At 66.7% G+C, this 56,952-nt stretch carries 51 protein-coding genes and 1 tRNA gene (1 of these 52 only partly in view); 14 read left to right on the forward strand and 38 right to left on the reverse strand.

Annotation, left to right across the window (positions count from 1 at the left end; genetic code table 11):
- Positions 1–336 precede the first annotated feature (336 nt).
- Entirely contained in the window at positions 337–2,016 is a 1,680-nt protein-coding gene (locus GWI72_RS17020) for a Na/Pi cotransporter family protein (protein ID WP_161709453.1), read from the forward strand.
- A gap of 205 nt (positions 2,017–2,221) precedes the next feature.
- Here the strand turns inward: GWI72_RS17020 and GWI72_RS17025 are convergent, their stop codons facing one another.
- From GWI72_RS17025 to GWI72_RS17035, 3 genes are all read right to left on the reverse strand, one after another.
- On the reverse strand, positions 2,222–2,572 hold the full coding sequence (locus GWI72_RS17025) for a cupin domain-containing protein (RefSeq protein WP_161678183.1): 351 nt from the start codon (positions 2,570–2,572) through the stop codon (positions 2,222–2,224).
- Between the two features lie 245 nt (positions 2,573–2,817).
- Positions 2,818–2,893: transfer RNA gene (locus GWI72_RS17030), tRNA-Ala, on the reverse strand.
- 148 nt (positions 2,894–3,041) lie between these two features.
- Positions 3,042–3,425 (reverse strand): TIGR02300 family protein, encoded by a 384-nt coding sequence (locus GWI72_RS17035; protein WP_161678185.1) that lies wholly within the window; start codon positions 3,423–3,425, stop codon positions 3,042–3,044.
- Positions 3,426–3,663: 238 nt separating this feature from the next.
- Here GWI72_RS17035 and aroA point away from each other — a divergent pair, with 238 nt between their 5' ends.
- From aroA to GWI72_RS17070, 7 genes are all read left to right on the forward strand, one after another.
- Complete coding sequence (aroA, locus tag GWI72_RS17040; RefSeq protein ID WP_161678187.1) at positions 3,664–5,019, forward strand: 3-phosphoshikimate 1-carboxyvinyltransferase; 1,356 nt, start codon at positions 3,664–3,666, stop codon at positions 5,017–5,019.
- Positions 5,016–5,642, forward strand: coding sequence for a (d)CMP kinase (gene cmk, locus GWI72_RS17045; protein ID WP_161709454.1), 627 nt, complete (start codon positions 5,016–5,018; stop codon positions 5,640–5,642). The genes aroA and cmk overlap by 4 nt, the downstream gene beginning before the upstream one ends.
- 369 nt (positions 5,643–6,011) lie before the next feature.
- Positions 6,012–7,709 carry a 30S ribosomal protein S1 gene (rpsA, locus tag GWI72_RS17050; RefSeq protein ID WP_161709455.1) on the forward strand — a complete coding sequence of 566 codons (1,698 nt, stop codon included), beginning with the start codon at positions 6,012–6,014 and terminating at the stop codon, positions 7,707–7,709.
- A 187-nt stretch (positions 7,710–7,896) separates the two neighbouring features.
- A complete protein-coding gene (locus GWI72_RS17055; protein WP_161709456.1) occupies positions 7,897–8,307 on the forward strand; it encodes an HIT domain-containing protein in 411 nt (136 codons plus the stop codon).
- 21 nt (positions 8,308–8,328) lie between these two features.
- Complete coding sequence (nudC, locus tag GWI72_RS17060; RefSeq protein WP_161709457.1) at positions 8,329–9,273, forward strand: NAD(+) diphosphatase; 945 nt, start codon at positions 8,329–8,331, stop codon at positions 9,271–9,273.
- Positions 9,270–9,860, forward strand: coding sequence for a histidine phosphatase family protein (locus GWI72_RS17065; RefSeq protein WP_161709458.1), 591 nt, complete (start codon positions 9,270–9,272; stop codon positions 9,858–9,860). The genes nudC and GWI72_RS17065 overlap by 4 nt, the downstream gene beginning before the upstream one ends.
- An 88-nt stretch (positions 9,861–9,948) precedes the next feature.
- Entirely contained in the window at positions 9,949–11,172 is a 1,224-nt protein-coding gene (locus tag GWI72_RS17070; RefSeq protein WP_161677756.1) for a lytic murein transglycosylase, read from the forward strand.
- A 45-nt stretch (positions 11,173–11,217) separates the two neighbouring features.
- On the opposite strand, the gene GWI72_RS17075 is transcribed toward GWI72_RS17070, so the two are convergent.
- The 7 genes from GWI72_RS17075 to GWI72_RS17105 form a co-directional block, all read right to left on the reverse strand.
- A complete protein-coding gene (locus tag GWI72_RS17075; RefSeq protein ID WP_161677785.1) occupies positions 11,218–12,858 on the reverse strand; it encodes an ABC transporter ATP-binding protein in 1,641 nt (546 codons plus the stop codon).
- A gap of 17 nt (positions 12,859–12,875) precedes the next feature.
- A complete protein-coding gene (locus tag GWI72_RS17080; protein ID WP_161677755.1) occupies positions 12,876–14,024 on the reverse strand; it encodes an ABC transporter permease in 1,149 nt (382 codons plus the stop codon).
- A gap of 1 nt (position 14,025) precedes the next feature.
- Positions 14,026–15,135, reverse strand: a complete 1,110-nt coding sequence (locus tag GWI72_RS17085) for a microcin C ABC transporter permease YejB (RefSeq protein WP_161677754.1) — start codon at positions 15,133–15,135, stop codon at positions 14,026–14,028.
- Positions 15,136–15,165: 30 nt separating this feature from the next.
- Positions 15,166–17,055, reverse strand: a complete 1,890-nt coding sequence (locus tag GWI72_RS17090) for an extracellular solute-binding protein (RefSeq protein ID WP_161677753.1) — start codon at positions 17,053–17,055, stop codon at positions 15,166–15,168.
- Positions 17,052–18,926, reverse strand: coding sequence for an extracellular solute-binding protein (locus GWI72_RS17095; protein ID WP_161709459.1), 1,875 nt, complete (start codon positions 18,924–18,926; stop codon positions 17,052–17,054). Before GWI72_RS17095 ends, GWI72_RS17090 begins: the two co-directional genes overlap by 4 nt.
- Positions 18,927–19,038: 112 nt before the next feature.
- A complete protein-coding gene (locus GWI72_RS17100; protein ID WP_161709460.1) occupies positions 19,039–20,457 on the reverse strand; it encodes a diguanylate cyclase domain-containing protein in 1,419 nt (472 codons plus the stop codon).
- Between the two features lie 148 nt (positions 20,458–20,605).
- Positions 20,606–21,151: a c-type cytochrome gene (locus GWI72_RS17105; protein WP_161677750.1), complete on the reverse strand. Its 546-nt coding sequence runs from the start codon at positions 21,149–21,151 to the stop codon at positions 20,606–20,608.
- 197 nt (positions 21,152–21,348) lie between these two features.
- Between GWI72_RS17105 and GWI72_RS17110 the strand changes: the two genes are divergently transcribed.
- The 3 genes from GWI72_RS17110 (at position 21,349) to GWI72_RS17120 (ending at position 24,067) form a co-directional block, all read left to right on the forward strand.
- Positions 21,349–22,083 (forward strand): 3-deoxy-manno-octulosonate cytidylyltransferase, encoded by a 735-nt coding sequence (locus tag GWI72_RS17110; RefSeq protein ID WP_348272710.1) that lies wholly within the window; start codon positions 21,349–21,351, stop codon positions 22,081–22,083.
- Between the two features lie 62 nt (positions 22,084–22,145).
- On the forward strand, positions 22,146–23,036 hold the full coding sequence (locus GWI72_RS17115; protein ID WP_161677748.1) for a prephenate dehydratase: 891 nt from the start codon (positions 22,146–22,148) through the stop codon (positions 23,034–23,036).
- 29 nt (positions 23,037–23,065) lie between these two features.
- Positions 23,066–24,067 (forward strand): adenosine kinase, encoded by a 1,002-nt coding sequence (locus tag GWI72_RS17120; protein ID WP_161677747.1) that lies wholly within the window; start codon positions 23,066–23,068, stop codon positions 24,065–24,067.
- Positions 24,068–24,121: 54 nt separating this feature from the next.
- Here GWI72_RS17120 and GWI72_RS17125 read toward each other — a convergent pair whose 3' ends face one another.
- The gene (locus GWI72_RS17125) at positions 24,122–24,613 is read right to left on the reverse strand and encodes an Lrp/AsnC family transcriptional regulator (RefSeq protein ID WP_348272711.1); all 492 of its coding nucleotides are present in this window, start codon (positions 24,611–24,613) and stop codon (positions 24,122–24,124) included.
- Between the two features lie 125 nt (positions 24,614–24,738).
- On the opposite strand from GWI72_RS17125, the gene GWI72_RS17130 reads away from it, so the two are divergent.
- A complete protein-coding gene (locus tag GWI72_RS17130; protein ID WP_161709463.1) occupies positions 24,739–25,167 on the forward strand; it encodes a DUF2000 domain-containing protein in 429 nt (142 codons plus the stop codon).
- A gap of 243 nt (positions 25,168–25,410) precedes the next feature.
- Here the strand turns inward: GWI72_RS17130 and GWI72_RS17135 are convergent, their stop codons facing one another.
- From GWI72_RS17135 to GWI72_RS17245, 23 genes are all read right to left on the reverse strand, one after another.
- Entirely contained in the window at positions 25,411–26,031 is a 621-nt protein-coding gene (locus GWI72_RS17135; RefSeq protein WP_161677744.1) for a 2,3-bisphosphoglycerate-dependent phosphoglycerate mutase, read from the reverse strand.
- A gap of 31 nt (positions 26,032–26,062) precedes the next feature.
- Complete coding sequence (dapB, locus tag GWI72_RS17140; RefSeq protein WP_161709464.1) at positions 26,063–26,875, reverse strand: 4-hydroxy-tetrahydrodipicolinate reductase; 813 nt, start codon at positions 26,873–26,875, stop codon at positions 26,063–26,065.
- Positions 26,876–27,020: 145 nt separating this feature from the next.
- Positions 27,021–29,150: a polyribonucleotide nucleotidyltransferase gene (pnp, locus tag GWI72_RS17145; protein WP_161709465.1), complete on the reverse strand. Its 2,130-nt coding sequence runs from the start codon at positions 29,148–29,150 to the stop codon at positions 27,021–27,023.
- A 274-nt stretch (positions 29,151–29,424) separates the two neighbouring features.
- Positions 29,425–29,694, reverse strand: a complete 270-nt coding sequence (gene rpsO / locus GWI72_RS17150; protein ID WP_161677741.1) for a 30S ribosomal protein S15 — start codon at positions 29,692–29,694, stop codon at positions 29,425–29,427.
- Between the two features lie 252 nt (positions 29,695–29,946).
- Positions 29,947–30,882 carry a tRNA pseudouridine(55) synthase TruB gene (truB, locus tag GWI72_RS17155; RefSeq protein WP_161709466.1) on the reverse strand — a complete coding sequence of 312 codons (936 nt, stop codon included), beginning with the start codon at positions 30,880–30,882 and terminating at the stop codon, positions 29,947–29,949.
- Positions 30,883–31,092: 210 nt separating this feature from the next.
- Positions 31,093–31,521, reverse strand: coding sequence for a 30S ribosome-binding factor RbfA (gene rbfA, locus GWI72_RS17160; protein ID WP_161677739.1), 429 nt, complete (start codon positions 31,519–31,521; stop codon positions 31,093–31,095).
- 129 nt (positions 31,522–31,650) lie between these two features.
- The gene (gene infB / locus GWI72_RS17165) at positions 31,651–34,407 is read right to left on the reverse strand and encodes a translation initiation factor IF-2 (RefSeq protein WP_161677738.1); all 2,757 of its coding nucleotides are present in this window, start codon (positions 34,405–34,407) and stop codon (positions 31,651–31,653) included.
- A gap of 8 nt (positions 34,408–34,415) precedes the next feature.
- Positions 34,416–35,063, reverse strand: coding sequence for an RNA-binding protein (locus GWI72_RS17170; RefSeq protein ID WP_161677737.1), 648 nt, complete (start codon positions 35,061–35,063; stop codon positions 34,416–34,418).
- Positions 35,064–35,111: 48 nt separating this feature from the next.
- Positions 35,112–36,728 (reverse strand): transcription termination factor NusA, encoded by a 1,617-nt coding sequence (gene nusA / locus GWI72_RS17175; RefSeq protein WP_161677736.1) that lies wholly within the window; start codon positions 36,726–36,728, stop codon positions 35,112–35,114.
- Positions 36,729–36,867: 139 nt separating this feature from the next.
- Complete coding sequence (gene rimP / locus GWI72_RS17180) at positions 36,868–37,533, reverse strand: ribosome maturation factor RimP (protein ID WP_161677735.1); 666 nt, start codon at positions 37,531–37,533, stop codon at positions 36,868–36,870.
- A 262-nt stretch (positions 37,534–37,795) separates the two neighbouring features.
- Positions 37,796–38,482: a tRNA (guanine(46)-N(7))-methyltransferase TrmB gene (gene trmB, locus GWI72_RS17185; RefSeq protein WP_161709467.1), complete on the reverse strand. Its 687-nt coding sequence runs from the start codon at positions 38,480–38,482 to the stop codon at positions 37,796–37,798.
- 79 nt (positions 38,483–38,561) lie between these two features.
- Positions 38,562–39,734 (reverse strand): methionine adenosyltransferase, encoded by a 1,173-nt coding sequence (gene metK / locus GWI72_RS17190; RefSeq protein WP_161709468.1) that lies wholly within the window; start codon positions 39,732–39,734, stop codon positions 38,562–38,564.
- A 151-nt stretch (positions 39,735–39,885) separates the two neighbouring features.
- Positions 39,886–40,293, reverse strand: coding sequence for a helix-turn-helix domain-containing protein (locus GWI72_RS17195; protein WP_161677732.1), 408 nt, complete (start codon positions 40,291–40,293; stop codon positions 39,886–39,888).
- 191 nt (positions 40,294–40,484) lie between these two features.
- Positions 40,485–42,101 carry an apolipoprotein N-acyltransferase gene (gene lnt, locus GWI72_RS17200; protein ID WP_161677731.1) on the reverse strand — a complete coding sequence of 539 codons (1,617 nt, stop codon included), beginning with the start codon at positions 42,099–42,101 and terminating at the stop codon, positions 40,485–40,487.
- A gap of 94 nt (positions 42,102–42,195) precedes the next feature.
- The gene (locus GWI72_RS17205; RefSeq protein ID WP_161709469.1) at positions 42,196–43,317 is read right to left on the reverse strand and encodes a hemolysin family protein; all 1,122 of its coding nucleotides are present in this window, start codon (positions 43,315–43,317) and stop codon (positions 42,196–42,198) included.
- A gap of 12 nt (positions 43,318–43,329) precedes the next feature.
- Positions 43,330–43,881: an rRNA maturation RNase YbeY gene (ybeY, locus tag GWI72_RS17210; RefSeq protein ID WP_161677729.1), complete on the reverse strand. Its 552-nt coding sequence runs from the start codon at positions 43,879–43,881 to the stop codon at positions 43,330–43,332.
- Positions 43,878–44,894 carry a PhoH family protein gene (locus GWI72_RS17215; RefSeq protein WP_161677784.1) on the reverse strand — a complete coding sequence of 339 codons (1,017 nt, stop codon included), beginning with the start codon at positions 44,892–44,894 and terminating at the stop codon, positions 43,878–43,880. The genes ybeY and GWI72_RS17215 overlap by 4 nt, the downstream gene beginning before the upstream one ends.
- Before the next feature lie 65 nt (positions 44,895–44,959).
- Entirely contained in the window at positions 44,960–46,471 is a 1,512-nt protein-coding gene (miaB, locus tag GWI72_RS17220; RefSeq protein ID WP_161709470.1) for a tRNA (N6-isopentenyl adenosine(37)-C2)-methylthiotransferase MiaB, read from the reverse strand.
- Positions 46,472–46,646: 175 nt separating this feature from the next.
- Positions 46,647–47,507, reverse strand: coding sequence for a lysophospholipid acyltransferase family protein (locus GWI72_RS17225; protein ID WP_161709471.1), 861 nt, complete (start codon positions 47,505–47,507; stop codon positions 46,647–46,649).
- Complete coding sequence (locus GWI72_RS17230) at positions 47,494–47,946, reverse strand: Fur family transcriptional regulator (protein WP_161677726.1); 453 nt, start codon at positions 47,944–47,946, stop codon at positions 47,494–47,496. Before GWI72_RS17230 ends, GWI72_RS17225 begins: the two co-directional genes overlap by 14 nt.
- Positions 47,947–47,988: 42 nt before the next feature.
- Complete coding sequence (gene rimI, locus GWI72_RS17235; RefSeq protein ID WP_161709472.1) at positions 47,989–48,477, reverse strand: ribosomal protein S18-alanine N-acetyltransferase; 489 nt, start codon at positions 48,475–48,477, stop codon at positions 47,989–47,991.
- On the reverse strand, positions 48,474–49,154 hold the full coding sequence (tsaB, locus tag GWI72_RS17240) for a tRNA (adenosine(37)-N6)-threonylcarbamoyltransferase complex dimerization subunit type 1 TsaB (protein WP_161677724.1): 681 nt from the start codon (positions 49,152–49,154) through the stop codon (positions 48,474–48,476). Before tsaB ends, rimI begins: the two co-directional genes overlap by 4 nt.
- A 131-nt stretch (positions 49,155–49,285) precedes the next feature.
- Positions 49,286–50,830 (reverse strand): LysM peptidoglycan-binding domain-containing protein, encoded by a 1,545-nt coding sequence (locus GWI72_RS17245; RefSeq protein ID WP_161709473.1) that lies wholly within the window; start codon positions 50,828–50,830, stop codon positions 49,286–49,288.
- A gap of 270 nt (positions 50,831–51,100) precedes the next feature.
- Here GWI72_RS17245 and GWI72_RS17250 point away from each other — a divergent pair, with 270 nt between their 5' ends.
- A complete protein-coding gene (locus GWI72_RS17250; RefSeq protein WP_161709474.1) occupies positions 51,101–51,697 on the forward strand; it encodes an LOG family protein in 597 nt (198 codons plus the stop codon).
- Between the two features lie 133 nt (positions 51,698–51,830).
- Positions 51,831–53,078 (forward strand): GGDEF domain-containing response regulator, encoded by a 1,248-nt coding sequence (locus GWI72_RS17255; protein WP_161677721.1) that lies wholly within the window; start codon positions 51,831–51,833, stop codon positions 53,076–53,078.
- Positions 53,079–53,162: 84 nt separating this feature from the next.
- Here GWI72_RS17255 and GWI72_RS17260 read toward each other — a convergent pair whose 3' ends face one another.
- From GWI72_RS17260 to GWI72_RS17275, 4 genes are all read right to left on the reverse strand, one after another.
- The gene (locus GWI72_RS17260) at positions 53,163–53,726 is read right to left on the reverse strand and encodes a NifU family protein (protein ID WP_161709475.1); all 564 of its coding nucleotides are present in this window, start codon (positions 53,724–53,726) and stop codon (positions 53,163–53,165) included.
- Positions 53,727–53,912: 186 nt separating this feature from the next.
- Positions 53,913–54,407, reverse strand: coding sequence for a universal stress protein (locus GWI72_RS17265; RefSeq protein WP_161677783.1), 495 nt, complete (start codon positions 54,405–54,407; stop codon positions 53,913–53,915).
- Between the two features lie 136 nt (positions 54,408–54,543).
- Complete coding sequence (hslU, locus tag GWI72_RS17270) at positions 54,544–55,848, reverse strand: ATP-dependent protease ATPase subunit HslU (protein ID WP_161677719.1); 1,305 nt, start codon at positions 55,846–55,848, stop codon at positions 54,544–54,546.
- Between the two features lie 24 nt (positions 55,849–55,872).
- Positions 55,873–56,952, reverse strand: the 3' portion of a protein-coding gene (locus GWI72_RS17275) for a hypothetical protein (RefSeq protein ID WP_161709476.1). It continues 12 nt past the right edge of the window; 1,080 of the gene's 1,092 nt are visible here — the last part of the coding sequence; its start codon lies beyond the right edge, outside the window; its stop codon occupies positions 55,873–55,875.

Raw genomic sequence — 56,952 nt, forward strand, 5'->3', positions numbered from 1 at the left:
GCCGCCCGCCACGCCAGCGGCGAAACCCTCTCCTTCATCGCCCCAGCCGACCGCCTCCACCCCTTCGACGCAACCACCGGAAAGCGCATCCCGGCACGCCCGTGACACCCCCTCACCCCCCAACACAACCAAAACGCCCCAAGGGGCTCAGGGGAGGCGAAATGAACGCCTCCCCTTTTCATTTGCCGGCTCACGATGCGCCGATACGACATGCATCTGTCCTCACACGACATTTTGGGGGCGCCCGCTTACCCCGACCGCAATCCTGACGTAGTCCTGACCTGTGATGTGACAGTTTGATGACATCCCATCCATCGACGGACCCGGAGGATTGCCATGCACCCGCTCCTGCTGATCCTGCATCTTGCCGCTGCGGTGATGCTGCTGCTCTGGGCGGTGCGCATGGTGCGCACGGGCATGGAGCGGGCCTATGGCGCAGCGTTGCGGGACGGGCTGCGCAAGGCGCAGGGCGGTGTCGCCGGCATGGCGCTGGCCGGGGCCGTCCTTGCCGTCCTGCTCCAAAGTTCCACCGCGGTCGGCTTGCTGGCGGCCGGCTTTGCCGGCTCCGGCCTGCTGGGCGGCGCGGCCGGGCTGGCTGCCCTGATCGGGGCCGATGTCGGCTCCGCCCTCGTGGTCCGGATCCTGTCGCTGGACCTGTCCGGACTGATCCCGGTGCTGATCCTGGCGGGCTGCGTGCTGTTCCTGAAGTTCGAGGGACGTCAGCCGCGCCAGATCGGCCGCATCATCCTCGGCATCGGCTTCGTGCTGCTGTCGCTGAAGATGATCGGCGAGGCGACCCAGCCGCTCAGGTCCAGCACCGTGCTGCCGCTGGTCATCGGCTACCTGCAGAATGACGCCCTGACCTCCTTCGCCCTCGTGGCGCTTCTGACCTTCGGGCTGCATTCCTCCGTCGCCATGGTGCTGCTGCTGGCCACGCTGGCAGGCGCCGGCGTCCTGCCCGTCGCCGCCGCCCTGCCGATGGTCCTCGGCGCCAATCTCGGGGCCGGGGTGATCGCGCTCTGGCTGACGCGCGACATGAGCCCGCAGGCCCGGCGGATCCCGCTCGGCAACCTGATCGTGCGCGCCGCGGCAGCGCTGGCCGGGCTCCTGCTGCTGCAGGCCGTGCCCGCCGATCCGGCCTGGTTCGGCGCGAGCCCGGCCGCCCAGCTGGTAAATGCGCATCTTGCCTTCAACCTGGTGCTCGCCGGCCTGGCGCTGCCGCTGGTCACGCCGGTCACGCGCCTGGCGGAACGGCTGCTCAAGGAGAAGGAGACGCCGGACCTGATGGTGAGCCAGCGGCCGCAGAGCGCGCTGGACCGGTCCACCCTGGCCCTCCCCGGCCTCGCGCTTGCCTCGGCCAAGCGCGAGCTGTTGCTGATGGGCGAAACGGTGGAACAGATGTTCCGGCCGGTCATGGACCTGATGGCCGGGACAGACCCGGAGCGGATCACCGCCGTGCGGGCACTCGACGCCGAGGTCAACCGGCGCCACCGCGACATCAAGCTGTTCATCGCGGAGATGACCCGCGGCCAGCTGTCGGAGGAGGACGCGCGGCGCGGCCTGCAGCTGACCGACTTTGCCATCAACATGGAACATGTCGGCGACATCATCGCCAAGACGCTGCTGCCCCTGGCCGACGAGAAGATCCGCCTGCGGCTCACCTTCTCCGACGAGGGGTGGGCCGAGATGCTGCGCCTGCACGCCCGCGTGCTGGCCAACCTGCAGATGGCGATGAACGTGCTGGTCTCGGGCGACACCCAGTCGGCACAACAGCTGATGCGCGAGAAGGAGGCCATGCGGCAGCTGGAACGCGACAGCCACGAACGGCATCTGAAGCGCCTGCAGACCGGCAACGCCGACAGCATCGCAACCTCGAACATGCATCTGGAAGTCGTCCGGGCCTTCAAGGAAATCAATTCCCTGCTGGTCACCGTCGCCCATCCGATCCTGGAGGAACAGGGGCTGATCCTGAAGAGCCGTCTGGCCGAGCCGGGCGAGGCGCTGCGGCGCGCCTGACCTGGCTGCCAGGCTTTCCTGCCAGACTTTCCGGCCAGACCCGCCAACCGCACCTGCGGACCAGATCTGCAGGCCAGACCGGCCAGCCAGACCTTAATGCCAGACCTTCAAGCCGGATCTGCAAGCCTTGCCGGCGCGCAGGCCCGTCGGGGTCCCGATGTGCGCCGCGCGGCCCTACGTCGGTCGGGGGCACGCCCCGCGCGCGTCAGGGCAGGCGGATGACGAACAGCTTGCGGGTCGTCTCGACCACTTCCCAGATGCCGGTGAAGCCGGGCTCCAGGATGAAGCTGTCGCCCGCCCGCAGCTCGCGCACGGCGCCCGTGGCATCCGTCAGGCGCGACACCCCGGACAGGATCGAGCAGAATTCCCATTCGTCATAGACGACACGCCAGGCGCCCGGCGTGGATTGCCAGACGCCGGAGAACTGACGCCCGTCCTCGCGGGTCTCGACCAGCCATGTGGTGAATTCCGGCTGGCCGGAGAGAAGCCTGGCTGGAGCCGGGGCATCGCGTTCAGGCTCGATGGCGTCGAGGTCGAAGGGAAGGAAATGCTGCATGAGGGCTCCCGGCAGGACTGGCACCCGGGACCCGTCCGCAGGCCGGAGGGCGCGGCACGGATCGCGGGGATGGCGCGCAGTCTAGCGCGACGCACGGGCCGGGATAAACCGCCGCCGGCAGAATTTTCGACGGCAACCGGCGGGACGGGCGCGTCGCGTCGCGCATGCCGGACAGGACGCAGGACCGGGCGATTGATGGCCCGAAAACCAGAAAGGCAGGTTCGTTGCCGAACCTGCCTTTGAAGTGGTGGAGCCAATCGGAATCGAACCGACGACCTCTTGAATGCCATTCAAGCGCTCTCCCAACTGAGCTATGGCCCCGTATCTCGTCGGCCGGCTTGGGTGACCGGCGTCTTGTGGAGCTGGCTTATAGAGGGGGTATCCGGATTGATCAAGAGCATATTCGAAGTTTTTTCTTCACAGCCCTGTGGACAATTCCGGAACCCCGCAGCCAGCCCCGTCTAACCCGTTAACGGTCTGTATCGTCGTCGATTTCCAGAACGATACCGGGAACGGACTCGTCTTCCTCGTCCTCGTCGTCGATGAACACGTCATCTTCCGGCTCGTCGCCGATGTCGGCTTCCTCGTCTTCCTCGAGATCCGGCACCACATCGCCCTCGACCTCGGCATCCGCTTCCTCCAGCGTGACCAGCTCGGGCGCGACCAGATCTTCCTCCTCATCCTCGTCATCCTCCTGCTCGATGACGCGGGAGGCCTTGGCGGCACGGGCGCTCGACACGACGTCGAACAGGGTGCCGCACTTCGGGCAGGTGATCGGGTTGCGGTTCAGATCGTAATATTTGGCGCCGCAGCCAGGGCACAGACGCTTTGTACCAAGTTCAGGTTTTGCCACCGTGCTTACCCTTCGTTCGAGCTGGTGAGGGACAAACTGCCCTCGTCGGAGAGGCGCGGCCCATATCGCTGACGCGCCTGTCTGTCAAAGGCTAAATGATCGGTCTCGTTGTCTGAAGCATTCTCGGGCGGCGTACAAGCAAAAATTCGACACCCGACACTGCTGTTTGATGACGGCCCGAGAGGCCCGTGATAGGAGTGACAACCTTTTTTTGACGCAGCAGCTTCCGGAAGTGTCCATGTCTCATCATTCGTCGCCCCGTCCCCTGCGGTCCCGCGCCGGCTCCGCGCTCTCCGGGCGTATCCGCGTTCCCGGCGACAAGTCCGTGTCCCACCGTTCGCTGATGTTTGGCGCCCTTGCCGCCGGCCGGACCACGGTCTCGGGCCTGCTCGAGGGTGAGGACGTGCTGAACACCGCCGGGGCCATGCGCGCCGTCGGCGCCCGCATCGAGAAGACGCCCGACGGCACCTACCTGATCGACGGGGTCGGGCTCGGCAACCTGCTCGAGCCGGATCATGTCATCGACTTCGGCAATGCCGGCACGGGCGTGCGCCTGACCATGGGCATCTTCGGCACGCATCCGATTGCCGCGACCTTCGTCGGCGACGCCTCGCTGTCGCGCCGGCCGATGGGTCGCGTGCTCGACCCGCTGCGTCTGATGGGTACCCAGGTCGTGGCGCGCGTCGGCGATCGCCTGCCGCTGTCGATCCGCGGGGCCGACGTGCCGGTTCCCATCACCTACCGCGTGCCGATGCCCTCGGCCCAGGTGAAGTCGGCGGTGCTGCTGGCCGGCCTCAACACCCCGGGCGAGACCACGGTCATCGAGCCGATCGCCACCCGCGACCACACCGAGAAGATGATGGCCGGCTTCGGGGCCGACATTTCCGTGACCATCGACGAGGCAGGCGCGCGCATCATCCGCCTGAAGGGCCAGCCGGAGCTGAAGGCGCAGACCATCGACGTGCCGGGCGACCCGTCCTCGGCCGCCTTCCCGATCGTCGCCGCGCTGATCACGCCGGGCTCCGACATCACGGTCGAGAACGTGCTGCTCAACGAGCACCGCACCGGCCTCATCACGACGCTGATCGAGATGGGCGGCGACATTGTGATCGAGAACGAGCGCATGGCCGGCGGCGAGCGCGTGGGCGACATCCGCGTCCGCGCAAGCCGGCTGAAGGGCGTGACCGTACCGGCAAGTCGCGCTCCGTCGATGATCGACGAATATCCGGTGCTGGCCATTGCGGCTGCCTTTGCCGAGGGCGACACCTACATGCCTGGTCTGGACGAGCTGCGGGTGAAGGAGTCCGACCGTCTGGCGGCCGTGGCGCGCGGGCTGGAGGCCAACGGCGTGCCCTGCCATGAAGGCGAGGCCGAGCTGACCGTGACCGGCGGGGCGTCCGGGATCGGTGGCGGCACGGTGGCGACCCACCTCGACCACCGCATCGCCATGAGCTTCCTGGTCCTGGGCCTCGCCAGCGACAAGGCCGTGACCGTCGATGACGGCGCGGTGATCGCCACCAGCTTCCCGACCTTTACCACGCTCTTTGCAGACCTCGGTGCCGACATTGCCGAGCTGGAGGACGCACGCGCATGATCATCGCGATCGACGGACCGGCCGCATCCGGCAAGGGAACGCTTGCCCGTCGTCTTGCAGCGCATTTCGGCCTGCGCCACCTGGACACCGGCCTGACGTATCGGGCCGTGGCGGCGGCGCTGCTGGCGCAGGGGCTGCCGCTTGGCGATGAAGCCATCGCGGTCGAGATCGCCCGACGTCTCGACCTGAGCCACATGGACCGGGCGCTGCTGTCGGCGCATGAAACCGGCGAGGCGGCCTCGCGCATCGCCGTGCTGCCGGCCCTGCGCGAGGAGCTGGTCCGCCTGCAGCGGGCCTTTGCCAAGGCCCCTCCGGGCGCCGTGCTCGACGGGCGCGACATCGGCACGGTCGTCTGCCCCGACGCGGGCGTGAAGCTCTATGTCACGGCTGCGCCCGAGGCGCGGGCGAAACGGCGCACGGCAGAGATGCTGTCGCAGGGCAAGGAGGCAGACTTTGCCTCCGTGCTCGAGGACCTGAAGCGTCGCGACGAGCGCGACCAGAGCCGCACCGTCGCTCCGCTGAGGCAGGCCGCAGACGCGCACTTGCTTGACACGACCGAAATGGATATAGAGACGGCGTTTCGTGCGGCTGTGGATATCGTGACAGCCGCCCGGGCTTCCTGAGCGTCATCTGCATCAAGCCTGGTCTTGATGACCTGCCAGACCGGCCGACATCCGGGTGGCAGGTTTGCCGGTTTCATCGCCGGCCTGCGGGTTTGCCAGGGGTCCGCCGGACACGGGCAGGCCTCCTGCCGGCGCCCGGAAGGGAAACCCGCCTGCCCCGCGGCAGACGGACAGAGAGATTTCAAGGCGAGCCAGCAAGCACGTCTTTTGAAGGAAGAAACGGGTTTTCCGTCTTCCGCCCGCCGGCCCATTCCGGATGCATCCGCAGACGGCATGGCTGGAGCCTGAAACAGGCTCCCGGGAGGTTGGAAAGCCTGACGAGCAACACCAGCCCGCCGGCGCCCGCCAGAAATGGCACCAGGAGATTTTATGAGCGAACTGAACCCCTCCACCGCGGATTTTGCCGCCCTTCTGAACGAGTCCTTTGCCTCGAACGACCTGTATGAAGGGTCTGTCGTCAAGGGCACGATCGTCGCCATCGAGAAGGACCTGGCCGTCATCGACGTCGGCCTGAAGGTGGAAGGCCGCGTGCCGCTGAAGGAATTCGGCGTCAAGGGCCGTGATGGCGAACTCAAGGTTGGCGATGAGGTCGAGGTTTACCTGGAGCGCGTCGAGAACGCCCTCGGTGAAGCCGTCCTGTCGCGCGAGAAGGCTCGCCGCGAAGAGAGCTGGGTCCGCCTCGAAGTCTCCTTCGAGAAGGGCGAAAAGGTTACCGGCCAGATCTTCAACCAGGTCAAGGGCGGCTTCACCGTGGACCTCGACGGCGCCGTGGCCTTCCTGCCGCGTTCGCAGGTCGACATCCGCCCGGTGCGCGACGTCACCCCGCTGATGCACACCCCGCAGCCGTTCCAGATCCTCAAGATGGACAAGCGCCGCGGCAACATCGTGGTGTCGCGCCGCGTCGTTCTGGAAGAAACCCGCGCCGAACAGCGTTCGGAACTGGTCCAGAGCCTCGAGGAAGGCCAGACCGTGGAAGGCGTGGTCAAGAACATCACCGACTACGGTGCGTTCGTCGACCTCGGCGGCATCGATGGCCTGCTGCACGTCACCGACATCGCGTGGCGCCGCATCAACCATCCGTCGGAAGTGCTGTCCATCGGCCAGACCGTCCGCGTCCAGATCATCCGCGTCAACCAGGACACGCACCGCATCAGCCTCGGCATGAAGCAGCTTGAGACTGATCCGTGGGATGGCATCGAAGCCAAGTACCCGATCAGCGCCAAGTTCTCGGGCCGCGTGACCAACATCACCGACTACGGTGCGTTCGTCGAGCTGGAGCCGGGCATCGAAGGCCTGATCCACGTGTCCGAAATGTCCTGGACCAAGAAGAACGTCCATCCGGGCAAGATCGTCTCGACCTCGCAGGAAGTCGACGTCATGGTCCTGGAAGTCGATCCGGTCAAGCGCCGCATCTCGCTCGGTCTCAAGCAGACCCTGCAGAACCCGTGGGATGCGTTTGCCGAGCGGTTCCCGGTCGGCACGGAAGTCGAAGGCGAAGTCAAGAACAAGACCGAATTCGGTCTGTTCATCGGCCTCGAAGGCGACGTGGACGGCATGGTGCACCTGTCCGACCTCGACTGGAACCGTCCGGGCGAGCAGGTCATCGAGGAGTACAAGAAGGGCGACGTCGTCAAGGCCGTGGTTCTTGACGTCGACGTGGAGAAGGAGCGCATCTCGCTCGGCATCAAGCAGCTCGGCGGTGATCCGTTCGAGTCCGTGGCCGCCGGCGACGTCCGCAAGAACGCCATCGTCACCTGCGAGGTTCTCGAGGTGAAGGACGGCGGTCTGGAAGTGAAGATCGCCGACAGCGACCTCACCACCTTCATCCGTCGCGCCGACCTGTCCCGCGACCGTGCCGAGCAGCGTCCGGAGCGTTTCAACGTCGGTGAGAAGTTCGACGCCCGCGTCACGCAGTTCGACAAGAAGACCCGTCGCGTTTCCGTGTCCATCAAGGCCCTGGAAATCGCGGAAGAGAAGGAAGCCGTCGCTCAGTACGGTTCGTCCGACTCGGGTGCTTCGCTGGGCGACATCCTCGGCGCAGCCCTCAAGGCCCGCGACGAGGACTGATCCTCATCCGGCCGACAGGCTCAGAACACGGAAAGGCCCGGGCCAGCGCCCGGGCCTTTCTGCATTCCGGGGCAAGGGATGTCTGGCCCGTGGAGACAATCCGTTGCCGATTGTGATGCGCGCCGGCTCGCCAAGGGCCGAGGGCGCGGTGTAGTGTCCGGCCCAGCCCCACCGCACCGGACCCGCCATGATCCGCTTCGACCTCAATCCCCGCCTCGAAGGCGACAGCCTGCCTGTTGCCGACCTGCCGCTGTGTGCCGTGCGCCTGATGAAGGATGCGAATTACCCCTGGCTCCTGCTCATTCCGCGCCAAAGCGACCTGGTCGAGATCACCGACCTTGCGCCGGAGGACCGGCTGCAGCTCATGACCGAAATCGCCACCTGCGCCGAGACCCTCAAGGGCATCACCGGCTGCGACAAGATCAACATCGGCGCCCTCGGCAACGTGGTGTCCCAGTTGCACGTGCATGTGATCGCCCGGTTCCGGAGCGATGCGGCCTGGCCCGGTCCCGTCTGGGGCGCCGCGCCCGCAACCCCCTATGAACCCGCCGCACAGGAGCGCCTCGTTGACGCGTTGCGCGCCCGGCTGATCGCCTGACGGCTGCCGAGGGAGAGAGACATGCAGCAGGACGCCTACGCCCTGGCCACCGCGCCGGGCGGCATGAGTTTCATCGTCAACCCGCTCGACCGCTGCGCCGAACGCCGTGGCGACCCGGAGTGGCTCCGCAGCCTGATGGCGCAGCCGGATGCCGCCTTCGTGGTTGCGACCGCTGGAAAGCTGGTGCTGCGCGCCGGCAGCGGCATCCGTCACAGCCGCGCCGATGCGGATCGTCTGGGGCTTGATCCGGCGGAGACGGCCTTTCTCGGGCTGGAGCCGACGGGACGCCCCCTGTTTGCCTGCACCGCCGGCCTCAGCGAGGAAGACCTGGAGATCCGGGACGGGCTGGAAGTCATCGACCTGCGGAGCCTGGCCATGCGCGGCGACCTGCCGGAGGCAGACATCGGAGCCCTCGCCCAGACCCGGGCCCTGATGCACTGGCATCTGAGCCACCGGTTCTGCTCGCGGTGCGGTCACAGGACCACACTGGCCGAGGCCGGCTATCGTCGCGACTGTCCGTCGTGTCAGGCGCAGCATTTTCCGCGCACCGACCCGGTGGTCATCATGCTCATCACCCATGGCGACAAGGTTCTGCTCGGCAGGCCGCCGCGGCTGATTGAAGGCGTCTTCACGACCCTCGCCGGGTTCATGGAGCCGGGCGAGACCGTCGAGGCAGCGGTGCGACGCGAGACCTACGAGGAATCGCGGGTGCGCGTCGGCGACGTGTCGGTCGTTCTGAACCAGCCGTGGCCCTTCCCGGCCAACCTGATGCTGGGCTGCCGCGGCACCGCGCTCACGACCGAGATCGACATCGGCCAGGACGAGCTCGAGGCCTGCCGCTGGTGCGACCGGGCGGAGGTCGAGACCATGCTGGCGGGAACGCATCCGCTCGGCCACCGGATCCCGCCGGGCATCTCGATTGCCCATCACCTGATCCTTGGCTGGCTGCGGGAAACCGCAGCGTGACAGGCTCCAGCCGGTTCTGCGTCTATCTCACGCATCCCGAGGTCGCCATTGATCCGGCCGTGCCGGTGCCCGCGTGGGGGCTTTCGGAAACCGGACGGACACGTGCGGCGCGTGCCGCGCTTTTGCCCTGGGCCGGGGCCATCCGCCACGTGGTCTCCAGCGCCGAACGCAAGGCCATCGAGACGGCAGAGATCTTTGCCGCCGCGCACCGCTTGCCGGTGACGATCGTCGAGGCGACGCACGAAAACGACCGTTCCGCCACCGGGTTCCTGCCACCGGCGGAGTTCGAGGAGGTGGCCAGCGCCTTCTTTGCCGCACCCGGGCAGAGCGTCCGGGGATGGGAGCGGGCCATCGACGCGCAGGCGCGGATCGTCTCTGCGGTGCGACAGGTCGTTGCAAGCGCTCCGGCGGGCGCCCCGGTGCTGTTCTGCGGCCATGGCGGCGTCGGCACCCTGCTCAAGTGCCACCTGCTCGGCGTCGGGATCACCCGGCGGCATGACCAGTCGTGCGGTGGCAACTGGTACATGTTCGACCCGCTCGATCTCGAGCGGCGACAGGCGGACACGCTGGACTGGACGGCCCTGTAGCGCCGTCCACGGCTTGCAGCGCGGGGGCTCTGGCCGAATCAGCCCGTCCGGGCGACGATGCTGCCCACCTCAATTCAACGGATCCGCCATGCGCCGCCCGGTTCACCTTGTCGCTGCCCTCTGCGCCCTCGTCTCGTCGCTGGCCCTGGTCGGTGCGCCCGCTCCGGCCCGGGCGGACTACGACACAGAGTTCGCCACCTTTCTGGCGCAGACGGTCATTCCTGCGGCGCGGGCCGCCGGCGTGCCCCAGTCGGTGCTTGACCGGGAACTGCGGTCGCTGACGCCGGACACCGGCCTGCCGGGTCTGGGTCGCCCCGACCGTCCGGAGGCCCCGCCCAAGGTCGATTTTCAGGCCGAGTTCCGCGCGCCGGGCGGCTACTTCAAGGAAAGCCAGTTCCGCGCCCTGGCCGGACCCGGCCGGACCCTGGCGCAGAAGCACGCGGCGACGCTGAAGGCCATCGAGGCCAGGTATGGCGTGCCCGGCCGCATCGTTCTGGCCATCTGGGCGCGCGAGACGGGCTACGGCGCGGCCCGGATCCCGCATGACGGCCTGCGCGTGGTGGCCACGCGGGCGTTCATGGGCGACCGGCGCGCGTTCTTTCTGGGCGAGACCGTTGCGGCCCTGCAGATCCTTGCCGACGGCCACATCAGCCGCGCCGAGCTGAGAAGCTCCTGGGGCGGGGCCATGGGGCAGCCGCAGTTCCTGCCCTCGTCCTTCCTCACCTATGCGGTCGATTTCGATGGCGACGGCAAGCGGGACATCTGGCGTTCGGTGCCGGACACGCTCGCCTCGATTGCCAATTACCTGAAGGAAAAGGGCTGGGTCGCCGGCCGGGACTGGGGGTACGAGATCGCGTTGCCGGCCTCGGTCTCCTGCACCCGCGAGGGACCGGACCGCCGGCAGCGCATCGCCGACTTCGTCGCCGAGGGCGTGACGCGGGCGAGCGGCAGACCGTTCCCGGAGCGCGAGCTGGCGCGCGAGGCCAACCTGCTGCTGCCGGCCGGCCGCCTGGGTCCGGCCTTCCTCGCCACCGAGAACTTCTATGTGCTGAAGGCCTACAACGAGAGCGACGTCTATGCGCTGTTCGTCGGTCATCTGGCGGACCGGTATGGCTCGGATGCGGGCTTCGTCGGCCGCTGGCAGGACACCCCGCACCTGTCTCGCGGCGCGGTGCGCGACCTGCAGCTGAAGATGGAGAAGGCCGGCTACGACGTCGGCGGTGCCGATGGCCTGATCGGCTTCAAGACCCGCCGCTCCCTGGGCATGGTCCAGGAGCAGGCCGGGCGCACGGCGACCTGCTGGCTCGATTGAGCAGAGCGGCCTGACCGGTCCAGACCGGCGCGGCGGCCGGGACGCCTACTGGCTGACGACGCCGGTGTCGGCGGTCTCGAGATGGAAGGCTGCCGACAGCAGGGCGCGGGTGTAATCCGTCTGCGGTGCCTCGAAAACCCGGCGGGCCGGGCCGGCCTCGACGACTTTGCCCTGGCGCATGACGATGATGTCGTTGGCCAGCGCCCGCACGACCTTCAGGTCATGCGAGATGAAGAGGTAGGTCAGCCTGTGCCGCTGTTGCAGCTCGCGCAGGAGGTCGACCACCTGGGCCTGCACGCTCATGTCGAGGGCGGAGGTCGGTTCGTCCAGCATGACGAACTTCGGTTCGAGCACCAGCGCCCGGGCAATCGAGATGCGCTGGCGCTGTCCGCCCGAGAATTCATGCGGGTACCGGAACCGGGTGGCGGCATCCAGCCCGACTTCCGCCAGGGCAGTGGCCACCTTGCGGTCGCGCTCCTCCGGGGTGAGGCGCGGATGATGCACCTGCAGCCCCTCGCCGACGATGTCCGCCACGGACATGCGGGGGCTGAGCGCCCCGAAGGGATCCTGGAACACGATCTGCATGTCGCGCCGCAGCGGCCGCATCTCTTTCCACGAGTAGCGGGAAATGTCCTGGCCGCGGAACGCGATCTGGCCGGTCGAAGAGATCATGCGCAGGATCGCCAGCCCCAGTGTCGTCTTGCCGGAGCCGCTCTCGCCGACGATGCCGAGCGTCTGGCCCTCGCGGAGGGTCAGATCGATGCCGTCGACCGCCTTGATGTGGGAGACGGTCCGGCGCATGAGACCGCGCTTGACCGGAAACCAGACCTTGAGATCACGGGTCTCGACAACAGCAGGGCGGGACAGGTCCTCGACCGGCGGCTGACCCTTCGGCTCTGCCGCCAGCAGATGCTGCGTGTAGGCATGACGCGGCCGGCTGAAGACCTCGGCGACAGGCCCGGCCTCGACGATCTCGCCCCTGGTCATGACGCAGACCCGGTCGGCGATCTTGCGGACGATGCCGAGGTCATGGGTGATGAACAGCATCGCCATGCCGCGCGCCTGCTGCAGGTCCTTCAGCAGCTTGAGGATCTGGGCCTGAACCGTCACGTCCAGTGCCGTCGTCGGCTCGTCGGCGATGAGGAGGTCGGGCTCGTTGGCGAGTGCCATGGCGATCATCACCCGCTGGCGCTGACCACCGGAGAGCTGGTGCGGATAGGACCCCAGCCGGGTTTCGGGATCGCGGATGCCGACCTGGGTCAGAAGCTCGATCACCCGGGCACGGGCCGCCGTCTCGCCCAGGCCGCGGTGCACGCGCAGGATCTCCGAGATCTGCCGCTCGACCGAATGCAGCGGATTGAGCGAGGTCATCGGCTCCTGAAAGATCATCGAGATGTCGTTGCCGCGCAGCTTGCGCATGGCATCCTCGGAAGCGCCGACCAGCTCCTGGCCCTTGAAACGGATCGTGCCACCGGGGTGTGATGCGGTCGGATAGGGCAGCAGCTTGAGCACGGAGAGGGCCGTGACGGACTTGCCCGATCCGCTTTCTCCCACGACGGCCAGCGTCTCGCCGGGATGGATGTCGAAGCTGATGCGATTGACGGCCAACGACTGCTGTCCGCCCTGGGTGAAGGCGACGGAAAGATCCCGGACGGACAGGAGCGAGGATGCAGGGGCGTCAGTCATGTCGGTCATGGGTGTCCTCACGCAAAGGTCTTGCGCGGATCGAAGGCGTCACGGACAGCCTCGCCGATGAAGATCAGAAGGCTCAGCATGGTCGAAACGACGATGAAGCCGGTGATGGCGATCCAGGGGGCCTGCAGGTTGTTCTTGCCCTGGGCCAGCAGCTCGCCCAGCGAGGCCGATCCCGGCGGCAGTCCGAAGCCGAGGAAGTCGAGCGCCGTGAGCGTGGAGATCGAGCCGTTCAGGATGAAAGGCATGAAGGTCAGCGTTGCCACCATGGCATTCGGCAGCAGGTGCCGCCACATGATCACCGGGTTGGACACGCCGAGCGCGCGGGCCGCAGCGATGTACTCGAAATTGCGCCCCCGCAGGAACTCGGCCCGCACGACGCCGACCAGCGCCACCCAGGAAAAGGCAAGCAGGATCCAGAACAGGGTCCAGAATCCGGGCACCAGCACCGACGAGATGATGAGGATCAGGTAGAGCTGGGGAATGCCGGTCCAGATCTCGATGAAGCGCTGGAACAGGAGATCGACCCAGCCGCCGTAATAGCCCTGCACGGCACCGGCGGCGATGCCGATCACCGACGAGGCAACCGTCAGCGCGAGGCCGAACAGCACCGAGATGCGGAAGCCGTAGATGAGCCGTGCGAGGATGTCCCGGCCCTGGTCGTCGGTGCCGAGCCAGTTCCAGTTGCCCATGACGCAATTGGGATCTTCCGCGCCCAGCGGATAGCGGGCGCAGCGCTCCTCCTTGGTCATCTGCCAGGAGGGCGGGGCCGGCGCCGGCACCGGAATGTCCTTGTTCACCGTGCGATAGGAGTAGCGCACCGGCGGCCACAGCATCCAGCCGTCGGCCTCGATCTGCTCCTGGATGAAGGGATCGCGGTAGTCCGTGACCGCAAGGAAGCCGCCGAATTTCTCCTCCGGATAGTCGACCAGCACCGGTACCAGCAGCTCGCCCTTGTAGGAGACGAGGATTGGCCGGTCATTGGTGATCAATTCGGCAACCAGCGACAGGCCGAACAGAACCAGGAAGATCCAGAAGGACCAGTAGCCGCGGCGGTTGGCCTTGAAATTGGCCAGGCGGCGCAGGTTCAGCGGCGACAGGCGGCGCTTCGCCGGCAACTCGGGCTGCGCGGTCTGCGGCGTGGCGAGCGGTGCCGTCATCTCAGACCTCCCGACTTTCAAAATCGATGCGGGGATCGATCCAGGTGTACATGAGGTCGGAGAGCAGGTTCACGAGCAGGCCGAGCAGGGAGAAGATGTACAGCGTTGCAAACACGACCGCGTAGTCGCGGTTGATGACGGACTCGAAGCCGAGCAGCCCCAGACCGTCGAGCGAGAAGATGGTTTCGATCAGCAGCGCGCCCGCGAAGAAGGCCGAGATGAAGGCGCCCGGAAACCCGGCGATCACGATCAGCATGGCATTGCGGAACACATGCCCGTAGAGGACCTGGCGGTCGGTCAGGCCCTTGGCGCGGGCCGTGATGACATACTGCTTGCGGATTTCCTCCAGGAACGAGTTCTTGGTCAGCAGTGTCGTGGTGGCGAAGGCGGAGAGGGCCATGGCCACCAGCGGCAGGGTCATGTGCCAGATGTAGTCGACGATGCGCTCCGGCCACGAGAGCTGGGCCCAGTTGTCGGAGGCAAGGCCGCGCAGCGGGAACCAGTCGAGGAACGAGCCGCCGGCGAAGAACACGATCAGCATCACGGCGAACAGGAAGCTCGGGATGGCATAGGCGACGATGATGATGCCGGATGTCCAGACATCGAAGGGCGTGCCTTCCCGCACCGCCTTGCGGATGCCGAGGGGGATCGAGATGGCATAGGAAATCAGCATCATCCAGAGCCCCAGCGACACCGAGACCGGCAGCTTCTCGATGATGAGATCAAGGATCGAGATGTCGCGGAAGTAGCTCTCGCCGAAGTCGAAGCGGGCATAGTTCCAGAGCATGGTCAGGAACCGCTCGAGCGGCGGCTTGTCGAACCCGAACTGGACCTCGAGCTGGCGGATGAATTCGGGATCCAGCCCCTGTGCGCCACGGTACTTGGAGGTGTTCACGTCGCCGGGGGTTGCCTGCGCCTCGCCCGTCCCGCCGAAGTCGGAGCCGCCGCCGCTGATCCGCGAGGTGGCCGACACATCGTTGCCCTGAAGCTGGGCGATGACCCGCTCGACCGGGCCGCCCGGCGCAAACTGGATGATGATGAAATTGATCGCCATGATCCCGACGAGGGTCGGGATCATGAGCAGAAGGCGGCGGAGGATGTAGGCGCCCATGTCTTCGGTGTGATCCTTGTCGCGCAGGCCTCAGCCTGCCATGCCGATCCTGGCTGCCCTGTCCGTGTCGAACCACCAGGTGGTCTCGACCGGGAAGTCGTAGAACGGCGGTTTCTCCGGATAGCCGAAGACGTCCCAGATGGCCACCGAGTGATATGGCTTGTTCCACTGGGGGATCCAGTAGTGCCCCGCACGCAGGACACGGTCAAGCGCGCGGGCGGCGATCACCATGTCCTGGCGCGTGCTGGCCGCCAGCGCCTTGTCGATCAGCGCATCCACGACAGGATCCTTGATCCCCGACAGGTTGCGGCTGCCGGGGCGGTCGGCCGACTGGCTGCTCCAGAAGTCGCGCGTCTCGTCGCTCAGCGTGGCCGAGAGGGAGAAGCGCCGTCCGGTCACCTCGAAGTCGAAGTCATTCTCGCGCGACTGGTATTGCGCCGGATCGACGATCCGCGATGTCGCCTCGATGCCGAGGCGCTTGAAGTTGGTGATGAGGGGCTGCACCACCCGGTCGAAGGCGATCGAGTCGTCAAGGAACTCGATGGTGAAGGGCTTGCCGTCGAGCCCGTAGAGCACCCCTTCGCGGCGTTCGAGACCGGCGTCGGCGAGCAGCTGGGCCGCCTGGCGCAGCAGGCTCCGGTCGTTGCCCGATCCGTCGGAGACCGGCGCAAGCGCCGGCTCGCCGAAAACCTCGGCCGGCAACCGGTTCCGGAAGGGTTCGAGCAACGCCAGCTCGGCGGCGTCCGGAAGCCCGGTGGCCATCATGTCCGAGTTCTGGAAGAAGGACTGGGTCCGCCGGTACATGCCGTAGAACAGGTTCTGGTTCGACCACTCGAAGTCGAAGGCAAAGCCGAGCGCGCGCCGCACCCGCGGGTCGGCGAATTTCGGCAGCCGGGCGTTGAAGAACCAGCCCTGCGCGCCGCTCGGCCGGTTGTCCGGGATCTCCTTCTTCAGCACCTTGCCCTCGGTGACCGCCGGAAAGGTGTATTCGGTGTTCCAGGTCTTGGAGGTGAATTCCTCGTGGAACGTGAGCAGGCCCTTCTTGAAGGCCTCGAACGTGACCTGGCGCTCGCGGAAGAATTCCAGGCGGATCACGTCAAAATTGTTCTGACCGCGCGACACCGGCAGATCCTGGGCCCACCAGTCGGTCACCCGGTGATACTCCACGAAGCGGCCGACCTCATGCGCGCCGACCTTGTAGGGACCGGAGGAGAGCGGCGGTGTCAGGGTGGACTGGGTGAAGTCGTAGGCGCTGTAGTAGCGGCGGGAAAAGATCGGCAGGCCGGCGACGATCAACGGCAGCTGGCGCGTCTGCTTGCCGGAGAACAGGACCTCGACACGCGCCTCGTCCAGCGCGCGGGCCTCGGTGAACTCCTGGATCGCCTGGCTGATCTGGGGATGGCCCGACGCCTTGAGCAGGTTGAGGCTGAAGGCCACATCGTCTGCCGTCAGCCTGGAGCCGTCATGGAAGCGCGCTTCCGGCCGCAGGTGGAAGATGTAGCTGTTGCCGTCCGCCGCAATCTCGACGCCCGCCGCAACCAGCCCGTAGATCGCATCCGGCTCGTCGAGCGCACGCACCATCAGGCTGTCGAAGCACATCTCCATTCGCGGCGGCGCATCGCCCTTGAGAATGAAGGTGTTGAACGTGTTGAAGGTCTGCGGGTTCTGGTTGTAGGCCCAGCTTGGCGCGGAGAAGGAGATCCGCCCGCCCTTGGGAGCGTCCCTGCGGACATACTCGAACGCCTCGAAGCCGGGCGCGTACTTCAGCTCGCCGAACACCGACAGCCCGTGCCGCAACGCAGGCTGCGCGCGTGCGGCGCCGGAGGTGCCGAAGGCGCCGAGCGGCAGGGTCGCTGCCGCCGCCGCTGCGGCCGACAGCCTGAGAAGCGTGCGCCGGGTCGGCTGGAGATGGTCGGTCATTTCGGAGCTCCCGTCTTGGCCGCCAGCGCGGCGTCGTACCACCAGATCGTCGGGAAGGCGAAGGTGAACTCGGGCATCTTCGCCGGGTGACCGAAGCGGTTCCAGCGCACGGTCCGGTCCTTGTCGGCATAGAACTGCGGCACGACGTAGTGGTTCCACAGCAGCACGCGGTCCAGCGCCTTCGTCGCCGCAACCAGCTCCGCGCGGTCCTTGGCGAAGACGATCCGGTCGATGAGCGTGTCGACGGCGGGGTTCTTGATCCCGGCGTAGTTGCGCGACTGCTCCCGGTCGGCTGCCTCGGAGCCCCAGAAATCCCGCTGCTCGTTGCCGGGCGACAGGGACTGCCCCCAGACCAGCGTCGCCATGTCGAAGTCGCGGCTGTTGATGCGGTTGATGTATTGCGGCTGGTCGACGAGGCGCAGCACCGGGCGGATGCCGATGCTCTCGAGGTTCTTGGCATAGGGCAGCAGGGTGCGTTCCGCGCTCTTGTCGAAATACAGGAACTCGATCGTGAACTGCTCGCCCGAGGTCGGGTCGATGATCTGGCCGTTCTCGCGCCTGAACCCGGCCTCCGTCAGCAGGCGGACCGCCTGGCGCAGGTTGTTGCGGACATTTTCCGGGTTGCCGCCGACCGGATTGCGGAACTCGGTCGTGAACACCTCTTCCGGGATCTGGCCGCGCAGGGTTTCAAGGATTTCCAGTTCCTTGCCCGTCGGCAGACCGGTGGCCCCGAGATCCGTGCCGGCGAAATAGGAGCCGATGCGCTTCAGCAGGTTGGCCGAGACGATCTCGTTGGTGGTCTCGAAGTCATAGGCATAGTTCAGGGCCTGGCGGACGCGCGCGTCCTGGAACTTGGGGCGGCGCAGGTTCGGCACGAAGGCCTGCATGCGCCCCGATCCCTTGTCGACGAACTCTTCCTTGACGACGCGGCCCTCGCGGATCGCCGGGAAATCATAGGCCTTGGCCCACTGGCTGGCGCTCAGCTCCTGGCGGAAGTCGTACTGGTCGCCCTTGAAGGCTTCCAGCTCGACAGCCTGGTCCATGAAGACCACATAGCGGATCTCGTCGAAATTGTTGGTTCCGACCCGAATGGGCAGGTCGGCGCCCCAGTAGTCGGGCACCCGCTCGTAGACGACATCGCGGCCGGCGACGAAGGACTTGATCCGGTAGGGACCGTTGCCCAGCGGCGGCTCCAGCGTGCCGCGCGCGATGTCGCGCTTTTCCCCCTGGGCGTTGGTGCCTTCCCACCAGTGCTGCGGCAGGATCAGCAGCTGGCTCATGATGTGCGGCAGCTCGCGATTGCCCTTCACGTCGAACTCGAAGCGCACGACCCCACCGGGGCGCTCCTCGGCCCGGACGACATTCTTGTAGTAGAATTTCTGCGGCGGGCTGACCTCGGTGATCTTCTGGAACGACCAGATGACATCCGACACGGTAATCGGCTTGCCGTCGTGCCAGCGGGCCTTGGGATTGAGCCGGTACTCGACCCACGAGTAATCATCGGGATAGCGCATGGCCTCCGCGATCACGCCGTAGGAGCCGCTGATATCGACCTCGTCGAGCGCCGTTTCCATCAGCGTGTCGTAGATGAGGCCGATGCCGGGCGCGGGGTTGCCCTTGGGCAGGACGGGATTGAACGTGTCGAAGCCACCCGTGTCGGCCAGGCGCACGGAGCCGCCCTTCGGCGCCTCCGGATTGACATATTCGAAATGCGTCACGTCCGGGCCGTATTTCGGCGTTCCGGACAGCGCCGTCGCATGCTGCCAGACCGGTTCGGGGCTCTGGGCGCGGACGGTGGTGACCGGTGCAAGCAGGAGAGTAGCGGCTAGGGCGAGAAAGACAGCCTTGGGTGCCTTCGGGCCTGCGGTCATCTGGTGTCTCCCGATTCGACGGCGAGACCGGAAACGACTCCGGTCGGTCAGACACAAGTGTAAGTGCCTGTCCGCCGCCGCGTCACCGGGGAAAACGTGAGATGACAGAAATTTAAGAACCGTTGGCCGCGCGGACCTCGGTGAAGAGCGTCTCGAAGCGCTGCTGCTTCTGGGCGTACATCCGGGTGTCGGCGAGGTCGAGCAGCTCGCGGATGCTGCGGGCGTCCTGGGGATAGGAGGCCCGTCCGACGCTGGCCTTCACCGACAGCGTCGCCGCGCCGATTGTCATCGGCTCGCAGACCGCCGCCGCGAGCCGCCGGCTGAACTGGGCCGCATCCGCCTCCTGCATCAGGCCGGGGGTCAGGACAACGAACTCGTCGCCACCGATTCGCGCCACGGTGTCGGCCCGCCGGGTCTCCGACCGCAGCCGGCGACCGATCTCGACCAGCATGAGATCCCCGATGGCGTGGCCATGCTGGTCGTTGATCGGCTTGAAGTCGTTGAGGTCGACGAAGAACACCTGGAAGCCCAGGCCGGAGCGGTCGCTGAAGCTCGCAAGCTGCTCCATGCGGTCCTCGAGCAGGCGGCGGTTGGGCAGGCCCGTGAGCGGGTCATGATGGGCGAGCTGGCGCGCCCGCAACATCTCGAAGACAACGAAGAAACTCATGGCAGCAAGCAACAGCGTCGCGCCGTAGCCGGCCGCGACTGCCAGCCAGAATTCCGTCGACGTGTGCACCCAGCCCTGGCGCGGGATCGCAGCCAGCTGCCACGACACCGCCCCCGGGAGCAGGACGTCGAGGCGCGCCGAATCACGCTCGAACAGGTCCGGCTGCCCCAGGATCGTGGATGTCGGCCGCTCGCCATCCCCCGGGACCTGCAGCGCAATCTCGTATTCCCCGACAAGGGTGCTCAGACCAGCCGATGCCAGCATCGCCTGTTCGTCGAACATCACGGAGGCAATGCCCCAGTAGGTGCGGGCCGGCTCTCCGGGACTGCCGAAGGCCGGAACATAGATCGGCAGCCGCGCGAGGATGCCGCGTCCACCCTGGACAAGATTGACCGGACCGGCGAGGACCACGGAGCGGCTTTCCATGGCCTGGTGGATGCCCCGCCACTGCTCGCGATTGCTGGCATAGTCGAGCCCGATGACGCGCTCGTTCCCCTCCAGCGGATGAACGAAGCGCACCACGTTGCCGGGCGCCAGGGCAATGGAACGGATGCTCCTGTCCTGCGCGATCATCTCGGCGCTGTAGCGGCGAAACTGCAATTCGCCGATGCGGGGATTGACGACCACATAGTTCATCAGGCCGGTGCCGAGGGACAGGGTCCGGCCGATGGTGCCGAGCAGACGGGCCCGTGCCTCCGACAGCACGGAGACGGCCGCAGCCTTGTGCCGGTCGACATTGGCGTCGCGGATGAGGTTGCCGACATAGGTCGTCAGGCTCGCGCCGACGAGCAGCACGACCAGCGCAACCGCCAGTGCATGCCAAAATCCCTTGCGTCGGTTCAGCAGGCTGACCAGTCGGATCAAGACGCCGTTTCCCCATGCCGGGCTCATCGCCCCCGTCTCGACGCTACGACAGGTTCGTAAAAAGAGGATTGTGGGACGCGGTACAAACAACGAAAAACCGCGCCCTTTTCAGGGCGCGGTCTCGTGAAACCGGTTCCGGTCCAGCGACTTACTGCAGCGGCAGCGGGCTGTCGGAAAGGCTGTTCATGTAGACGATCAGGTCGACGCGCTCGTCGGCCTTCTTGATGCCGGCAAAGCCCATCGAGGTGCCCGGGACATGCGCCTTCGGGTTCTCGAGGAAGGCATAGAGATGCTCGAAGGTCCAGGCCGGGTTGGCTTCGCCGAAGGCGACCATGGCGGTGGAATACGAGAAGCCGGCATGGGTGCCGGGCTTGCGGCCGAGCAGGCCCCACAGATCCGGACCAACCTTGTTCGGGCCACCCTTTTCAAAGCTGTGGCAGGCGGCGCACTTCTTGGCGGCCTTCTCGCCGTCTTCGACCGTGCCGGCCATCAGGCGCTCGGACAGGGGAGCAACGTCGGCAGCAGCTTCCTCGGCAGGCGCCGCGCTCTCGGCCGATGCGACGACGATTTCATAACCCGGCTTTTCCGGGGTCGTTGGCGTGAAGATGACATCCGAGACGATGCCCACACCCATCGTCAGCAGAAGCACCATCAAAACCGCACCGGCGGCTTTGTTCAGCTCAAAGGAATCCATTCGGTCAGGCTCCAGATTAACGCGCCCATGGCCCGCACCGTCGGCGCGAACCATAATCTGCCCTCATCAAAATTGGCTGGAACCTACAAATTTTTTGACGCCGCTGTCCATAGGTATAAAAGTCGCGGCACACTGAAATTCGGCTTCGCGCGATGCTTTTTGTCGCAGGGGGCCGATCGAGCGCACCGGAGCCGGTCGTGACATCCGCACTTGTCGTCATTCCTTCCCGCATGGCTGCCACCCGGCTGCCGCAAAAGCCCCTCGCCGACATTGCCGGCAAACCGATGATCGTGCGCGTGCTGGAGCAGGCGCTGGCTGCCGACATCGGGCCCGTGACGGTTGCCTGCGACGATTTGCGCATCCTGGAGGCCGTCCGCGATCACGGCGGCGCAGCGGTGATGACGCGGCCCGACCATGAGTCCGGCTCGGACCGCATCCATGAGGCGGCCGAGCTGATCGACCCGGACGGCCGTCATGACGTCATCCTGAACCTGCAGGGCGACGTGCCGCTGATCGCGCCGGAGGCAATCCGTGCAGCCTTTGCCCCGCTCGCCGATCCGGCGGTCGACATCGGCACGATCATGACGGAAATCCGCGACGAGGCGGACAAGGTTGATCCGAGCTTCGTCAAGGCGATTGCCTCGCCCCTGTCGGGCGCCCGCCACCGCGCGCTGTACTTTACCCGCGCCACCGCGCCGACCGGACCCGGTCCGCTGTACCAGCACATCGGCGTCTATGCCTACCGCCGCAAGGCGCTGTCGACCTTTGTCACCCTCGCCCCGTCGCCGCTCGAGAAGCGCGAGAAGCTCGAGCAGCTGCGGGCGCTGGAGGCCGGAATGCGCATCGACATCAGCCTGATCGACAGCGCCCCGATGGACGTCAACACGCCCCAGGATCTCGAACGGGTGCGCAAGGTCTTCGCGTCGCTTTGACCTCGCCGTAACCTTCCCGTGCCATTCCATACCGACCGAACCGCAAGAAAGCCTCGACGCTGATGTCTGACCGCAAGAAGATCGTGTTCCAGGGCGAGACCGGTGCGAATTCGCACATGGCCTGCCGCAGTGTTTATCCGGACTACCTCGCCGTGCCCTGCGCGACCTTCGAGGACTGCTTTGCCGCCATGGAATCCGGCGAGGCCGACTACGGCATGATCCCGGTCGAGAACTCGATCGCGGGGCGCGTGGCCGACATTCATCATCTCCTGCCGCGGGCGAACCTGCACATCATCGGCGAGTATTTCATGCCGATCCGGTTCCAGCTGATGGCCCCGAAGGGCGCGCGGATCGAAAACCTGAAAAGTGTCCAGAGCCACGTCATGGCCCTCGGCCAGTGCCGCAACATCATCCGCGATCTCGGCCTCAAGGCGATTGTCGGAGCCGACACGGCCGGGTCCGCGCGCCAGGTCGCCGAGGCCGGAGACCTGACGGCCGCCGCCCTCGCCCCGGAAATGGCTGCCGAGGTCTACGGGCTCGACATTCTCAAGCGCAACGTCGAGGACGCGGAACACAACACCACCCGCTTCCTGATCCTGTCGCGCGAGCCGGCCCGTGCCGCCAACAGCGGCCTGCCGGTGATCACCACCTTCATCTTCCGGGTCCGCAACGTGCCGGCCTCGCTCTACAAGGCTCTCGGCGGCTTTGCGACCAACGGCGTGAACATGACCAAGCTGGAATCCTACCAGCTCGAGGGACAGTTCTTCGCCTCCATGTTCTATGCCGACATCGAAGGCCATCCGGATGACCGGAATGTCGCGCTGGCACTCGAGGAGCTGGCCTTCTTCTGCGCCGAGCTGAAGGTCCTCGGCGTCTACCGCGCCAGCCCCTTCCGCGACAAGATCCGCGAGCCCGAGGCCAACCGCGCGCTGCGGCCCAATCCCGCTCCCTGAAACCCGGCCAGTCCAGACCGAGGGTCCCCATGACAGAACTGAAGTTTGATGCCCTGTGCATCGGCAACGCCATCTGCGACGTCTTCGCCCATGTCGACGACGACTTCCTTGTGGCCGAGAAGCTGGTCAAGGCGTCGATGCGCCTGATCGACACCGGCGAGGCGCTGCGTCTCTACGACAAGATGGGGCAGACGGTCCGCATCTCGGGCGGCAGCGCCGGCAACACCGCCGCTGGCATTGCCTCGCTCGGTGGCAAGCCGGCCTATCTCGGCAAGGTCGCCCGCGACGAGCTGGGCGACAGCTATGCTCATGACATGAAGGGCACCGGCGTCTACTTCAACACCGATCCGCTGGTCGGCGGCGCGCCGACGGCACGGTCCATGATCCTGATCACGCCGGATGGCGAGCGGACCATGAACACCTATCTCGGAGCCTGCGTCGAACTGAGCCCGAAGGACGTGGATCCGGACGTGGTGGCGGCATCGGCAATCACCTACATGGAGGGCTATCTCTGGGATCCGCCGGCCGCGAAGCTGGCCTTCCTGGAAGCCGCGCGGATCGCCCATGCGCATGGCCGGCAGGTTGCGCTGACCCTGTCGGATGCCTTCTGCGTCGACCGCTACCGTGACGAGTTCCAGGGCCTGCTGCGCGATGGCGTCGTCGATCTGATGTTTGCCAACGAACACGAGCTGAAGTCGCTCTATCAGACGTCGGACCTCGACACCGCCATTGCCGCGGCGCGGGAGACCTGCAAGCTCACGGCGCTGACGCTCGGCAGCAACGGCGCCATGGCGATCACCCGCGAGGAGACGGTGCACGCGCCGGCCTTGCCGGTGAGCGAGGTTGTCGACCTGACCGGGGCGGGCGACCTGTTCGCATCCGGCTTCCTCTTCGGCCTGGCGCGCGGCCGCGACCTGAAGAGCTCCACGGAGCTGGGCTGCCTCTGCGCCTCGACGGTCATCACCCATGTCGGCGCCCGCCCGGAACGGCCGCTGAAGGCCATTGTGGAACAGGCCGGCTTCGCGCTCTGAGACAGCTCGTCCGATCCTGCCGAGGGGCCGGCCCATTCCGATGCGGCCAGCCCCTCAGCGCGCCTCCTGCCGCGTGCCCCGCACGGGAAATCCACGGAACGGCTTCAGTTCCTTCAGGACCATCGTCGTCTGCATTTCCTTGATGCCCGGCAGGCGCCGGACGACCGACATGGCGAACTCGGCGTAATGGTCAAGATCCTGCGCGACCACCTGCAGCAGGAAATCCGCATCGCCGGCAATGCTGTAACAGGCAACCACCTCGTCCAGCGCCGCGACGGCGGCGGCGAAGTCTTCCGCCTCCCGTTCACTGTGCGTGTCGATCTTCACGCGGATGAAGACAAGCACACCCAGCCCAAGTTGCCGCCGGTCAAGCCTTGCGCCATAGCCCTGGATGACACCGGCGTCCTCAAGCTGGCGGACCCGGCGCCAGCACGGCGAGGTGGACAGGCCTGCGGCGTCGGCCAGCGCCTGATTGGTCAGGCGCCCGTCGTCCTGAAGGAGCGCCAGGATCCTGAGATCGATCGGCTCGAGCGGCGTTTGCGGCACAACCTTCCTCCTGGCCCGACTGTTTCGATCATTCCTACCAGAACTCGGCGTTGATGGGGACAAAAAGGCAGGTTTGACCGGGCGGCTGACGCTAGGATGGGACGTCATTTTCAGAAGGAGATCCCATGACGACCGATCTGCGGATTGCTGTCATCCTCAATCCTGCCCTGCCCGCCGGATTTGCTGCCAACACCGCCGCAACGATTGGCATCGGCCTTGCGGCCCTGCAGCCGGATCTGGCCGGGTCACGGCTGACGGACCGGGCCGGTCTTGCCATCCATGGCAGCTCGCGGTTGCCCGTGCCGGTCCTGGCGGCCGGACAGGAGGCGCTGCAGGCCCTGCTGGCGCGGGCGGCCGCAACATGCGGGGAGCAGGCCCCGGAGGGACGCGTCGTTGCCTTCCCGTCGTTTGCCCGTGCTCTGCACGACCATCTGGAGTATGAGGCCACGTTCGGGACCCACAGTCTCGCCGAGGAAGAGCTTGACGGCATCGGGCTGCTCGGGCCGGCGAAATGGGTCCGCTCGCTGACAGGCGCGCTGAAGCTGCTGCGCTGACGGTCGTCCCCCCTGTCCGCGCCCGCCCGGAACGGCCGCTGCAGTCCGGTGCAGCACATGCCGGCTTCGCGCCCTGAGACACACGGCCGCGCACCAGGTGCTCCGCCCGCGGACCATTCACGCTCTCACACATCAATCTGGCAAGAAGCGCTCTCATGGACAGGGATGACGGCGGAAGGAGCGTACCCGGAAACAAAAAAGGCGCCGCACGGGCGCCTTTTTAGCTGACGTTCTGAAGCCGGCTCAGTCGGCGAGATCCTCGACGCTGACGACCTGGCCGTCCTCGTTCAGGCGGTAGACGACCGGTGCACCGGTGCCCAGCTCGCGCTTGAGGATCTGTTCCGGCGTGAGGTTTTCCAGCTCCATGATCAGCGAGCGCAGCGAGTTGCCGTGGGCGGCAACAATGATGCGCTTGCCCTCCAGCACGCGCGGCAGGATCTCCGCCCGGTAGTAAGGCAGCACGCGCTCGGCGGTCATCTTCAGGCTCTCGCCGCCCGGAGGCGGAACGTCGAACGAGCGGCGCCAGATGTGGACCTGCTCCTCGCCGAACTTCTCGCGCGCCTCGTCCTTGTTCATGCCGGTGATGTCGCCGTAATCGCGCTCGTTCAGCGCCTGGTCACGCACCGTTTCCAGACCCTCCTGGCCAAGCTCGGCCAGGATGAGCTGGAGCGTGTGCTGGGCACGGGTCAGGGCCGACGTATAGGCCATGTCGAACTGCAGCTTCATGTCGCGCAGCTTGGCGCCGGCGGCACGGGCCTCGGCGACCCCCTGCTCGGTCAGGTCCGGGTCCTTCCAGCCGGTGAAGAGGTTCTTCAGGTTCCACTCGCTCTGGCCGTGACGGACGAGCACCAAGAGACGTTCCATATGCCGATCTCCTCGCAGGGCTTGGCTGGTTTCAGTCGTTGAGGCCGAGGACATCGGCCATGGAGTAAAGTCCGGGTTTCTTGTCGCGCGCCCAGAGGGCGGCCTTGACGGCGCCACGGGCGAAGATCTGGCGGTCTTCGGCCTTGTGGCTGAGCTCGACGCGCTCGCCGTCGCCGGCAAGGATCACCGTGTGATCGCCGACCACGGATCCGCCGCGCAGCGTGGCAAAGCCGATGTCGCCGGCCGGACGCGGACCGGTGTGGCCATCGCGGACCCGGACCGAATGCTCGGCAAGCGCGATGCCGCGGCCAGCGGCGGCAGCTTCTCCCAGCAGGAGTGCGGTCCCGGAGGGAGCGTCCACCTTGTGCCGGTGGTGCATCTCGACGATCTCGAGGTCGAAATCGGGACCGAGCGCGGCGGCGGCCTTGCGGACCAGCGCGGCAAGGAGGTTGACGCCGAGGCTCATGTTGCCCGACTTGACGAGACGCGCATGGCGGGCGGCCGCCTTCAGCGGCTCGAGTTCGCCATCGACCCAGCCCGTCGTGCCGATGATGTGGACGATGCGGGCCTGGGCCGCCAGCTCGGCAAACCAGAGGCTCGCCTTGGGAGTGGTGAAGTCGAGCACGCCCTCGCTGGCGGCAAAGGCGGTCAGCGGATCGTCGGTGATGCGCACGCCGAGCGGCCCGAGGCCGGCCAGCTCGCCGGCGTCGTGCCCCAGCGCAGCCGAGCCCTCGCGTTCGATTGCCGCGCTCAGGGTGACGCCGTCCATGGCCGTCACGGCCCGGACCAGGGCCTGCCCCATACGGCCGGCGGCGCCGACGACGACAAGACGCATATCAGTCATGGATCACCCCCCTTGATGTCACGCGGGATATATCAGGCGGCACGGCAGGGCGAAAGACCAACTCGATCCCTGATCGTCAGCTCGACCATAAAGAAAAGGCCGGGGCATCTGCCCCGGCCTGATCCTGTCGCGGTGAGGGGGAAGATTACTCTTCCTCACCCTTCTCGCGCTCGATTTCCTTGCCGGTGTCCTGATCGACGACCTTCATCGACAGGCGGACCTTGCCGCGCTCGTCGAAGCCCATCAGCTTCACCCAGACCTTGTCGCCTTCCTTGACCACGTCGGTCACCTTGGCAACCTTCTTGGGAGCGAGCTGGGAGATGTGGACCAGACCGTCCTTGGCACCGAAGAAGTTCACGAAGGCGCCGAACTCGACACACTTCACGACGGTACCCTCATAGATCATCCCGACTTCCGGCTCGGCGGCAATCGAGTTGATCCAGTTGATCGCGGCCTTGATGGCCTTGCCGTCGGCAGAGGCGACCTTGACGGTGCCATCGTCCTCGATGTTGATCTTGGCGCCGGTCTTTTCCACGATCTCGCGGATGACCTTGCCGCCCGAACCGATCACTTCACGGATCTTGTCGACCGGGATCTTCAGCACTTCGATGCGCGGAGCATGTTCGCCGAGCTCGGACCGGGCTTCGGTGATCGCCTTGGACATCTCGCCGAGGATGTGGATGCGGCCTTCGCGGGCCTGATCCAGGGCGACCTTCATGATCTCTTCGGTGATGCCGTCGATCTTGATGTCCATCTGCAGCGAGGTGATGCCCTCGGCCGTGCCGGCCACCTTGAAGTCCATGTCGCCGAGGTGATCCTCGTCGCCCAGGATGTCGGACAGGACGGCGAACTTGTCACCTTCCTTGATCAGACCCATGGCGATGCCCGCGACCGGCGACTTCAGCGGCACGCCCGCGTCCATCAGGGCCAGCGAGGTGCCGCAGACGGTTGCCATCGAGGACGAGCCGTTGGACTCGGTGATCTCGGAGACGACGCGCAGCGTGTAGGGGAACTCGTGCTTGGCCGGCAGCATCGGGTTGATGGCGCGCCAGGCGAGCTTGCCGTGACCGATCTCGCGACGGCCCGGGGAGCCCATGCGGCCGGTCTCGCCGACGGAGTAGGGCGGGAAGTTGTAGTGCAGCATGAAGTGCGCCTTGTAGGTGCCTTCCAGCGCATCCACGAACTGCTCGTCCTCGCCGGTGCCGAGCGTGGCAACGACCAGACCCTGGGTCTCGCCGCGGGTGAACAGGGCCGAGCCATGGGCGCGCGGCAGGATGCCGACTTCCGAGACGATCGGGCGGACGGTCGAGAGGTCACGGCCGTCGATGCGGGTGCCGGTCTCGATGATCGCGCCACGGACGATCTCGGCCTCGAGCTTCTTGAACAGCTCGCCTACCACGGTGCCGGCCGGAGCGGCGTCGCCGGCTGCGGTGATCACGGCCTCGACAACCTTGGCCTTGGCCGCGTCGACGGCGTTCTTGCGCTCGGTCTTCGAGGTGATCTTGTAGGCAGCCGTCAGATCGGCAGCCGCGACGTCCTTGATGCGGGCGTAGAGCGCGCTGTGGTCCGGCAGGTCGAGCTGGCGCGGCTCCTTGGCGGCGGTCTCGGCCAGCTTGATGATGGCGTCGATCACGGTCTGGAAGCCGCGATGACCGAACATCACGGCGCCGAGCATGATGTCTTCCGGCAGTTCCTTGGCTTCGGATTCCACCATCAGCACGGCGTCGGCGGTGCCGGCGACGACCAGGTCGAGCTTCGATTCGGCCATGTCGTCATGCAGCGGGTTCAGCACGTACTCGCCGTTGATGTAGCCGACGCGCGCGCCACCGACCGGGCCCATGAACGGAACGCCGGACAGGGTCAGCGCCGCGGACGAGGCAACGAGCGCCAGGATGTCCGGGGTGTTTTCCATGTCATGCGACAGGACCGTCACGATGACCTGGGTGTCATTCTTGTAGCCGTCGGCGAACAGCGGGCGGATCGGGCGGTCGATCAGGCGCGAGGTCAGGGTCTCGTGCTCGGACGGACGGCCTTCACGCTTGAAGTAGCCGCCCGGGATCTTGCCGGCCGCGAAGGCCTTTTCCTGGTAGTTGACGGTCAGCGGGAAGAAGTCCTGGCCCGGCTTCGGCTCCTTGGCCGAAACGACGGTGGCGAGCACCTTGGTCTCGCCGTAGGTCGCCATGACGGCGCCATCGGCCTGACGAGCCACCTTGCCGGTTTCCAGGACGAGCGGACGACCGGCCCACTCGACTTCGACGCGATGAATGTTGAACATGTACGTTCCTTGCAAGCTTCGTCCCCGCGCGGCGCGAAGTCCGGTGATCCGTTGGCTGGATCGTGACCCGGCACCCGGCGCGCGGGTGGTTTCGGTCGGCCCCCTCTGGGCCGGTTACCGTGGACGAGCCATGGGCAAGACGGCGGGACGCTGTGGCTCCGGCTGATCCGGATGGCGCGGCAGCGCCCTGCGATCCTGCCCCATGACTGTCATGAGACTTCCTATAGCAAACGCGGCGGGCAAATCCACCCACCGCGTTGCAATCCCGGTCCGATTAGCGGCGAATGCCGAGCCGCTCGATCAGTGCCTTGTAACGGGCACCGTCTTTGCGGTTCAGGTAGTCCAGCAGCGAACGACGGGTGGCGACGAGCTTCAGCAGACCGCGGCGGGAGTGGTTGTCCTTGCCATGGCCCTTGAAGTGTTCGGTCAGGTTGTTGATACGCTCGGTCAGGATGGCGACCTGGACTTCCGGGGAGCCGGTGTCGCCTTCAGCAACGGCGTATTCCTTGATGAGAGCGGCCTTGCGCTCGGCAGTGATCGACATCGTGATGTCCTTTCAGGTTGGGGATGCAGCCAGGCTGGATCCGGAAAAGGCGCAAGCGACAGGTCCGGATGCTGTCCGGACCGGCCGCACGGGGCGCCGGGAGGTCCGCATGCCGTTCAGCCAGGGCCGGGATGTCGTCCAGCAAAGGTCGGGCATGGGGGTCGGGGCCAGCAGGGCCCCGATGGCGGCGGAATATGGCGGAGACGGCCCGAAATTGCCAGTCAATTCTTGACCGGGCACCCGCCGCGCGCGCTAAAGGTGAAGAATTCGCGAGGGCTGGAAGCGGCCCCTGTCAACACTGCCGAGCGCAACCGGCGTTCCGGCGTGGCTGGCAAAGGCCAGTTCGCAGGCGAGCGGCGCCGACCGGCCGCGCAGCAGCACGGCCATGCCCTGGCGGATCCGCGCGGCGTCATCGCTGCTCACCAGCACCTCGGGGACATCGGCCAGCGCTTCCCGGACCGGCAGAAGGAAATCCATCAGCGGCTCGACATCCTCGCCGGCGGCGCGGGCAGCCTCCTCGAGTTCCTCCAGCGTCACCATGTCGGCCTCGCCGAAAGGACCGACCAGAAGGCGGCGCAGTTCGGTCACGTGGCCGCGGGTCCCGAGGCGGCGCCCCAGGTCGCGCGCCAGGGCGCGCACATAGGTGCCCTTGCCGCATTCGGCCTCGAAGACACTGCGGTCATCGCCCCGCATCTCGATCAGGCTCAGGCGATGCACGTCGATCGGCCGCGCCTCCAGCTCGACCGTCTCGCCATCGCGGGCCAGATCATAGGCACGCTCGCCGTCGACCTTGATGGCCGAGAACTTCGGCGGAACCTGCAGGATGGTGCCGGTGAACTCCGGCAGCACGGCGCCGATGGCCGCCGCATCCGGCCGGATGTCGGAGGTGGCGATCACCGTGCCTTCGGTGTCGTCTGTGTCGGTTTCCGCGCCCCAGGTCACCTCGAACCGGTAGACCTTGCGGCCGTTCATGACCATGGGCACCGTCTTGGTGGCCTCGCCAAAGGCAAGCGGCAGGCACCCCGAAGCCCGGGGATCCAGGGTGCCTGCGTGCCCCACCTTTTCAGGGTGCAGGATGCGCTTCACGCGCGTGAGCGCATCGTTGGAGGTCAGGCCATAGGGCTTGTCCAGCACCAGCCAGCCATCAATGGCGTTGCGCGGACGGCGCACCTTCTGCGGACGCGACATTGAGAACAATCCTTTACCCCGCCCCGGCGTCATCCCGGCCTGGCGCAGCGCGAGCCGGGACCGGTAAGCCAAGGTCGTTATTGATCAACATTTACAACAGCATCGCCCTCGCACTCCGGTCCCGGGGCTGCGCTCGCGCTTGCCCGGGATGCCGCGAGGAAGGGTCTCGCCAGCACTCTGCAGCATCCGCAGATGCTGGCGCTGGAAGGATCAGTCGTCGCGATCGTCCGTTTCGTCCTCGGCGATGGCGTCGAGGTCGCGCTTGACCTCCGGCTGCATCAGCAGCGTGCCGATGCGGTCGTCATCGTCGAAGCGCGTGTCCAGGATGAAGCGGAAGTCGGGCATGTACTTCATGGTGAGCTTGCGCGACACCTGACCCCGGAAGAACTTCGCGCTGCGGTTCAGCGCCTTCACCACCTTGTCGGCGTTGCGGCCGCCGAGCGGCATCACGAGGCAGGTCGCCAGACGCAGGTCGGGCGTCATGCGCACCTCCGGGATGGTGATGATCACCCCGTCCAGGTCCGGATCGGACAGCTGGCCACGGGTGAAGATGTCCGACAGCTCCTTGCGCACGAGCTCGCCCACGCGCAACTGCCGCTGCGAGGGCATGCCGGGGCCCTCTCCCATGCTTTTTGCCATGTTTCTTGTCCGTTCGGGCAACGGTTCCGGGATCGGCCGGCACGGTTGCGAAATGAAGGGGCCGGCGCGGGGTGGTCCCGGCGCCGGCGCCCTGTCTGATCCGTCGGGCCGTCCGGCCCGTCCGCAGCGTCAGAGGCTGCGCGCGATCTGCTCGACGCGGAAGCACTCGATCACGTCGCCAACCCGCATGTCCTGGTAGTTGACGAAGTTCATGCCGCATTCCTGGCCGGACTCGACCGACTTGACGTCGTCCTTGAAGCGCTTGAGCGTGCCCAGCTTGCCTTCGTGAACGACGACGTTGTCGCGGATGAGGCGCACTTCCGCACCACGTTCGACGACACCTTCGGTGACAAGGCAGCCCGCCACCTTGCCGACCTTCGTGATGTCGAAGATCTCGCGGATCTCGGCATACCCGATGAAGGTCTCGCGGCGCTCCGGAGCCAGCATGCCGGACATCGCCGCCTTCACGTCGTCCACGAGATCGTAGATGACGTTGTAGTAGCGGATCTCGATGCCCTCGCGGTCAGCCGCCTCACGGGCCTGCTTGTTGGCACGCACGTTGAAGGCGATGATCGAGGCATTCGACGCCGTGGCCAGCGTGATGTCGGACTCGGTGATGCCACCCACGCCCGAGAAGAGCACGCGCGCACCGACTTCCTCGTTGCCGACCTTGTCGAGCGCATGCGCGATGGCTTCCGCGGATCCCTGCACGTCGGCCTTGATGACCAGCGGGAATTCCTTGCGGCCACCGCTCTGCAGACGGCTCATCATCTGCTCGAGCGAGGCACGGGTGCCGGCCTTCACGACCGCGAGCTTCTCGCGCTTCTGGCGCTGGCGGTAGTCGGCGATCTCGCGGGCGCGGGACTCGTTCTCCACCACGGCAACCATGTCGCCGGCTTCCGGCGTGCCCTGGAAGCCCAGAACCTCGACCGGCTTGGACGGTCCGGCTTCCTTGACCTGGTTGCCATCCTCGTCCAGCAGCGCGCGCACCTTGCCCCACTCGCCACCGGCGACGAGGATGTCGCCGACGCGCAGCGTGCCCTTCTGCACCAGAACGGTGGCAACCGGGCCACGGCCCTTGTCGAGCTGGGCTTCGATGACGAGACCCTCGGCAGTCCGGTCCGGGTTGGCCCGCAGTTCGAGAACTTCGGCCTGCAGCAGGACCATCTCGAGCAGGCGGTCCAGGTTGGTGCCGACCTTCGCCGAAACCTCGACGTCGATCGTGTCACCGCCCATGGACTCCACGACGATCTCGTCGTGCAGCAGCTCGGTGCGGACGCGGTTCGGGTCGGCGGACGGCTTGTCGATCTTGTTGATCGCCACGATGATCGGAACGCCGGCAGCCTTGGCGTGCGAGATCGCTTCCTTGGTCTGCGGCATCACGCCGTCGTCGGCGGCCACCACCAGGATGACGATGTCGGTGGCCTTGGCACCGCGCGCACGCATCTGGGTGAAGGCGGCATGGCCCGGGGTGTCGATGAAGGTGATCTTCTGACCGTTCTTCTCGACCTGATAGGCGCCGATGTGCTGGGTGATGCCACCGGCTTCACCCGACACGACCTTCGAGTTGCGGATCGCGTCGAGCAGCGAGGTCTTGCCGTGGTCGACGTGGCCCATGATGGTCACGACCGGCGGACGGGAGACCAGCACCTCGTCGTCGTCCTGCGTCGAGAACAGACCTTCCTCGACATCGGCTTCCGAGACGCGCTTGACGGTGTGTCCGAGTTCCGACGCGATCAGCTCGGCCGTGTCGGCGTCGATCACGTCGTTGATCTTCAGCATCTGGCCCTGCTTCATCAGCAGCTTGATCACGTCCACGGAGCGCTCGGCCATGCGGTTGGCGAGTTCCTGGATGGTGATGGCCTCGGGCAGGATGACTTCACGCGAGATCTTCTCGCGCACGGTCTGCATCCCGCCGCGCTTTTCCTTCTCGCGGCGACGGCGCAGCGAGGCGAGCGAACGCGAGCGCTGCTCGTCCGAGCCACCGGTCGCGGCGGAGATGGTCAGCTTGGAGCGACGGCGGTCGTCGCCAGCGCCGCGCTTGGCAACCGGAGCGACCGGAGCCTTCGGGCGCTTGACCGAACGCAGGCCGCCCTTGCGGTCATCCTCGTCCTCGGTGGCGGCGACAACCGGAGCGCCGGCCGGACGCGGGCGATCGGCCTGCGGCTGGGTGGTTCCTTCGGGCTTGCGGGCCTGGCCCTGGCCGGCCGGAGCCGGACGGGCTGCGGCAGCCGGAGCAGCCGGACGCGGTGCCGGAGCGGCGGCCGCCGCCGGCTTCTCGGCCACGACCGGAGCCGGCAGGTCCGGCTCGGCAGCGCGACGCGCAGCCTCCTCGGCCTCGCGGATCTTGCGAGCCTCTTCCTCGGCCTTGGCGCGTGCTTCCTCTTCGGCCTTGCGCTGTGCTTCTTCGATGGCACGGCGGCGGGCGTCTTCCTCGGCGCGCTTGCGCTCCTCGACCTCACGCTCCTGGGCCTGCTTCAGCGCCGCCATGCGGGCTGCGGCCTCTTCCTGGGTCAGGGAGCGGAGCACGGTGCCGCCACCGCTGCGCTGCTGCGGACGCTGCGGCTGACCGCCCTGCTGGGGACGGCGCTGCTGCTGCGGCTGCTGCTGCTGGGTGTTCTGCGTCTGCGGCTGGGACTGCGGCGCGGCGGGAGCCGGCTCGCGCGGACGCTCGACCGGAGCCGGCGCGGCGGCTTCAGCCTCCGGGCGTCCTTCCTGGCCGGGGACCACCACGCGCCGCTTCTTCTTCTCCACGACGACAGCCTTAGACCGGCCATGGGAGAAGCTCTGCCGAACAGTGCCCTGCTCGACGCCACCCCGCTTGAGACCGAGGGTCTTCCGCTCGACGCTAATCGTCTTGTCGCCTGGATTCTTCGTATCGTTCATATTTGCCTTCAGTCCTGCCCTGCTGCGCTGTTCGCGCCGTCGCTGGATTTCGCGACGGAACTCGCCCGGAATGCCTCCAGATCGCGTATTCGCGCAAGGAAGCCTTCGCTCGCCCGGCCTGCGAGCAGCGCAGCATGTATCACATTAGTCCGACCCAATGCCAAATCCAATTGAGTCGAATCGAACAAACGGACGACCGGACCGCCGTTTGCGTCTTCAAACCGGCTCGCGGCAACACCCGCGAGCTTCCGTACTCCGTCTTCGGACGCATCCGAAGCATGTATCAGGCCGACGACCGGATCCCGTCTGAGGGCCGCCTCGACCTTGGCGAAGCCCGTCACCAGTTCACCCGCCTTGCGCGACAGCGACAGGGCCGACAGGGCCGCGCGGGTCAACAGGGCATCCACCCTGTCGGCCAGTCCCGGCTCCACCTTCGCCTCCGCCTTGAAGCCGCGCGGGAACACCTTGCGCTTCTCGGCCTGTTCGATGGCGCTGCGCTGCGCGGTCACCCACACGCCGCGACCGGGCAGATTGCGCCTCAGGTCGGGAACGACCTGGCCGTCCGGATCCATGACGAACCGCATCAGGTCGGACACGGGCTTCACCTCTCGGGTCAGCGCGCACTGCCGTTCCAGCGGCTCATTCTTCCTTGGCACTCCGGTCCAGCCTCCTGTTGAGCGGTCTCGAGATCCCGAGGGCGCCGATTACTCGGCGTCCTCTTCCTCGGTCTCGTCGGCGTCGTCGCCGGCCACGTCCTCGTCAGCCGCCAGTTCGTCGGCGCTGATCCAGCCGGCCGCAACGCGGGCCGCCATCACCATGGCCTCGGCTTCCGCGCGCGACACCTCGAAGGCGGACAGGGCGCCGGCATGACGCTTGGTCTCGCCGTCCTTGCGCTCGCTCCAGCCGACGAGATCGTCGGTTGCGCAGCCCGCGAGGTCTTCGATGGTCTTGATGCCGTCCTTGCCGAGGGCAACCAGCATGGCCGTGGTCAGGCCGTCGATCTGGCGCAGCTCGTCGTCGACGCCGAGGGCCCGACGCTCCTCGTCCAGCTTTGCTTCCTGCTCCGCGAGGAAGTCGCGGGCACGGGCCTGGATCTCCTCGGCGGTGTCGTCGTCGAAGCCCTCGATCATGGCGATCTCGTCGAGATCGACATAGGCCACTTCCTCGACCGAGGTAAAGCCCTCGGTGGCGAGAAGCTGGCCGACCATCTCGTCCACGTTCAGGGCTTCCATGAACAGGGTGGAGCGCTCCTGGAATTCCTTCTGGCGCCGCTCGCTCTCTTCCTGCTCGGTCATGATGTCGATCGCCCAGCCGGTGAGCTGCGAGGCGAGACGGACGTTCTGGCCGCGACGGCCGATGGCCAGCGACAGCTGCTCGTCCGGCACCACGACCTCGATGCGCTCCGCATCCTCGTCGAGCACGACCTTGGCCACTTCGGCCGGCTGCAGCGCGTTGACGATGAAGGTTGCCGCATCCGGGTTCCACGGAATGATGTCGATCTTCTCGCCCTGCAGCTCGCCGACAACGGCCTGGACGCGGGAGCCGCGCATGCCGACGCAGGCGCCGACGGGATCGATCGAGCTGTCCTTGGAAATCACCGCGATCTTGGCGCGCGAGCCCGGGTCGCGGGCCACGGCCTTGATCTCGATGACGCCGTCATAGATTTCCGGGACTTCCTGGGCGAAGAGCTTCGCCATGAACTGCGGATGGGTGCGCGACAGGAAGATCTGTGGGCCACGCTGTTCGCGGCGCACGTCATAGACATAGGCGCGGATACGGTCGCCGGTGCGGAACAGCTCGCGCGGGATCAGCTCGTCGCGGCGGACAATGCCTTCGCCACGGCCCAGATCCACGATCACGTTGCCGTATTCGGCGCGCTTGACCACGCCGTTGACGATCTCGCCGATGCGGTCCTTGAACTCGTCATACTGGCGGTCACGCTCGGCCTCGCGGACCTTCTGCACGATGACCTGCTTGGCCGACTGGGCCGCGATGCGACCGAAGTCGAGCGGCGGCAGCGGTTCGGCAATGTAGTCGCCGATGGTGGCTTCCGGATTGCGCTGCTTGGCATCGACAAGGGCGATCTCGGTGGAGATGTTCTCGACGCGGTCGACCACCTGGAGCAGGCGCTGCAGCCGGATTTCACCCGTCTTCGGGTTGATCTCGGCGCGCACTTCCGTCTCGCTGCCATAACGGGAGCGGGCCGCCTTCTGGATGGCGTCCTCCATCGCAGCGATCACGATGCCGCGATCGATGGTCTTCTCGCGAGCCACCGCATCGGCGATCTGCAGCAGTTCCAGCCGGTTCGCGCTGATTGCCATTCTCGTCACTCCTCTTGCGCGCCGTTTGCGCTGCGCATCCCATTCTGTCTGGTCTGTGGCCGCCCGGTCGGGTCGAAGACCCGGTCCATCGCGTCTCTGGCCGGGTCAGTTGGCCCGGTCCATTGGGTCTCTGGCCGGGTCAATTGGCCCGGCCGGGGCCCTCATCTTCCGCGTCGTCGTCGTCCTCGTCCGCGGCGTCATACTCGAATTCGATGTCGTCGTCTTCATCCGGCAGGTCGGACGTGTCGATGCCACGGGCCGACAGCGCCGCCTTCTCGGCCCGCAGGGCCGCGCGGATCAGGTCGTCCGTCAGGATCAGGCGGGCCTCGGCGATGTCGGTCAGCGGCAGCAGCACCGGGTTCACCGCCCCCTCCGGGGCGTCGATCAGGCGCAGGATGGCCTGGCCGGCCTCGACACCCGTGAGGATGCCGCGGAAGCGCTTGCGGCCATCCAGCGGAACGGTCATCTCGACCTTGGCCTCGTGGCCGGCCCAGCGGATGAAATCGCTCTCGCGCACCAGCGGACGGTCGATCCCCGGCGAGGAGATCTCCAGATGGTAGGCGCGGTTGATCGGGTCATCGACATCGAGGGCCGGCGACACCGCACGGCTGATTTCCTCGCAGTCGACGACGCTCATGGTGCCGTCCGGCCGTTCGGCCATGATCTGCAGCGTGCAGCCGTTGGCTGCGCTGATCTTGACGCGCACCAGCCGGTAGCCGAGATCGTTGATCACCGGTTCGACGATGGCCGCAACACGGGCGTCGAGGCCCTGTTCGGTCACGATGCGGGCTTCATTCAGGCTCACGCCAGTCTCCTGTGGCTGGAGCCTGTTCCACCGGACACGACGGTCCGGCCTTGGGGAACAGGCCCTAGATATGTTCCTGCGGTGTGCAGGGGCCAGGCCAGTCTGACCAGCGGTGCGGGTAAACAAAAAAGAGCGGGTCCTTCTCGGGCCCACCCTCAAACTGCCCTCATCGAGCCGCTGGAGAAGATGAATGGCGTCTATATACGCGGTTCCGGCGGAAATGCAAGGAATATCCCGCCGGCGGGCACCGCATCCGCTCCGGCTAGCGGCGACGGAATGTCAGGTATCGCGGCACGCGGCCCTCGCGCAGCGCCTTGGCCTCATAGCGCGTGCCTGGCCAGGTCGGCCAGGGCAGGCGCCAGTCGTCAGCCGTTTCTGCAGTCCAGTCAAAGGCCTCGTGATCCCGGATGTGCCGCAGCGCCCAGTCGACATAGGTGTCGATGTCGCTGGCAAACCGGAACTCCGTGCCCGGCTTCAGCGCCCGCGCATAGCGGTCCAGGTTCTGCGCATTGATGAAGCGCCGCTTCCAGTGCCGCTTCTTCGGCCAGGGATCCGGATAGAGCTGATAAGCGCGCGAGAGGCTCGCTTCCGGCAGCCAGTCGAGCAGCTTGATGGCATCATCATCATAGAGCCGCACGTTGCCAAGGCCGCGATCCACCACCTCGGTCAGGGCCTTGGCCATGGAGGTGACGAAGGGTTCAACCCCGATGAAGCCGACCTGCGGGTTCTCGACCGCGCGGTGGATCAGATGCTCACCGCCACCGAAGCCCACCTCGAGCCAGACTTCGCGGACAGGGGCTTCGAACAGGCCGGCCAGAGCGGCCGGCGCAGAGAGAGACAGGTCGAGGCGCAGCCGCGGCATGTCCGTGTCCATGAGGCCGCGCTGGCGCGGGGTCAGCGGCTTGCCCATGCGGCGGCCGTAGAAGGATCCATCGTAGAAGTCGGTCATGGCCGTGTGCTGCATCTCAAACGGCCGCGCCGACCACCTTTCAGCGGCCGGCGCGGGGATGTCATCAGGTCAGAAGGGATCAGGCGAGCGCGCTGCGCAGGGCGCTGACCAGATCGAGCTTTTCCCAGGTGAAGCCGCCATCGGCATCCGGCTCGCGGCCGAAGTGGCCGTAGGCGGAGGTGCGCTCGTAGATCGGGGCGTTGAGCTTCAGGTGCTCGCGGATCCCGCGCGGGGTCAGGCGCATGACGTCGCGCAGGCTCTTCTCGAGCTTGGCTTCGTCACACTGGCCGGTGCCGTGCAGGTCGACATAGACCGACAGGGGCTCGGCAACACCGATGGCGTAGGACAGCTGGATGGTGCAGCGGTCGGCCAGCTCGGCCGCAACCACGTTCTTGGCGAGGTAGCGGGCGGCATAGGCGGCCGAGCGGTCCACCTTGGTCGGGTCCTTGCCGGAGAAGGCGCCGCCGCCATGCGGGGCCGCGCCGCCGTAGGTGTCGACGATGATCTTGCGGCCGGTCAGGCCGCAGTCGCCATCCGGGCCGCCGATGACGAAGGCACCGGTCGGGTTGACGTGCCAGACGGTCGAGGCGTCGATCCAGCCGTCCGGAAGGGCGGAACGGATGTAGGGCTCGACGATCTTGCGCACGTCGGCGGAGGACAGGGTGGCGTCCAGATGCTGGGTCGAGAGGACGATCGAGGTCACGCCGACCGGCTTGCCGTTGACGTAGCGAACGGTCACCTGGCTCTTGGCATCCGGGCCGAGCACCGGTTCGCGGCCCGACTTGCGGGCATCGGCGAGGAGGCGCAGGATCTTGTGGGCATAGAAGATCGGAGCCGGCATGAAGTCCGGGGTCTCGCGGCAGGCATAGCCGAACATGATGCCCTGGTCGCCAGCGCCCTCGTCCTTGTTGCCCGAGGCATCCACGCCCTGGGCGATGTGCGCCGACTGGCCATGCAGGTGCACGGCGATGTCGCAGGTCTCCCAGTGGAAGCCTTCCTGGGTGTAGCCGATGTCCTTCACGGCCAGACGCGCCAGATGGGCGATGTAATCCTTGGTGATGGTCGCCGGGCCGCGGGTCTCGCCGGCGATGACGATGCGGTTGGTGGTCGCCAGCGTCTCGCAGGCAACACGCGCTTCCGGCATTTCGCGCAGGTAAGCGTCAACGACGGCATCGGAAATTCGGTCGCACACCTTGTCCGGGTGCCCCTCCGAAACGGACTCGGAGGTGAAGAGATAGTCCTGACGGGCCATGGCCTGACGTCCTTCTGGGAAAGTTGGGCAGGAGCCGGCGGAGAACCCACCGCTCCAGTGCGCCATGAACCAGATTGGAGAGGCCGGCGTCAAGCACTGCGCGCAGCAAGCCTCACCCGATGGTTACGGGCCCGCGCAGTGCGTTCCGGGTTCAGGCGTCGTCGCCGGCAAGCGCGCGGACCAGATCGACGATCCGGCGGCGGACCTTCGGGTCCTCGATGCGCACGAAAGCCTTGTTGAGCGACAGTCCCTCGGAGGAGGACAGGAAGTCGACGACATAGGACGTCGGCTGCGATTCGCCGAAGCCCTCGAAGTCGTCCGGCGAGCCCGGGGCATCCTCGAAGAAGAAGGCAACCGGCACCTTGAGCACGCTCGAGATGTGCTGCAGGCGCGAGGCGCCGATGCGGTTGGTGCCCTTTTCGTACTTCTGGATCTGCTGGAACGTGATGCCGAGGCTCTCGCCAAGCTTTTCCTGGCTCATGCCGAGCATCATGCGGCGGAGCCGGACGCGGCTGCCGACATGCACATCAATCGGGTTGGGTGCTTTCTTGCTGGGCATCGCCCTCGTCTTTCACTGTTCCTGCGGAAGTCCGCCCTGGTTTAAACGCGAAGCCAGACCGCACCGGTAACCTTGCCTGACGCTTGCCAAGCGAAAGTCATCCCGGGTCCTCTCGGCTCTGGTCCGTCCCACTGCCACCTGTTGGTGCAGCGGTTGTACTACACTATGCGCGCGGACTCGCGTGTTCAACATCAATTATGACGCGAGGAGAGGTTGAAGCGTCCTAAAGTAAATATTGCAGTAAAAATGAGCAAAATTGCGAGGTAGGACAAGTCCCCATACCGGGCGTAGACCGTCGGCTCCAGCGCGGCCGGAAGGGCCGTCTCGATGGCCCCGGTCACGAACGGCGCAAGGATCTCGACCGGACGCCCATAGGCATCCACCACGGCAGAAATCCCGGTGTTGGCCGAGCGGACCAGCGGAAGTCCCTGTTCGATCGCGCGAAACCTTGCCTGGGCGAAATGCTGGTAGGGGCCGGCGGTATCGCCAAACCAGGCATCATTTGTCAGATTTACCAACCACTTGGGCCGTGAGCCAACTTCGCCCGGCACTTGCGGGAAAATGACCTCGTAGCAGATCAGCGGCAAGAAGGCGGGCAGCCCACCGGACCCGAGCACGGTATGCGCGTATCCGGCCCGGAAGGGGTTCGGCGCATTGACCAGAGCCCGCAGACCCAGCGTTTCCAGCACATCGGCAAGCGGCAGGTATTCGCCGAAGGGAACGAGGCGGACCTTGTCATAGGCATCGACGATCGTGCCCCCATCGGAAATGACGTAGATGCTGTTATAATAATTTACACCATCCGGGTTTCTCTCAGCCCGGATTGCTCCCGTGATCAGGATCTCGTCCTTCTCCAGCAGACCGTCTATTTCGGCGATTGCTTCCGGTTCTTGCGTCAGCAGGAAAGGAAAGGCAGATTCTGGCCAAACATACACACGCCGGGTTGCCGGAAGATCAGCATCACCACGTGCGGATGAACTCAACCCAAGGTAGCTCCGGAAGATCGGGAGACGGTTTTCAGGCTTCCATTTCTCGCTTTGCGCGATAGACGGTTGTATGACGCGAACGGAGATTGTCGGGTCAACGAGACCCTCTGTGCCATTTAGTCGCACCTGCCCCCAGACAAAGGCAGTCCCGACACCGCAGAGCGCCAGCGCCAGACCGGCGACACCGGACCGCCGCCCGTCGACCAGCAGGCCGGGCGCGGCTGCAAGGACCAGCAGCAGCGCGCCGGTCCCGTAGACGCCGAACAGGCTGCCGAGCTGGGCAAGCGGCAGGATCTCTGCCGTCGCATAGCCGAAGGCATTCCACGGGAACCCGGTCAGAACATGGCCGCGCAGCCAGTCCGACAGCGACAGCATGCCGGCGAGGACCGCGATCCGCGTCCAGCGCTCCGGCCAGAAGCGGGTTGCAAGGGCGAGCGCAAGACCGTGGAACAGCGCCAGGCCAGCCGGCAGCAGCGTGACCGCGAAGGGAATCATCCAGGCGAACCGGTCGGCCTCGACGAGAAAGGCAAGGCCGATCCACCAGAGCCCGGCCAGGAAATAGCCGAAGCCGAACCACCAGCCGATCGCGAAGCCCGCGCGCAGCCGCCGGCCGCCCGAGAGCCGTCCGCTGGCCCCGGCCGCGCCGTCCAGCAGCCAGACGAGCACGGGCAGGCTGACGAACAGCGCTGCGAGATGTCCGTAGGGTGGAAGGGCCAGCACGGCGAAGGCGCCCGCGGCAAAGGCCAGCGCCCAGCGTTTCGGCCCCTGCGCAAGGAGGAAGGCCCCCGGCAGGCTGTGGAGGCGGGCAAGCAGCGCTGTCATGGCGAATCGGTCCGGTTGCGAGGCTGCGGCTACAGTTGCGACGCAGCAGCCAGCCGGTCAAGCCGCCCGGGCCCCTGGCCCGCCGACCGCCGGATCACCCGGCGGTCGGTGTCGTCTCCTCGGCCACGTCGTCGGCCGGTTTCTCGCCACGCTTCTGGCGGCGGCGCGGATCCACGGCCAGCTTGTCGGTCCGGCGGCGGCGCACGCGCAGGCGCTTGATCCGGCGCGGATCGGCATCGAGGATCTCGAACTCGAAGCCGGGGAATTCCCGGGGCGCGATCAGCTCGCCGCGCACCGGAACCCGTCCGACGATGGTGAACAGCAGCCCGCCGAGCGTGTCGACCTCTTCCGCGACCTCGCCGACATTGAAGTCGGTCCCGATCTGCTCGGACAGGTCCTCCAGCGGAATGCGCGGATCGGCGATCCAGATCCCGTCGCCGGCCGACAGGAGCATGGATTCCTGGTCCTCGTCATGCTCGTCCTCGATGTCGCCGACCACGGTCTCGACAATGTCCTCGAGCGAGACAAGGCCGTCCGTGCCGCCATACTCGTCGATGACGAGGGCCATCTGCACGCGGCTGGCCTGCATCTTGGCCATCAGATCGGTTGCCGGCATCGACGGCGGAACGAACAGGAGCGAACGCAGCAGACCGGTTTCGGCCAGGGACGTGGACAGGTCCACCTTCGCCAGATCGATGCCGAGGCTGCCCGAACCGCCTGCGCTGCCGGCATCCCCGGCGCGGGCCGGACCGGTCACGCCGGTCACATAGGCCATCAGGTCCTTGATGTGGATCATGCCGCGCGGATCGTCGAGCGTCTCGTGATAGACCGGCAGGCGCGAGTGACCGTTGGTCCGGAACACCTCCAGCAGCCGCCCGAGGCTGATGCCGTCATCGACGGCGACGATGTCGGCGCGCGGGACCATGACGTCATCGACGCGCAGGCCGCGCAGGCGCAGGATGTTTCCGAGAAGCATCCGCTCTTCCGGAGAGAAGGCAGCATCGGAGCCGGTATCGCGCGCAAGCTCGTCCTCGAGGTTTTCGCGCAAGGTGGCCCCGGATCCCCGGCGCAGACGCAGGAAATGCCCGATCATCCGGGCAAATGGCCCCGATTTTCGGGGCTCGGGAGATCGCGGATCGGCGCTGTCCCGCGTGTCGGCCGTCGCCGTCACGGAATTGGGCTGCGCCTCGATACTTCGGCTTTCAGAGACGTTCATTTGTCCAGTCTGTCAATGCGCCGGTGCCGCGCCGGTGGCCGGATCATCGGCCACGAGCGGGGCATCGGCATAGGGATCGGCAATGCCGAGATCCGCCAGGATCTGCCGTTCGAGATCTTCCATCACTTCGGCTTCGGCGTCCATCTGGTGATCATACCCGAAAAGGTGAAGGAGTCCGTGAACAACAAGGTGAGAAAAATGATGGTCGAAGGAAACATCCTGCTCGACCGCCTCGCGGGCAACCGTCTCCCAGGCAAAGATGATGTCGCCGAGCAGCGGTCCGAACACGCCGTTCATCGGCTCTCCACCGGGGAAGGACAGGACGTTGGTCGGCTTGTCCTTGCCGCGCCACTCGGCATTGAGCTCCTGGATGCGCGCATCATCGACGAAGACCAGCGACAGCTCGGACTCCGGCAGCGCCTTGAGCGGGGCCCGGGCAAAGGCGGCCGCCACGGCCGCCTCGCTCAGGGCAAAAAGCCGATCCTCGTCCGGCCAGTCACCGCTCTCGATGGCAATCTCGATCACGATGTCCTCGGCGGTTGCCAGCTCGGGTCCGGCCGTCATGACCGCTCTCCCCGGGCCTCGATGCGGCGCTCACGGTCCTGCAGCATCTCGCGGCTGGCGTCGTCATAGGCCTTGACGATCCGCGCGACGAGTTCGTGACGCACCACGTCGACCTCGGTGAACTGGACGTGGGCGACGCCCTCGATGTCCGGCAGCAGCTCGAGAGCCTCGCGCAGGCCCGACTTCTGGCCGGGCGGAAGGTCGACCTGGGTGGGGTCGCCGGTGACGATCATCTTGGAATTCTCGCCCAGGCGGGTGAGGAACATCTTCATCTGCATCGTCGTGGTGTTCTGGGCCTCGTCCAGGAGCACCACGGCGTTCGACAGGGTGCGGCCACGCATGAAGGCGAGCGGCGCCACCTCGATCATGCCCGACTGCAGGCCGCGATCGACCTTCTCCGGAGGCATCATCTCGTAGAGCGCGTCATAGAGCGGCCGCAGGTAGGGATCCACCTTGTCCTTCATGTCGCCCGGAAGGAAGCCGAGCCGCTCGCCCGCCTCGACAGCCGGACGGGACAGGATCAGACGGGCCACGTCGCCGCGCTCGATCAGGGCCGCCGCATAGGCGACCGCGAGGAAGGTCTTGCCGGTGCCGGCCGGGCCGGTGCCGAAGATCAGGTCGGCCCGGTCCATGGAACGGATGTAGGCGTCCTGGGCCGCGGTGCGCGCGACCACGGTCTTGCGGCGGGTAGAGACCTGCGCGAAGGCCAGCCGGGACTTCGGCTCCAGGGTGGGCAACGGCAGCTGGGCGTCGGCGGCAACGGCCATGCGCACCGCCCCGTCCACGTCCGCCGGGTGGATCTCGTGGCCCTGCTGCAGGCGGTGATAGAGCGCTTCCAGCGCAAGACGGGCCTGTTCGCACTGGCTGTGCTTGCCCTTCAGCGTCACCTGGTTGCCGCGCGCCACGGCATCGACCCCGAGACGCTGCTCGATCAGGGCGAGGTTCTGGTCGAACTGCCCGAACAGGTCGCCGATCAACCTGTTGTCATCGAATGCAAGAACGATGTGGGTCATGTCGGAGGCGGGGACGGCGCCCCGGTCTGCCGGGACCTTGCGAGCCGACGGCTGGCTGTCTCGCGTCAAATGGCGTCCTCCTTGCTGACAGCCCCGGATGCGGCTGCCCGGTCATTGTGCCCCGCAACGAGGCGTCCGAACAGCGAATTGGAACCGAGCCCGACTATTTCCACGGTTTGGATGCTGCCGATCATGTCCTGCGGCGCTTCCACCTGGACGGGCTGCAACCAGGGCGACTTGCCGGTGATCTGGCCGGGCATGCGGCCGATCTTCTCGAACAGAACCTCCATGCGCATGCCGATGCGGGAGCGGTTGAAGGCCTGCTGCTGCTCGGTCAGCAGGGCCTGCAGCTCGATCAGCCGGGCAGTCTTCACCTCTTCCGGCACCTGGTCGGCCATGGTCGCGCCCGGCGTCCCCGGCCGCTGGCTGTACTTGAAGGAGAAGCAGGCGGCGTATTCGACGCGGCGGACCAGATCGAGCGTATCGGCGAAATCCGCATCCGTCTCGCCCGGGAAGCCGACGATGAAATCGCCCGAAAGCGCCAGGCCGGGCGCGGCCTCGCGGATGCGCTCGATCAGGCGGAAGTAGTCGTCGCGGGTGTGCTTGCGGTTCATGGCCGCTAGGATCCGGTCAGACCCCGACTGCACCGGCAGATGCAGGTAGGGCATCAGCTCGCGCAGGTCGGCGTGGGCGGCGATCAGGTCATCGTCCATGTCGCGCGGATGGCTGGTCGTGTACCGCAGGCGATCCAGGCCGGGGATTTCGGCGAGGCGGCGCAGAAGGCGCCCCAGCCCCCAGGGGCGGCCGTCGGCGCCCTCGCCATGCCAGGCGTTGACGTTCTGGCCGAGCAGGGTGATCTCCCGCACGCCGCCTGCGGCAAGCTGTTCGGCCTCTCTCAGGATCTGGGCCAGCGGCCGCGACACCTCCGCCCCGCGGGTGTAGGGAACGACACAGAAGGTGCAGAACTTGTCGCACCCTTCCTGCACCGTCAGGAAGGCCGACGGCGCGCGGCGGACGGTTGGCCGTTCGGCCTGCCGCGACAGCGCATCGAACTTCTCGTCGATCTCGAACTCGGTCTCGACGACGCTCTCCCCGCGGGCGGCACGGGCAATCAGATCCGGCAGCCGGTGATAGCTCTGCGGCCCGAAGACCATGTCGACGACCGGGGCGCGCCGCGCGATTTCCCGGCCCTCGGCCTGCGCCACGCAACCGGCGACGCCCACCATCAGCGGCTTGCCCTCCGGACCGCGCTCGTCCTTGAGCTTGCGGATGCGGCCCAGCTCCGAATAGACCTTCTCGGCCGCCTTCTCGCGGATGTGGCAGGTGTTCAGGATGACAAGATCGGCGTCGTCCATCGTGTCGGTCGTGCGGTAGCCCTGCGGCCCGAGGACTTCGGCCATCCGGTCACTGTCATAGACATTCATCTGGCACCCGTAGGTGCGCACGAACACGCGTTTCGATGCGGCGTCGGACGGATCGACGTCTGCGCGGCGGCTGACAACCGCGTCGTCGGAGCCCTCGCCGGCGGCGGGGGAAGAAGAAAAACTGCTATGCGCCGGATGCGTCTGGTCAGTCATTGGGTCCTCACGGCACCGGGATCGGCAGGATGGCCAGCCCCGGCTCGCGGATTGCGGCAGAGTAAGGCGAAACATGTGACGGTTTGCCGTCACACCAAGGGGTCGCCTGCATTTTGTCTGCTTTAGCGGCTTTTTCCCGGCTTGAGAATAGACAGCCGGCGCGGCCGCACCGCCATCATGTCGCCGCGTCCATCGCGCCGGCCTGCCTGTCCGCCGCTGCGGCAGGCGCCTCGGCCGCGACGGGCTCCGGATTGACCGGCCGTCCCAGCAGGGCGGAGGCGGTCATCAGGGCGACCTCGCGCTGCAGGCGCAACGTCAGCTCCTTCCGGTCGGTTCCGGCGTCCACGACAACCGGCTCGCCCCAGGTCAGGGTCACGTCAAGCGCCCCTTCGCGGACGATTGCCCAGAGGTGTCCGGGCAGTTCCATGTCCCCGTACCACGCCACATGCGGTCGCGTCCGCCGGTCCATCGGCAGCCCCTGCAGATGGGTGTAGGCGATGGACAGCGGCTGTACATGCACGGGGCGCCCGCCAGCCAGCGCCCTGGTCGCGGCCCCGAGCAGGGCGGAGCGAAACGGCAGCACGCCGTTGCCGTCATTCGAGGTCCCCTCGGCAAAGAGAACCATCACGTCGCCAACGCCGATCCGCTCTGCAATCCGGTCGGCCACGTCGCCGGTCTCGCTGCGGCGGGTGCGGTTGACGAAGACGGTGCGCTGCAGCCTGGCGAGGAGGCCGAACACGGGCCAGCCCTCGACCTCGGACTTGGCAATGAAGGAGAGCGGCATCACCGCACCGAGGACCGTGATGTCGACCCAGGAGGCGTGGTTTGCGGTGATGAGGAGCGGGCGGGCGACGGCCGCGTGGCCCCGCTGGTGAATGCGAATGCCCACCAGCCGGGTGGCGATGCGATGCCAGACGAGGGGCAGCCGCGTCCTGACCGGCCAGCCATAGCGCAACGCCAGCCACTGCACCGGGATCATGGCAAGGGAGGCGACCGTCAGGGCCGCGAGCGCCAGGGCTCCCCTAAGCGCCCTCATCGGCAGGCTCCTCGGCGTCACGGTCAAGCGGCACGCAATAGAGCTCAAGCCTGTGATCGACCAGCCGGTAGCCGAGCCGCGCGGCAATCAGCTCCTGCAGGGCCTCGATGTCTTCGGAGCGAAACTCGATCACCTTGCCGCTGCGCAGGTCGATGAGGTGATCATGGTGCTCGTCAGGGACCGTTTCATAGCGGGAACGGCCATCGCGGAAGTCGTGCCGTTCGATGATCCCCGCGTCCTCGAACAGCTTCACGGTGCGGTAGACGGTCGAGATCGAGATACGGGCATCCAGCGCGGACGCGCGGCGGTACAGCTCCTCCACATCGGGATGATCGCTCGCCTCCTCGATCACCGAGGCGATGATGCGGCGCTGGTCGGTCATGCGCATGCCCTTGGCCGCGCACAGCTCCGCCAGTGTGGACTGCCGGTCATCCGCCATGGCCCGCCCCTTTCTGCTGCCACCCTCGATCATCGTCAGCGATTAGCCAAGATCGACCCGCATGACAAGCGCGGTGCCGCCACCGGTGCTGTCACGGTAATATCCCTTGCGTTCGCCCACCTTGCGGAAGCCGAGGGACCGGTAGAGCAGCAAGGCCGCCTCGTTGGCCGCATCGACCTCGAGGAACAGGCTCTTGCAGCGATCGCCGTAAAGCCGGAACATGCCGTCCTGCATCAACCGCTTGCCGATGCCGCGACCGCGATGGCGCGGATCGACCGCAAGCGTCAGCACCTCTGCTTCGTCCGCCACCTGGCGCAACAGCAGGAAGCCCAGCGGCCGCCGCGTGCCATAGGGGCTGGCGCGCCGGGCCAGCAGCAGCATGGCCCCGTCCTGGTCACGCAGCCGCGCCAGCTCGTCGGCGTCCCAGCGATGGGCAAAGGACTGCGCATGGATCTCGGCAAGGGCCGGCAGGTCATCGTCCAGTGCGGCTTCGATGACGGGCGGCGTCGACCAGAACCACCAGAAACTCATATCCGTTCAATCCTTCCACGCGTCTGCGGCTTGGCATCGGCCGGCCGCAGATAGAGCGGAACGGGCTGGGGCGCGTCCGCCGGAGCCTCCGTGCCCAGCCAGGCAATCGTGCCGATGTCGGCTTCCGCCGACGCGGTCAGGACGACATCACCCGGCAGTCCGGCCGCACTCGCCAGCGCCGGTGCCGCAGATCCGGCAAGACGGCAGGCGTCCGGCAGGCCGGCCGCGAGATCCGCCAGCCGCGCCACATGCGGCGCCTCGAGCACCTGCCCGTCCGCACCATAGAGTGCGGCATAGACCTCATCCTCCCGCGCGGTCAAGGCCACCAGCAACGGATGCCCGCCGGCCGGCTTGCGCTGCTCGCGGGCGATGGCGTCGAGGGTGGAGATGCCCGCAACGGGCGTGTTCATCACCAGGGCGAAGCCGCGCGCCACCGACAGGCCGACGCGAAGGCCGGTGAAACTGCCCGGTCCGTTGGTGACGGCAATGCGGGACAGGTCGGAAAAGGCGCAGCCGGCCTCCGCCATGACATCGCCGATCATCCCGAGCAAAACCTCGGCATGACCGCGGCCGATCACCGCCGACCGGCGGTAGAGCATGCTGTCCCCGTCCGAGCGGACGAGAACCGCCGCCGCGCAGGTTGTCTGGGCCGTATCGATCGCAAGCAGTCTGTTCATGTCTATCGCTTAGTGGCCCGGTGACGGCTTGTCGAGCCGGGCTTTCGACTTATGCCGGCGTTGTCGGGGCCAAACCAAAAGGCCCGGCTGAGGGCCGGGCCTTGGGGTCAAGGTCGGTCAGACCGCGGCAATCACTGCGCCACGGGGGCGGCCGACGGCGCTGCCTCCACATCCGGCGTCAGGAACACCTGACCGGGATAGATCAGGTCCGGATCGCGGATCTGGTCGCGGTTCGCCTGATAGATGGTGGTGTAGCGATAGCCAGAGCCGTAGAGGCGGCGGGAAATGTTCCAGAGGTTGTCGCCCTTGCGGATGATCACGTTCGGCATCGGACGCGCGTCCGTCCCGGACTGCGACGCAGCGGCGGTCCCGCGACCGGCCGGAGCCTCCACCTTCGACAGGACGATTTCCTGCTCCACGGCCTTCTGGAAGGTCACCGCAGCGCGGGCAAGAACTTCGCCGGTCTTGCGCGAAATCTGGTCGACACGGACCTCGATCGCTCCGACCGGGACTTCGGTCTGGCTTTCATGCAGCCAGCGCCCGCCTTCGTTCGCATCCGCGTCACCCACATGCGCGTCGGCGACATAGATCCGAAGCAGCGCGCCGGTCGCGCTGGTGCCGGCGACATAGATCTTGCCGGCTTCGGATTCCACCGCCTCGACGGTGACCGGGCCGGTCGCCTCGGCAGCGTCCGCCGGGGCAGCAGCAGCGGCCGGCGCAGGAGCGGCCGCAGGCGCTGCAGCGGGGGCAGCCGCAACGGCGGCAGGCGCCTCGGTCGGGGCCGGGGTGGCTGCTGCTGCGGCAGGGGGTGTCGCCGCTGCGGCTGCCGGAGCAGGCGTGGTCTCGGGTGCGGCCGGCTGGGCGGCAGCGGAGGCCGCCGGTGCGGGCGCGGCAGCAGGAGCCTCTGCGGTTGCCGGCGCAGCCGGGGCGGCGGCAGTCTGGGCCTGGGTCTCGGTCGATGCCGCAGCCGCAGCCGGAGCCGGAGCCTGAGCCTGGGCGGGAGCAGCCGGCGCAGGCGCAGCTGCGACCTGGGCTGGGGCGGGCTCGGCGGCCGGAGCCGGAGCCTGAAGCACGTTGGAGGGCGCGCCCGGTTCGTTCAGGACGATGAGCGGCTTGTCCTTGCCGCCGTCCGGGATGGACACGGACAGACGCTGCGACGAGTCGGTCGCCTTGCCGTTCAGCTCGGACTGGAGCTGCATGTCGTAGTCGCCCGGGGCAAGCGGGGCTTCGAGAATGATCGACCATTCGCCGTCGGTGTTGGCGACGCCCTTGCCGAGCACCTGGCCGTTGCCAAGCAGGGCCACGATGGCACCGGGCTCGGAGCGGCCGGCGACAACGGTGGCGCCGTCGGGCTGGATGCCCACCACGTCGAAGGACGGCACGTCAGGCGCCGTTGCTGCCGTCTCGGCGGTTGCCGCGGCAGGGGCCGACGCGGGTGCCGGAGCAGCGGCGGTGGCGGGCTCGGCCGGGGCTGCCGGCGCGGCCGTTTCGGCCGGAGCCGCAGCAGGAGCCGCAGCCGGAGCCGGCGCGGTCTGTGCTGTTTCCGGTTGCTTCGGCGTCTCGGCCACCGGCGCCGGCGTACCCCTGTTGCCGAAGTCGAGGTATCCCGTCAGGAGAGCTACAACGCCGACGATGGCGGCAGCCACCAGGCTCCAGATCACGCTCTTTCGCGACATCGATTCTATCCCACCCATGGCGACTCGCATCGCCGCATAGCCTGTCGGCCAGATTACCCTACGAGAGCGGCCGGCAAAGGTTTCCGCCTGTGTTCTCGCGGACTTGCCACAGATTTTCCCGCTCGCCGACCTCCTGCTGCTTTATACGTCTTTGCGCAGTGCGGCAAGCAAGGGCCGATTATTAAGGATCGCTTAATCACCTTCTGCGTCGATTGAGAAGTAGCTGTGGCGGGCTTGACCGCCTCACCCGGTCAATGCCAGACAGAGCCCATGACGATCCTGACCAGCGTTTGCGTTTATTGCGGATCCAGCAACGGCCGCGACCCCCGGTATCTTGAAGCCGCAGACCAGCTCGGCAAGGCCATCGCTGCAGCCGGACTGACCTGCGTCTACGGTGGCGGCTCGATCGGGCTGATGGGCACCGTCGCCAGGGCAGCCCTCGATGCCGGCGGCCACGTGACCGGCATCATTCCCCAGTTCCTCGAACAGCGGGAAGTGATGCTGCACGCCGTGTCGGATCTCATCGTCACCGAGAACATGCACGAGCGCAAGCGTCTCATGTTCGAGCGCTCCGATGCGTTCGTGGCGCTGCCGGGCGGCATCGGCACGCTGGAAGAGGTCGTCGAGATGATGACCTGGGCCCAGCTCGGCCAGCACCGCAAGCCGGTGCTTCTGGCCAACATCAACGGCTTCTGGTCACCGCTGCTCGAGCTGCTCGACCACATGCGGGCAGAGGCCTTCATCCGCACCGAGACCGAAGTCCCGTATCTCGTCGCGGACCGGATGGAAGACATCCTGCCGCTCTTGCAGGTCGCCGTGGGCAGCCACGCCCCCCGCCCGGCCGGAGCCCCTGTCACACGGCTCTGAACCTGTCTCGAAACTGAGACGGTCCGCCCCGCCACCCGTGCGGGTTTGTTCTGACGTAACGTCAGAAAATAACGGAATTTTTGTCAATTGGCTGTAATCGTTCCGGCTGGAAATTGGGAGCAGGCGCAGTCGCATGCAGACGATCCTATTGGTCGAGGACGCCACCTTCTTCGAGAAGGCCGCCCTCAAGAAACTGGCCGATATCGGCGACTATGACGTCGTCATCGCCCGGGATTTCGCCGAGGCGAAGCGGATCCTGGAAACCGCCAGGCACATGCCTGACCTTGCCCTTGTCGACCTGACGCTGCCCGATGCGCCGGACGGCGAGATCGTCGATCTCTGCATGGCGCACAAGCTGGCGACGGTGGTCTTCACCAGCCGCTTCGAGCCGCGCATCCGCAACGCCATCCGTCAGAAGGGCGTGCTCGACTATGTGGTCAAGGACAGCCCCTCGAGCCTCGACTATCTCGGCGAACTCGTGCAGCGCCTGGGGCGCAACGCGTCGATCGGCGTGCTGGTGATCGACGATGCCTCGGTCGAGCGCAGCGTCATTTCCGACACCATCTCCCGGCACCGCTACAAGGTCTACCAGGCCCGCTCCTCGAACGACGGCATGGAGATGCTGGCGAACAATCCGGACATCCGGCTGGTGCTCGTGGACTATTTCATGCCCGACGAGGACGGCTTCGCCTTCCTCAAGGCCGTCCGGCGCAAGCATGGGCGCGAACAGCTTGCCGTGCTCGGCATGTCCAGCTCGGAGGATACGGAGAACCGCATCCGCTTCCTGAAGTACGGCGCCAACGATTTCATTCACAAGAGCTGCCCGCCCGAGGAGCTGCTGCTGCGCATCTCGCAGAACCTCGATGTCATCGACCGGTTCGCCACCCTCAGCGACCGCAGCCTGCGCGACACGCTGACCGGGCTCTACAATCGCCGCTACCTTTACGGCGATGGCGTGCGGCGCTGCCAGGAGGCCGATGCTGCCAACCAGCCGACCTGGCTGGCGCTGATCGACGTGGATGAATTCAAGACGATCAACGACAGCCGCGGACACGGGGCCGGCGACGAGGCGCTGCTGCTGCTGGCAAGCGAGCTGAACCGGCTGACCGTGGAGAACGGCTTTGCGATCCGGATCGGTGGCGACGAGTTCTGTGCGGTGGTCGGCAGCCCGACGGAGGCTGAAGCCCATGCGCTGATCGAGGGCTTCCGCAAGCAGCTCGAGAACCGTGACGTGATCCGCGACGGTCACTGCTTCCGCATCACGGTCAGCATCGGGCTGGCGCGGGTGCACAAGGGCGACATCTCGGAAGCCCTGCGCGTTGCCGACACGTACCTCTATGCCGCCAAGAGCGCGGGCCGGAACCGGCTGGTCGCCTCCTGAGGCAGGTCCGGTCGCCCGGCAGGACCGCCTTGGGTCCTGCGGCAACGGGAAAGCCCGCCACGTGGCGGGCCTTCCCCTGGCGCCTCAGATGGCGCGAACTTCCTCGACCTCGGGCACGAAATGCCGCAGCAGGTTCTGGATGCCGTGCTTGAGCGTGGCAGTCGACGACGGGCAGCCGGAGCAGGCCCCGCGCATCGACAGGTAGACAACGCCTTCCTTGAAGCCCTTGAAGGTGATGTCGCCGCCGTCCTGGGCCACGGCCGGACGGACGCGGGTCTCGATCAGGTCCTTGATGACCGTGACGGTTTCGGCGTCGCCAGCCTCGAAGAACTCGTCACCGTCCTCCGCATCGCCGCCGGCGGCAGAGCCGAGGATGACGGGCTGCCCCGACATGAACTGCTCCATGATGGCGCCGAGGATGGCCGGCTTCATGTGCTGCCAGTCGGTGTCGTCCTTGGTGACGGTGATGAAGTCGTGGCCGAAGAAGATGGCAACGACGCCCGGCACGTCGAACAGCTTCTGCGCCAGGGGCGACACGGCCGCGTCCTCGGCGGACCGGAAGTCGCGGGTGCCTTCCGGCAGCACGACGCGTCCGGGCAGGAACTTCAGGGTCGCCGGATTCGGCGTCGCCTCGGTCTGAATGAACATCGGTCTCGTCCTCAGTCGAACTGTGGGGGCAAGGTTTCCTCGACTGGCGGTAACGGCTGGTCGGACAGGCCCCAGATTGGAATGCTTGTAAACAAGATAGGCCCGTCTCGCAAAGGGTCAAGCGAAGATGGGGCCAGGGTTGCTGGTCCGGGGTCGCTGGTCCGGCCGACCGGTCAGGCCTCCCGGTCAGGCCAGAGCCGCGATGGCGTCATCGTCCAGATTGCCCGGAACGATGGTCACCGGGATCGGGAAATGCCCGGCCGCCTTCCCGGCAATCTGGGTGACCAGCGGGCCGGGGCCTTCGGAACTCAGCCCCGCGGCCAGCACCAGGACCGCAATGTCATCATCGGACTCGATCAGCCGGACGATCTCGTCCGACTTGTTGCCCTCGCGGATCACGGTTTCCGGCTCGGTCCGGGCGACCGAGCGGACCCGGTCGGAGGCCTTGGCGAGCGTGGTCTCGGCCAGCTCCTGGGCCTCGGCCCGCATGATGTCCTCGACCCCCAGCCAATGCTGGAAATCGCCCGGGGCAATGACGAACAGAAGCACCACGACGCCGCCCGTCCGGGCGGCGCGCTTGGCGGCGTAAACGATGGCACGGTCGCATTCCGGGGTATCGTCCACGACAACCAGGAACTTGCGGCGGTGCCCTTCCTCGAAGCTTTTGCGGATGGCTACCATGGCGCGCATGCTGCCACCGCTCGGCGCGGGCCGCAAGCCGGCCGCGTCGACGCGGTTGTGCAGAAGGCAGCCGGACCGTCGACCCCAACCGTCGACCCGCGCGAGATGCCCGAGAGGCCGGGCAGGCTTCGCGCGATCACAGGATGAAGCGCGAGAGATCGACGTTGCGGGCCAGCTCGCCGACATTGGTCCGGACATGCCCCGCATCGATGGTCACCACCCGCCCCGGCTGGTCCGGTGCCGAGTAGCTCACCTCGTCCAGGATCCGCTCCATGACCGTCTGAAGGCGCCGGGCGCCGATGTTCTCGACGCTTGCGTTCAGCTCCACCGCGATGGAGGCGATCTCGTCGATGGCATCCTCGGTGAAGGTCAGGTCCACCTCTTCCGTCTTCAGCAGGGCGACATACTGCTTGATCAGGCTGGCTTCCGGCTCGGTCAGGATGGCGCGGAAATCGTCCTTGGTCAGCGCCTTCAGCTCGACGCGGATCGGCAGGCGACCCTGCAGCTCTGGCAGGAGGTCGGACGGCTTGGCCACGTGGAAGGCCCCCGAGGCGATGAACAGGATGTGGTCCGTCTTGACGGGGCCGTGCTTGGTGGAAACGACGGTTCCCTCGATCAGCGGCAGCAGGTCGCGCTGCACGCCTTCGCGGGACACGTCACCGCCCACGCGGCCGTCACGGGCGCAGATCTTGTCGATCTCGTCGATGAAGACGATGCCCGAGTTCTCGACGATCGAGACCGCCTCGCGGACCACCTTCTCCTCGTCCAGCAGCTTGTCGGACTCCTCGGTGATGAGGATCTCGTAGGACTCCTTGACGCTGACCCGGCGGCTCTTCGTCTGGCCGCCGAAGGCCTTGCCGAGCAGCTCGGAGACATTCAGCACGCCGACGCTGGCCCCCGGCATGCCCGGAACATCAAAGCTCGGCATCTGGGCATTGGCGCGGACCTGGATCTCGATCTCCCGGTCATCCAGCTCGCCGTCCCGGAGCTTCTTGCGGAAGCTCTCGCGGGTGGCAGGGCTTGCCGTTCCGCCGACCAGCGCGTCGAGGACGCGCTCTTCCGCCAGCACATGGGCCTTGGCCTTGACCTCCTGGCGGCGCAGGTCGCGCACCAGCGTGATGCCCGCCTCGACCAGATCACGGACGATCTGCTCGACATCGCGGCCGACATAGCCAACCTCGGTGAACTTGGTGGCTTCCACCTTCACGAACGGCGCGTTGGCCAGACGGGCGAGGCGGCGGGCAATCTCGGTCTTGCCGACGCCCGTGGGCCCGATCATGAGGATGTTCTTCGGCAGGACTTCCTCGCGCATCGGGCTTTGCAGCTGCTGGCGGCGCCAGCGGTTGCGCAGGGCGATGGCCACCGCGCGCTTGGCGTCCTTCTGCCCGACGATGTAGCGGTCGAGTTCGGAAACGATCTCCCGGGGTGAAAAATTGGTCATCGTGTCAGCTTTCGGTCATCAGGGTCATTGGGCAGCGGGCACATGGCGCATCAGGCGCGTGCCGGCAAAAGGCGCAAGAAGGTGGCGGCGCACGGGAACCCAGGCGGACCCGAGCAGCAGGATGAAGCTCCCCAGCACCAGGAGCGCGATCGACGTGCCGACCGTATCGGACACCTCGGCACTCAGCAGCAGCATGCTGATGGCAACGCCGAAATAGCCGAGCCCCGAGACGAGGATCGCCCGGCGGTCCACCAGAACAGCCACCAGCGCCAGCACCACCACGAGGGAGAGCATCACCAGGGCCTGCAGGATGTCGCCCGCGCCGGCGCCCTCCAGCCCGGAGAGCATCAGCATCAGCGTCGAATGCACCAGCAGGGGAGCTGCCAGGAAATGCAGCCAGAAGGCCTTGTCGCTCGTGATCGTTCGCCGGCTCAGGTCACGGCTGTCGAAACGCATGGCAAGTGCGAAGGCGGCGAGACCGGCCGCAAGACCAAGCCAGGGCAGATGGTTGTCGACACGCAACGGATCGACCGCAGCCAGTATCGCAACGAGGCAGGACATCCCGCCGGCCGCGATCACGGCCACGCCCACCGGCACGTGGAAGCGCGCGTAATGGACGGCCGCGATGGCCGTCGCTGCCGCGGTCAGGAGCACGAGCGGCAGCCCTTCGACCGCGCCCATGGCCCCGTTCCAGCTCGTCTGCGACCCGGGCAGGCGCGCCTCCATGAGCGCCGCCACACCGAAGACCAGCGCCAGCAGGGTGGCCGGCAGGAACAGCACGGACAGCACGAAGGAGGGCAAGGCGAGGCGCATCCGGCGGGCGAACACCTCGGACAGGCCCCAGATCACCACGGCCTGGGCGGAAAAACCGAGAGCCCAAGTGTCCGAGAAGCCCATGAGGAAGAACAGGCCGCTCAGCAGGGTGAGGAGACCGATGGTGATGAAGATGTCATGGAACCCGCGCACGAAGCGAAGCTCCTCGGCATCGATGCCCGACATCGACGGCTGCCGCAGGCCGTCCAGATAGGCCGAGAGGGCTTCCAGCTGCGGCGGCGAGAGGATGCCGGCGCGCATCGCACCTTGCAGATCCTCGCGTGTGAAGGC

The organism is Pannonibacter sp. XCT-53 (assembly GCF_009915765.1).
GTDB classification, from domain to species: Bacteria; Pseudomonadota; Alphaproteobacteria; order Rhizobiales; family Stappiaceae; genus Pannonibacter; species Pannonibacter tanglangensis.

Coding starts and splice junctions, on each gene's coding strand:
- dapB (WP_161709464.1), bottom strand. CDS start 26,875: ATGACTGATATGCGTCTTGTCGTCGTCGGCGCCGCCGGCCGTATGGGG.
- trmB (WP_161709467.1), bottom strand. CDS start 38,482: ATGACCGACTTCTACGATGGATCCTTCTACGGCCGCCGCATGGGCAAG.
- GWI72_RS17090 (WP_161677753.1), bottom strand. CDS start 17,055: ATGACCGACCATCTCCAGCCGACCCGGCGCACGCTTCTCAGGCTGTCG.
- GWI72_RS17085 (WP_161677754.1), bottom strand. CDS start 15,135: ATGGGCGCCTACATCCTCCGCCGCCTTCTGCTCATGATCCCGACCCTC.
- tsaB (WP_161677724.1), bottom strand. CDS start 49,154: ATGAACAGACTGCTTGCGATCGATACGGCCCAGACAACCTGCGCGGCG.
- hslU (WP_161677719.1), bottom strand. CDS start 55,848: ATGACCAATTTTTCACCCCGGGAGATCGTTTCCGAACTCGACCGCTAC.
- ybeY (WP_161677729.1), bottom strand. CDS start 43,881: ATGACGGCCGGACCCGAGCTGGCAACCGCCGAGGACATCGTGATCGAG.
- cmk (WP_161709454.1), top strand. CDS start 5,016: ATGATCATCGCGATCGACGGACCGGCCGCATCCGGCAAGGGAACGCTT.
- GWI72_RS17115 (WP_161677748.1), top strand. CDS start 22,146: ATGTCTGACCGCAAGAAGATCGTGTTCCAGGGCGAGACCGGTGCGAAT.
- GWI72_RS17205 (WP_161709469.1), bottom strand. CDS start 43,317: ATGAACGTCTCTGAAAGCCGAAGTATCGAGGCGCAGCCCAATTCCGTG.
- GWI72_RS17215 (WP_161677784.1), bottom strand. CDS start 44,894: ATGACCCACATCGTTCTTGCATTCGATGACAACAGGTTGATCGGCGAC.
- truB (WP_161709466.1), bottom strand. CDS start 30,882: ATGTCGCGTCCGCAGAAGGTGCGCCGTCCGCGCAACGCCATTGATGGC.
- GWI72_RS17245 (WP_161709473.1), bottom strand. CDS start 50,830: ATGTCGCGAAAGAGCGTGATCTGGAGCCTGGTGGCTGCCGCCATCGTC.
- GWI72_RS17250 (WP_161709474.1), top strand. CDS start 51,101: ATGACGATCCTGACCAGCGTTTGCGTTTATTGCGGATCCAGCAACGGC.
- GWI72_RS17230 (WP_161677726.1), bottom strand. CDS start 47,946: ATGGCGGATGACCGGCAGTCCACACTGGCGGAGCTGTGCGCGGCCAAG.
- rpsO (WP_161677741.1), bottom strand. CDS start 29,694: ATGTCGATCACTGCCGAGCGCAAGGCCGCTCTCATCAAGGAATACGCC.
- GWI72_RS17265 (WP_161677783.1), bottom strand. CDS start 54,407: ATGGTAGCCATCCGCAAAAGCTTCGAGGAAGGGCACCGCCGCAAGTTC.
- GWI72_RS17020 (WP_161709453.1), top strand. CDS start 337: ATGCACCCGCTCCTGCTGATCCTGCATCTTGCCGCTGCGGTGATGCTG.
- GWI72_RS17130 (WP_161709463.1), top strand. CDS start 24,739: ATGACGACCGATCTGCGGATTGCTGTCATCCTCAATCCTGCCCTGCCC.
- GWI72_RS17095 (WP_161709459.1), bottom strand. CDS start 18,926: ATGACCGCAGGCCCGAAGGCACCCAAGGCTGTCTTTCTCGCCCTAGCC.
- GWI72_RS17195 (WP_161677732.1), bottom strand. CDS start 40,293: ATGCCCAGCAAGAAAGCACCCAACCCGATTGATGTGCATGTCGGCAGC.
- aroA (WP_161678187.1), top strand. CDS start 3,664: ATGTCTCATCATTCGTCGCCCCGTCCCCTGCGGTCCCGCGCCGGCTCC.
- metK (WP_161709468.1), bottom strand. CDS start 39,734: ATGGCCCGTCAGGACTATCTCTTCACCTCCGAGTCCGTTTCGGAGGGG.
- GWI72_RS17105 (WP_161677750.1), bottom strand. CDS start 21,151: ATGGATTCCTTTGAGCTGAACAAAGCCGCCGGTGCGGTTTTGATGGTG.
- pnp (WP_161709465.1), bottom strand. CDS start 29,150: ATGTTCAACATTCATCGCGTCGAAGTCGAGTGGGCCGGTCGTCCGCTC.
- GWI72_RS17080 (WP_161677755.1), bottom strand. CDS start 14,024: ATGACGGCACCGCTCGCCACGCCGCAGACCGCGCAGCCCGAGTTGCCG.
- nudC (WP_161709457.1), top strand. CDS start 8,329: ATGCAGCAGGACGCCTACGCCCTGGCCACCGCGCCGGGCGGCATGAGT.
- rpsA (WP_161709455.1), top strand. CDS start 6,012: ATGAGCGAACTGAACCCCTCCACCGCGGATTTTGCCGCCCTTCTGAAC.
- rimI (WP_161709472.1), bottom strand. CDS start 48,477: ATGAGTTTCTGGTGGTTCTGGTCGACGCCGCCCGTCATCGAAGCCGCA.
- GWI72_RS17225 (WP_161709471.1), bottom strand. CDS start 47,507: ATGAGGGCGCTTAGGGGAGCCCTGGCGCTCGCGGCCCTGACGGTCGCC.
- GWI72_RS17255 (WP_161677721.1), top strand. CDS start 51,831: ATGCAGACGATCCTATTGGTCGAGGACGCCACCTTCTTCGAGAAGGCC.
- GWI72_RS17075 (WP_161677785.1), bottom strand. CDS start 12,858: ATGACTGACGCCCCTGCATCCTCGCTCCTGTCCGTCCGGGATCTTTCC.
- GWI72_RS17135 (WP_161677744.1), bottom strand. CDS start 26,031: ATGGAACGTCTCTTGGTGCTCGTCCGTCACGGCCAGAGCGAGTGGAAC.
- lnt (WP_161677731.1), bottom strand. CDS start 42,101: ATGACAGCGCTGCTTGCCCGCCTCCACAGCCTGCCGGGGGCCTTCCTC.
- rbfA (WP_161677739.1), bottom strand. CDS start 31,521: ATGGCAAAAAGCATGGGAGAGGGCCCCGGCATGCCCTCGCAGCGGCAG.
- GWI72_RS17260 (WP_161709475.1), bottom strand. CDS start 53,726: ATGTTCATTCAGACCGAGGCGACGCCGAATCCGGCGACCCTGAAGTTC.
- miaB (WP_161709470.1), bottom strand. CDS start 46,471: ATGACTGACCAGACGCATCCGGCGCATAGCAGTTTTTCTTCTTCCCCC.
- GWI72_RS17055 (WP_161709456.1), top strand. CDS start 7,897: ATGATCCGCTTCGACCTCAATCCCCGCCTCGAAGGCGACAGCCTGCCT.
- GWI72_RS17070 (WP_161677756.1), top strand. CDS start 9,949: ATGCGCCGCCCGGTTCACCTTGTCGCTGCCCTCTGCGCCCTCGTCTCG.
- GWI72_RS17120 (WP_161677747.1), top strand. CDS start 23,066: ATGACAGAACTGAAGTTTGATGCCCTGTGCATCGGCAACGCCATCTGC.
- GWI72_RS17025 (WP_161678183.1), bottom strand. CDS start 2,572: ATGCAGCATTTCCTTCCCTTCGACCTCGACGCCATCGAGCCTGAACGC.
- nusA (WP_161677736.1), bottom strand. CDS start 36,728: ATGGCAATCAGCGCGAACCGGCTGGAACTGCTGCAGATCGCCGATGCG.
- infB (WP_161677738.1), bottom strand. CDS start 34,407: ATGAACGATACGAAGAATCCAGGCGACAAGACGATTAGCGTCGAGCGG.